This is a genomic window from Kribbella hippodromi, assembly GCF_039531045.1.
GTDB lineage: Bacteria > Actinomycetota > Actinomycetes > Propionibacteriales > Kribbellaceae > Kribbella > Kribbella hippodromi.
This window is the reverse complement of the sequence record NZ_BAAAPH010000001.1, coordinates 230,687-286,376: the sequence shown is the minus strand read 5'-3', so window position 1 is coordinate 286,376 and position 55,690 is coordinate 230,687. Positions and strand designations below refer to the sequence as shown.

At 68.0% G+C, this 55,690-nt stretch carries 56 protein-coding genes and 1 pseudogene (1 of these 57 only partly in view); 23 read left to right on the top strand and 34 right to left on the bottom strand.

Going from position 1 to position 55,690, the window contains the following annotated elements:
* From ABD260_RS01340 to ABD260_RS01330, 3 genes are all read right to left on the bottom strand, one after another.
* Window positions 1-283 carry the start of a histidine phosphatase family protein gene (locus ABD260_RS01340; protein WP_344231425.1) on the bottom strand. Its footprint begins 341 nt before the window's first position, so the window shows 283 of its 624 coding nt (coding positions 1-283); it begins with the start codon at window positions 281-283; its stop codon lies off the left edge, out of view.
* Window positions 280-1,638, bottom strand: coding sequence for an FGGY-family carbohydrate kinase (locus ABD260_RS01335; protein ID WP_344231424.1), 1,359 nt, complete (start codon window positions 1,636-1,638; stop codon window positions 280-282). The genes ABD260_RS01340 and ABD260_RS01335 overlap by 4 nt, the downstream gene beginning before the upstream one ends.
* Window positions 1,639-1,805: 167 nt before the next feature.
* Window positions 1,806-2,039: a hypothetical protein gene (locus ABD260_RS01330; protein ID WP_344231423.1), complete on the bottom strand. Its 234-nt coding sequence runs from the start codon at window positions 2,037-2,039 to the stop codon at window positions 1,806-1,808.
* A 434-nt stretch (window positions 2,040-2,473) separates the two neighbouring features.
* On the opposite strand from ABD260_RS01330, the gene ABD260_RS01325 reads away from it, so the two are divergent.
* Entirely contained in the window at window positions 2,474-3,886 is a 1,413-nt protein-coding gene (locus ABD260_RS01325) for a family 43 glycosylhydrolase (RefSeq protein ID WP_344231422.1), read from the top strand.
* An 8-nt stretch (window positions 3,887-3,894) separates the two neighbouring features.
* On the opposite strand, the gene ABD260_RS01320 is transcribed toward ABD260_RS01325, so the two are convergent.
* Genes ABD260_RS01320 through ABD260_RS01310 form a run of 3 tightly spaced genes read right to left on the bottom strand, consistent with a single transcriptional unit; the run spans window position 3,895 to window position 6,922 of the window.
* Window positions 3,895-4,716, bottom strand: coding sequence for a carbohydrate ABC transporter permease (locus ABD260_RS01320; RefSeq protein ID WP_344231421.1), 822 nt, complete (start codon window positions 4,714-4,716; stop codon window positions 3,895-3,897).
* Complete coding sequence (locus ABD260_RS01315) at window positions 4,713-5,648, bottom strand: carbohydrate ABC transporter permease (RefSeq protein WP_344231420.1); 936 nt, start codon at window positions 5,646-5,648, stop codon at window positions 4,713-4,715. Before ABD260_RS01315 ends, ABD260_RS01320 begins: the two co-directional genes overlap by 4 nt.
* On the bottom strand, window positions 5,645-6,922 hold the full coding sequence (locus tag ABD260_RS01310; protein WP_344231419.1) for an ABC transporter substrate-binding protein: 1,278 nt from the start codon (window positions 6,920-6,922) through the stop codon (window positions 5,645-5,647). The genes ABD260_RS01315 and ABD260_RS01310 overlap by 4 nt, the downstream gene beginning before the upstream one ends.
* Before the next feature lie 365 nt (window positions 6,923-7,287).
* Here ABD260_RS01310 and ABD260_RS01305 point away from each other — a divergent pair, with 365 nt between their 5' ends.
* Window positions 7,288-7,998, top strand: a complete 711-nt coding sequence (locus ABD260_RS01305; RefSeq protein WP_344231418.1) for a hypothetical protein — start codon at window positions 7,288-7,290, stop codon at window positions 7,996-7,998.
* An 88-nt stretch (window positions 7,999-8,086) separates the two neighbouring features.
* The gene (locus tag ABD260_RS01300; RefSeq protein ID WP_344231417.1) at window positions 8,087-8,821 is read left to right on the top strand and encodes a hypothetical protein; all 735 of its coding nucleotides are present in this window, start codon (window positions 8,087-8,089) and stop codon (window positions 8,819-8,821) included.
* Here ABD260_RS01300 and ABD260_RS01295 read toward each other — a convergent pair.
* Window positions 8,816-9,544 carry an ArsR/SmtB family transcription factor gene (locus ABD260_RS01295; protein WP_344231416.1) on the bottom strand — a complete coding sequence of 243 codons (729 nt, stop codon included), beginning with the start codon at window positions 9,542-9,544 and terminating at the stop codon, window positions 8,816-8,818. The two genes, ABD260_RS01300 and ABD260_RS01295, sit on opposite strands and share 6 nt — an antisense overlap.
* 66 nt (window positions 9,545-9,610) lie before the next feature.
* Here ABD260_RS01295 and ABD260_RS01290 point away from each other — a divergent pair, with 66 nt between their 5' ends.
* On the top strand, window positions 9,611-10,753 hold the full coding sequence (locus ABD260_RS01290) for an MFS transporter (RefSeq protein WP_344231415.1): 1,143 nt from the start codon (window positions 9,611-9,613) through the stop codon (window positions 10,751-10,753).
* A 132-nt stretch (window positions 10,754-10,885) separates the two neighbouring features.
* Here ABD260_RS01290 and ABD260_RS01285 read toward each other — a convergent pair whose 3' ends face one another.
* Entirely contained in the window at window positions 10,886-12,676 is a 1,791-nt protein-coding gene (locus tag ABD260_RS01285) for a serine/threonine-protein kinase (RefSeq protein WP_344231414.1), read from the bottom strand.
* Window positions 12,677-12,738: 62 nt separating this feature from the next.
* Here ABD260_RS01285 and ABD260_RS01280 point away from each other — a divergent pair, with 62 nt between their 5' ends.
* From ABD260_RS01280 to ABD260_RS01255, 6 genes and pseudogenes are all read left to right on the top strand, one after another.
* Window positions 12,739-13,299, top strand: a complete 561-nt coding sequence (locus ABD260_RS01280; RefSeq protein WP_344231413.1) for an RNA polymerase sigma factor — start codon at window positions 12,739-12,741, stop codon at window positions 13,297-13,299.
* A gap of 64 nt (window positions 13,300-13,363) precedes the next feature.
* Complete coding sequence (locus ABD260_RS01275; RefSeq protein WP_344231411.1) at window positions 13,364-14,431, top strand: MFS transporter; 1,068 nt, start codon at window positions 13,364-13,366, stop codon at window positions 14,429-14,431.
* Window positions 14,432-14,478: 47 nt separating this feature from the next.
* A complete protein-coding gene (dhaK, locus tag ABD260_RS01270; protein WP_344231410.1) occupies window positions 14,479-15,483 on the top strand; it encodes a dihydroxyacetone kinase subunit DhaK in 1,005 nt (334 codons plus the stop codon).
* A gap of 2 nt (window positions 15,484-15,485) precedes the next feature.
* Window positions 15,486-16,109 (top strand): dihydroxyacetone kinase subunit DhaL, encoded by a 624-nt coding sequence (gene dhaL / locus ABD260_RS01265; protein WP_344231688.1) that lies wholly within the window; start codon window positions 15,486-15,488, stop codon window positions 16,107-16,109.
* Window positions 16,106-16,516, top strand: a pseudogene (gene dhaM, locus ABD260_RS01260) (dihydroxyacetone kinase phosphoryl donor subunit DhaM); the annotation flags it as partial. The gene dhaL and the pseudogene dhaM, both read left to right, overlap by 4 nt.
* Window positions 16,514-18,460 carry an HPr family phosphocarrier protein gene (locus ABD260_RS01255; RefSeq protein WP_344231687.1) on the top strand — a complete coding sequence of 649 codons (1,947 nt, stop codon included), beginning with the start codon at window positions 16,514-16,516 and terminating at the stop codon, window positions 18,458-18,460. The pseudogene dhaM and the gene ABD260_RS01255, both read left to right, overlap by 3 nt.
* Here the strand turns inward: ABD260_RS01255 and ABD260_RS01250 are convergent.
* Genes ABD260_RS01250 through ABD260_RS01240 form a run of 3 tightly spaced genes read right to left on the bottom strand, consistent with a single transcriptional unit; the run spans window position 18,439 to window position 21,968 of the window.
* Window positions 18,439-19,095: a cupin domain-containing protein gene (locus ABD260_RS01250; protein WP_344231409.1), complete on the bottom strand. Its 657-nt coding sequence runs from the start codon at window positions 19,093-19,095 to the stop codon at window positions 18,439-18,441. The genes ABD260_RS01255 and ABD260_RS01250 overlap by 22 nt on opposite strands.
* Window positions 19,092-19,634: a GNAT family N-acetyltransferase gene (locus ABD260_RS01245; protein ID WP_344231408.1), complete on the bottom strand. Its 543-nt coding sequence runs from the start codon at window positions 19,632-19,634 to the stop codon at window positions 19,092-19,094. Before ABD260_RS01245 ends, ABD260_RS01250 begins: the two co-directional genes overlap by 4 nt.
* A gap of 15 nt (window positions 19,635-19,649) precedes the next feature.
* Window positions 19,650-21,968 (bottom strand): beta-L-arabinofuranosidase domain-containing protein, encoded by a 2,319-nt coding sequence (locus tag ABD260_RS01240; RefSeq protein ID WP_344231407.1) that lies wholly within the window; start codon window positions 21,966-21,968, stop codon window positions 19,650-19,652.
* A 166-nt stretch (window positions 21,969-22,134) separates the two neighbouring features.
* Between ABD260_RS01240 and ABD260_RS01235 the strand changes: the two genes are divergently transcribed.
* Entirely contained in the window at window positions 22,135-23,115 is a 981-nt protein-coding gene (locus ABD260_RS01235; RefSeq protein ID WP_344231406.1) for a LacI family DNA-binding transcriptional regulator, read from the top strand.
* On the opposite strand, the gene ABD260_RS01230 is transcribed toward ABD260_RS01235, so the two are convergent.
* The 5 genes from ABD260_RS01230 to purS form a co-directional block, all read right to left on the bottom strand.
* Window positions 23,104-23,598, bottom strand: coding sequence for a DUF1707 SHOCT-like domain-containing protein (locus tag ABD260_RS01230; RefSeq protein ID WP_344231405.1), 495 nt, complete (start codon window positions 23,596-23,598; stop codon window positions 23,104-23,106). The genes ABD260_RS01235 and ABD260_RS01230 overlap by 12 nt on opposite strands.
* Before the next feature lie 189 nt (window positions 23,599-23,787).
* On the bottom strand, window positions 23,788-26,052 hold the full coding sequence (gene purL / locus ABD260_RS01225; RefSeq protein WP_344231404.1) for a phosphoribosylformylglycinamidine synthase subunit PurL: 2,265 nt from the start codon (window positions 26,050-26,052) through the stop codon (window positions 23,788-23,790).
* Window positions 26,052-28,106, bottom strand: a complete 2,055-nt coding sequence (locus tag ABD260_RS01220; RefSeq protein WP_344231403.1) for a hypothetical protein — start codon at window positions 28,104-28,106, stop codon at window positions 26,052-26,054. The genes purL and ABD260_RS01220 overlap by 1 nt, the downstream gene beginning before the upstream one ends.
* Window positions 28,107-28,147: 41 nt before the next feature.
* Window positions 28,148-28,819, bottom strand: coding sequence for a phosphoribosylformylglycinamidine synthase subunit PurQ (purQ, locus tag ABD260_RS01215; RefSeq protein WP_344231402.1), 672 nt, complete (start codon window positions 28,817-28,819; stop codon window positions 28,148-28,150).
* The gene (gene purS, locus ABD260_RS01210; protein ID WP_344231401.1) at window positions 28,816-29,067 is read right to left on the bottom strand and encodes a phosphoribosylformylglycinamidine synthase subunit PurS; all 252 of its coding nucleotides are present in this window, start codon (window positions 29,065-29,067) and stop codon (window positions 28,816-28,818) included. The genes purQ and purS overlap by 4 nt, the downstream gene beginning before the upstream one ends.
* 115 nt (window positions 29,068-29,182) lie before the next feature.
* On the opposite strand from purS, the gene ABD260_RS01205 reads away from it, so the two are divergent.
* Genes ABD260_RS01205 through ABD260_RS01185 form a run of 5 tightly spaced genes read left to right on the top strand, consistent with a single transcriptional unit; the run spans window position 29,183 to window position 32,886 of the window.
* Window positions 29,183-29,701, top strand: a complete 519-nt coding sequence (locus tag ABD260_RS01205; protein WP_344231400.1) for a PadR family transcriptional regulator — start codon at window positions 29,183-29,185, stop codon at window positions 29,699-29,701.
* Window positions 29,701-30,375, top strand: coding sequence for an ABC transporter ATP-binding protein (locus ABD260_RS01200; protein WP_344231399.1), 675 nt, complete (start codon window positions 29,701-29,703; stop codon window positions 30,373-30,375). The genes ABD260_RS01205 and ABD260_RS01200 overlap by 1 nt, the downstream gene beginning before the upstream one ends.
* Window positions 30,375-31,700 (top strand): hypothetical protein, encoded by a 1,326-nt coding sequence (locus ABD260_RS01195; protein ID WP_344231398.1) that lies wholly within the window; start codon window positions 30,375-30,377, stop codon window positions 31,698-31,700. The genes ABD260_RS01200 and ABD260_RS01195 overlap by 1 nt, the downstream gene beginning before the upstream one ends.
* Window positions 31,700-32,350, top strand: a complete 651-nt coding sequence (locus tag ABD260_RS01190) for a CDP-alcohol phosphatidyltransferase family protein (protein ID WP_344231396.1) — start codon at window positions 31,700-31,702, stop codon at window positions 32,348-32,350. The genes ABD260_RS01195 and ABD260_RS01190 overlap by 1 nt, the downstream gene beginning before the upstream one ends.
* A 23-nt stretch (window positions 32,351-32,373) precedes the next feature.
* Complete coding sequence (locus tag ABD260_RS01185; RefSeq protein WP_344231394.1) at window positions 32,374-32,886, top strand: hypothetical protein; 513 nt, start codon at window positions 32,374-32,376, stop codon at window positions 32,884-32,886.
* Here ABD260_RS01185 and ABD260_RS01180 read toward each other — a convergent pair.
* Both ABD260_RS01180 and ABD260_RS01175 read right to left on the bottom strand, forming a co-directional pair.
* A complete protein-coding gene (locus tag ABD260_RS01180; RefSeq protein ID WP_344231393.1) occupies window positions 32,883-33,752 on the bottom strand; it encodes a phosphoribosylaminoimidazolesuccinocarboxamide synthase in 870 nt (289 codons plus the stop codon). The two genes, ABD260_RS01185 and ABD260_RS01180, sit on opposite strands and share 4 nt — an antisense overlap.
* A gap of 21 nt (window positions 33,753-33,773) precedes the next feature.
* Window positions 33,774-34,853, bottom strand: a complete 1,080-nt coding sequence (locus tag ABD260_RS01175; RefSeq protein ID WP_344231392.1) for an FAD-dependent monooxygenase — start codon at window positions 34,851-34,853, stop codon at window positions 33,774-33,776.
* A gap of 53 nt (window positions 34,854-34,906) precedes the next feature.
* Between ABD260_RS01175 and ABD260_RS01170 the strand changes: the two genes are divergently transcribed.
* A complete protein-coding gene (locus ABD260_RS01170) occupies window positions 34,907-35,530 on the top strand; it encodes a TetR/AcrR family transcriptional regulator (protein WP_344231391.1) in 624 nt (207 codons plus the stop codon).
* A 9-nt stretch (window positions 35,531-35,539) separates the two neighbouring features.
* On the opposite strand, the gene ABD260_RS01165 is transcribed toward ABD260_RS01170, so the two are convergent.
* The 11 genes from ABD260_RS01165 to map form a co-directional block, all read right to left on the bottom strand.
* A complete protein-coding gene (locus tag ABD260_RS01165; protein ID WP_344231390.1) occupies window positions 35,540-35,962 on the bottom strand; it encodes a hypothetical protein in 423 nt (140 codons plus the stop codon).
* Between the two features lie 200 nt (window positions 35,963-36,162).
* Window positions 36,163-36,477 (bottom strand): hypothetical protein, encoded by a 315-nt coding sequence (locus ABD260_RS01160; protein WP_344231389.1) that lies wholly within the window; start codon window positions 36,475-36,477, stop codon window positions 36,163-36,165.
* 244 nt (window positions 36,478-36,721) lie between these two features.
* Window positions 36,722-38,743 carry a glycosyltransferase family 39 protein gene (locus ABD260_RS01155; protein ID WP_344231388.1) on the bottom strand — a complete coding sequence of 674 codons (2,022 nt, stop codon included), beginning with the start codon at window positions 38,741-38,743 and terminating at the stop codon, window positions 36,722-36,724.
* On the bottom strand, window positions 38,744-39,964 hold the full coding sequence (locus tag ABD260_RS01150; protein ID WP_344231387.1) for a bifunctional glycosyltransferase family 2/GtrA family protein: 1,221 nt from the start codon (window positions 39,962-39,964) through the stop codon (window positions 38,744-38,746).
* 63 nt (window positions 39,965-40,027) lie between these two features.
* Entirely contained in the window at window positions 40,028-40,420 is a 393-nt protein-coding gene (locus ABD260_RS01145; RefSeq protein WP_319042735.1) for a hypothetical protein, read from the bottom strand.
* Window position 40,421: 1 nt separating this feature from the next.
* Window positions 40,422-40,778, bottom strand: a complete 357-nt coding sequence (locus ABD260_RS01140; RefSeq protein ID WP_344231386.1) for a hypothetical protein — start codon at window positions 40,776-40,778, stop codon at window positions 40,422-40,424.
* 2 nt (window positions 40,779-40,780) lie between these two features.
* A complete protein-coding gene (gene purB / locus ABD260_RS01135; protein ID WP_344231385.1) occupies window positions 40,781-42,217 on the bottom strand; it encodes an adenylosuccinate lyase in 1,437 nt (478 codons plus the stop codon).
* A gap of 15 nt (window positions 42,218-42,232) precedes the next feature.
* Entirely contained in the window at window positions 42,233-42,847 is a 615-nt protein-coding gene (locus ABD260_RS01130) for a hypothetical protein (RefSeq protein WP_344231384.1), read from the bottom strand.
* Complete coding sequence (locus tag ABD260_RS01125; RefSeq protein ID WP_344231383.1) at window positions 42,840-43,328, bottom strand: SigE family RNA polymerase sigma factor; 489 nt, start codon at window positions 43,326-43,328, stop codon at window positions 42,840-42,842. The genes ABD260_RS01130 and ABD260_RS01125 overlap by 8 nt, the downstream gene beginning before the upstream one ends.
* A 115-nt stretch (window positions 43,329-43,443) precedes the next feature.
* Window positions 43,444-44,721, bottom strand: a complete 1,278-nt coding sequence (purD, locus tag ABD260_RS01120) for a phosphoribosylamine--glycine ligase (protein ID WP_344231382.1) — start codon at window positions 44,719-44,721, stop codon at window positions 43,444-43,446.
* A gap of 1,573 nt (window positions 44,722-46,294) precedes the next feature.
* Window positions 46,295-47,065 (bottom strand): type I methionyl aminopeptidase, encoded by a 771-nt coding sequence (map, locus tag ABD260_RS01115; protein WP_344231381.1) that lies wholly within the window; start codon window positions 47,063-47,065, stop codon window positions 46,295-46,297.
* An 82-nt stretch (window positions 47,066-47,147) separates the two neighbouring features.
* On the opposite strand from map, the gene ABD260_RS01110 reads away from it, so the two are divergent.
* Complete coding sequence (locus ABD260_RS01110; protein WP_344231380.1) at window positions 47,148-47,417, top strand: helix-turn-helix domain-containing protein; 270 nt, start codon at window positions 47,148-47,150, stop codon at window positions 47,415-47,417.
* Window positions 47,418-47,444: 27 nt separating this feature from the next.
* On the opposite strand, the gene ABD260_RS01105 is transcribed toward ABD260_RS01110, so the two are convergent.
* On the bottom strand, window positions 47,445-48,161 hold the full coding sequence (locus ABD260_RS01105; RefSeq protein WP_344231379.1) for a hypothetical protein: 717 nt from the start codon (window positions 48,159-48,161) through the stop codon (window positions 47,445-47,447).
* 91 nt (window positions 48,162-48,252) lie between these two features.
* Between ABD260_RS01105 and ABD260_RS01100 the strand changes: the two genes are divergently transcribed.
* The 3 genes from ABD260_RS01100 to ABD260_RS01090 all read left to right on the top strand — a co-directional run bounded on the left by ABD260_RS01100 (window position 48,253) and on the right by ABD260_RS01090 (window position 50,355).
* Window positions 48,253-49,125, top strand: coding sequence for an alpha/beta fold hydrolase (locus tag ABD260_RS01100; RefSeq protein ID WP_344231378.1), 873 nt, complete (start codon window positions 48,253-48,255; stop codon window positions 49,123-49,125).
* Between the two features lie 73 nt (window positions 49,126-49,198).
* Entirely contained in the window at window positions 49,199-49,570 is a 372-nt protein-coding gene (locus ABD260_RS01095; protein ID WP_344231377.1) for an FKBP-type peptidyl-prolyl cis-trans isomerase, read from the top strand.
* A 74-nt stretch (window positions 49,571-49,644) separates the two neighbouring features.
* Window positions 49,645-50,355, top strand: coding sequence for an MBL fold metallo-hydrolase (locus tag ABD260_RS01090; protein ID WP_344231376.1), 711 nt, complete (start codon window positions 49,645-49,647; stop codon window positions 50,353-50,355).
* Here ABD260_RS01090 and ABD260_RS01085 read toward each other — a convergent pair.
* Genes ABD260_RS01085 through ABD260_RS01075 form a run of 3 tightly spaced genes read right to left on the bottom strand, consistent with a single transcriptional unit; the run spans window position 50,352 to window position 53,371 of the window.
* On the bottom strand, window positions 50,352-51,254 hold the full coding sequence (locus ABD260_RS01085; protein ID WP_344231375.1) for an ABC transporter ATP-binding protein: 903 nt from the start codon (window positions 51,252-51,254) through the stop codon (window positions 50,352-50,354). The genes ABD260_RS01090 and ABD260_RS01085 overlap by 4 nt on opposite strands.
* A gap of 3 nt (window positions 51,255-51,257) precedes the next feature.
* Complete coding sequence (locus tag ABD260_RS01080; protein WP_344231374.1) at window positions 51,258-52,298, bottom strand: FecCD family ABC transporter permease; 1,041 nt, start codon at window positions 52,296-52,298, stop codon at window positions 51,258-51,260.
* On the bottom strand, window positions 52,295-53,371 hold the full coding sequence (locus ABD260_RS01075; RefSeq protein ID WP_344231373.1) for a FecCD family ABC transporter permease: 1,077 nt from the start codon (window positions 53,369-53,371) through the stop codon (window positions 52,295-52,297). The genes ABD260_RS01080 and ABD260_RS01075 overlap by 4 nt, the downstream gene beginning before the upstream one ends.
* 115 nt (window positions 53,372-53,486) lie before the next feature.
* Here ABD260_RS01075 and ABD260_RS01070 point away from each other — a divergent pair, with 115 nt between their 5' ends.
* Window positions 53,487-54,299: a siderophore-interacting protein gene (locus tag ABD260_RS01070; RefSeq protein WP_344231372.1), complete on the top strand. Its 813-nt coding sequence runs from the start codon at window positions 53,487-53,489 to the stop codon at window positions 54,297-54,299.
* Window positions 54,300-54,328: 29 nt separating this feature from the next.
* Here the strand turns inward: ABD260_RS01070 and ABD260_RS01065 are convergent, their stop codons facing one another.
* Complete coding sequence (locus ABD260_RS01065) at window positions 54,329-54,913, bottom strand: TetR/AcrR family transcriptional regulator (RefSeq protein ID WP_344231371.1); 585 nt, start codon at window positions 54,911-54,913, stop codon at window positions 54,329-54,331.
* 346 nt (window positions 54,914-55,259) lie between these two features.
* Here ABD260_RS01065 and ABD260_RS01060 point away from each other — a divergent pair, with 346 nt between their 5' ends.
* On the top strand, window positions 55,260-55,661 hold the full coding sequence (locus ABD260_RS01060; RefSeq protein ID WP_344231370.1) for a dienelactone hydrolase family protein: 402 nt from the start codon (window positions 55,260-55,262) through the stop codon (window positions 55,659-55,661).
* The last annotated feature ends 29 nt before the right edge of the window (window positions 55,662-55,690 follow it).

The window sequence follows — 55,690 nt, the reverse complement described above, 5'->3', positions numbered from 1 at the left end:
TGAGCATCTTGCCCTCGGCCGCTCCGAAGTCGACCTCGCGCAGCCGCGTGTCCAGCGTCGGCGTCAGACCGAGCAGTTCCGCCGTCGGGGCGATGGTTTGGCGGGCGCGGAGCATCGGCGACGCCCAGAGCGCGTCCGGCCCGTAGCCGGTCGCCCAGTCCTTCAGTTGCTGCGCTTGGCGTACGCCGACGTCGTCGATCGGCAGGTCGGTGGAACCGGTGTACCGGTTGCCGTGATGCCATTCGGTCCGGCCGTGGCGGGCCAGCACGATCGTGGTTCTCATGCGCGGTACCCCCGGCGGTCGAGCTCCGCGACGAAGTCGCCGTACAGGTCGTCGAGCCGTTCCCCGCGCGGCTCGAGGACCCGATCGATGCGCACCATCCGGCGGGCGGTGCCGGTCAGGTCATGGCCGCCGGACGCCGCGAGCACAGCCATGCCGTACGCCGGGTCCGGGACCGCCGGAAGCTCGACCGGTACGCCTAGAACGTCAGCGCGCAGCTGGTTCCAGTACGCGCCGCGGGTGGCGCCACCGGTGAGTGAGACCGAGCGGACCGGATCGGCGCCGAGCGTTTCCAGGTGCTCGAAGGCGAGTCGCTCGATGAAGGCGACGCCCTGCAGCACGGCCGCGTACACATGGAGGTCGTCGGGCGTGGAGCCGAGGGTGAAGCGCTCGGCCTGCGGCGCGACGAAGGGGAAACGCTCGCCGGTTTTGGTCAGCGGGTAGCTCACCGCGTCGACCGGTCCGTGCGCTCGGGCGGCGTGGTCGAGGGCATTGAGATCCGCGCCGGGCAGGAGCTCGGTGAGTACGCCGGCGCCGGTACTGGATGCGCCGCCTGGCAGCCAGCCGCCATCGGGATGCCGGTGACTGTAGACGGCACCGGTCGGGTCGGTGAGTAGCTCGTTGCTGACGCCCTTGAGGACGAGGGTGGTGCCGAGGACCGAGTTCCAGGCGCCTGGAGCGAGGGCACCGGCCGCGATCTGGGCGGCGCAGCCGTCGGTCATGCCGGCGTGGACCGGGACGCCCTCCGGGGTCCGGCCTAGCTCGGTGCCTGGGCGGACGACCTCGGGGAACGCGGTCATGGGCAGACCGAGCTTGTCGAAAGACGCCGCCGGCCAGGCGTCGGCGATCAGGTCGTAGCCGGTCTTGAGCGCGTGGCTGGTGTCCGTAGCGACCGGGTGGCCGACGAGGTGGGCCGCGACGAAGTCGGCGCTGTGTACGACGCGGTGGTCCGCGAGGTCGTAACCGTCCGCGACGAGTTCGAGGATCTTCGGGAGCGCCCAGGTCGGTTGCATGCTGGTGGACCAGCGCTCGGGGTCGGCGTCCACGATCTGGTCGCGACGGGCGGCAGCGCGGGCGTCGTCGTACATCAACGCGGGCGTGACCGGGCGGCCGGCGTGGTCGGTGAGCAGGAAGGTGCCGGAGGTGGAGCAGATCGCGATGCCATCCGGCGGGGCTTCGGTGACCTCGGCCAGGACGGCGTCGACGGCGTCGAGCCAGTCCTGCGGGTCCTGTTCGTGGCGTACGCCGGCCCGCTGCCCGGTGAGCGGGCGCGTTGCACGGGACAGAACCGTGCCCTTGGCATCGGCCAGTACGGCCCGCACACTTTGCGTGCCGAGGTCGAGACCGATCCAGGCCACGAGGCGCCTCCGGGGTGAGTGTTATGTGCGTTGGTAACATAACACCAGAAGACGGTAAGAGCGCGCTAGCGGGTGGCCGAAGACGGCCAAGCCGATCAGAACAGCCCAGAACATGGGACAGCTCCCGGCGCTGGGTCAGCGCGCGGGAGCCGAGGGGTTCGAGACGGTCAGGAGTGCATCAGCACCAGGGCCGGGTCGACGGTGGCCAGTTCGAGGCGGCCCGCGTCGACGGCGCCGTACGCTCCGATCGGCCCGCTGCTGCGGCGGCCGTTGCGGTTGGTCCAGAAACGCCAGCCGGCCGGCGCGTCCGGCCAGGCCGGGTCGGGTTCCCAGCCGAGCGGCGGGCGCCAGCTCGCGCTGGGTGGCTCAGGCCACTCGGGTGGCGGGTTGAACTTGTGCACGAGCGAGTCCCTCCGGATTCCCCAGCGATCCGCTGACCGCGACTGCCTGACGGATCAACGACCTGGCGCGCCGAAGGTCACGAACAAATCTTCGTAAAGTTTCAGCCGGCGCACGGCCACCTATCTCAGCACCGGCGACCCCGGTCGGCAACCGTTCTCTCACCTGCCGGACTGCACGTGCATCTACACAAGCATTCATCGTCTTATCCACAGGAAATCCCGGGTTGTCCACAACGAGTGCGTAGATATCCACAGCTGAGGCCAATTATCCACAAGAAAATCCGCCGCCACGCAGCGTGTCAGGCAGCGCACGCACGGTCCTGAAGTGGGTCGCGATTCAGGCCGGAGTTCAACGGTTTACAACGATGGAACTTCGTCGTACAAAGGTAGCCCCAGGGAGATCGTCCGCCGCCCCAGCCCGGAAGGTGTCTGCCATGAGGTTCGTCCGCCCCGTCCTCTGCACCCTGCTCGCCCTGCTTCTGACCGCCGCGCTCGCCGGCCCCGCACCAGCCGCCCAGAGACAGGAGACACGGGTGAGTTCGCAGACCTTCCGCAATCCGGTGAACCCGTCGGCCGATCCGTCGATGCTGTTCTACAACGGGAAGTACTACGTCGCGACCACCCGCGGCGACCGGATCGGGATCTGGTCCTCACCGACGCTGGCGAACCTGCTGGTGCAACCGGAGCAGGTGGTCTGGCGGGACTCGGACAGCTCGCGGAACACGCAGATGTGGGCGCCGGCGTTCCGGCACGTCGGCGGCCGCTGGTACATCTACTACACGGCTTCCGACGGCGTGGACGCCAACCACAGGATGTACGTGCTCGAGTCCGCCGGTGACGATCCACTCGGCCCGTACAGCTTCAAGGCGAAGATCGCCGACTTCGGTGAGTACGCGATCGACGGTGAGCCGATCACGGTCAACGGACAGCAGTACTTCGTCTGGACCGGTCCGGGCCGTGGCCAGGGCGGACCTGCCCAGTTGTACATCGTGCGGATGAGCAACCCGTGGACATCCATCGGCGCACGGGTCGCGATCCCCGCGGACGGTGGCTGTTCGGAGGTACGCGAAGGTCCGACTCCCTTGTACGGCGCGACGCGTACGTTCCTCACGTACTCCACCTGTGACACCGGCAAACCGGACTACCAGTTGTGGATGAAGAGCATTGCGAACGGCGCTGACCCGATGGTCGCGTCCAACTGGGTACAGCACGCCGGACCGATCTTCTCGCGCAACGACGAGACCGGTGTCTGGGGTCCTGGTCACCACTCGTTCTTCAAGTCACCGGACGGTACGCAGGACTGGATCGCCTACCACGGCAAGAACACCAGCACGTACACGTACTCCTTCCGCACCACGCGGGTCCAGAAGATCAGCTGGAACGCGGACGGTACGCCCAACCTCGGCCGGCCGCTCGCAGCCGGTGCGACGCAGGACCTGCCTTCCGGTGACCCCGGCTCGTCGAACTACTGGATCAACGACACCGACAGCACAGTGACGTACACAGGTAACTGGAGCTCCGGGTCCGGCTGTGGCAACCAGTGCTTCTGGGGCAACGACCACTGGAGCGGTGAAACCAACGCCACCGCGACCATCACCTTCAACGGCACCAAAGCCGCCTTGCTCAGTGTGGCTGACACCGGCAACGGCATTGCTGCGATTTCGGTGGACGGCGGGCCGGAGCAGCGGATCGACTACTACAGCTCGATTCGCGTCGGTGAACAGCTCATGTACACCACTCCGACGCTGTCACCCGGACAGCACACGCTGCGCGTCCGGGTGACCGGCGACAAGAACCCCTCCTCCGGCAGCACAGTGATCAGCCTGGACCGGATCGAGGTGTACTGATCACGCCTTCACCCCTTCAAACCAGAGGCGAAGCCCTTGATCACGTAGCGCTGCAGTACCAGGAACAGCGCGAGGATCGGTAGCGCTGCCAGTACCAGACCGGCTGCGACCAGGCCGTAGTTCGACGTGTACTGGTTGACGAAGCCGAACACCCGGACCGGAACGGTCTCGTGGCCGGAACCGCCCAAGTAGAGCAGTGGCGTGAAGAAGTCGTTCCAGATCTGTACGGCGTTCAGGATCAGCACTGTGCCGGTGATCGGCCGGAGCAGCGGGAAGATCACATGGGCGAACGCCTGTAGGTGAGTAGCACCGTCGATCAGTGCAGCGTTGGTGTAGTCAGCCGGCAAGGAGCGGATGAACCCGGTGTACAGGAAGACAGTGAACGGCAGCTGGATCCCGGTATAGAACAAGATCATTCCCTGGTACGTACCCAAGAGCCCCGCGTTGTCGACGAACTGGTAGAGCGGGATCATCCCCAGCTGGAACGGCAGGATGATCCCGACCAGAAAGAGGATGTAGAGGCTGTAGCTCAGTCGGGTCGCCGTACGGGCCAGGAAGTACGCAGCGAGTGAGCCGAGTGCGATCAGCAACAACACGCTGACCACAGTGATTACCGTGCTGTTCAGCAGCGCCGATCCGAGGCCGGCGGATCGCCAGGCTTCACCGAAGTTCCCGAAGCTGGGCGGTGACGGTACGGACAGCGGCTTGTTCGCGATCTGGGCCGGGTCCTTGAACGCCAGCGTCACCAGTACATACACCGGGAACAGGAAGCCGACCGCTACCGCGATCATCACCAGCTCGAGTGCGAACGTCCGCGGGCGGTACTTCATGCGCTCGTCTCCCTTGACCTCAGGTATCCGATCTGCACGAACGTCACGGCCGCCACGAAGATCGCCAGTACCAGGGCGACCGCGGTGCTGTAGCCGAACTTCCCGTACACGAACGCCTGCTTGTACAGAACGGTGGACAACGTGTCGGTGGCGTACCCGGGTCCGCCGTTCGTCATGGCGATGATCTGCGTGAACAACGTCAGCCCGCCGACCGTCGACAGCATCACGTTGATGGTCACGGCCGGGGCCAGCAACGGCCAGGTGATGTGCCGGAACCGTGCGATCGTCCCGGCGCCGTCCACCATCGCCGACTCGTGCAGCTCCGCCGGTACGCCCTCCAGCCCGGCCAGGAAGATCACCATCGAGTAGCCGGCGCACTGCCAGATCACGGTGAACGCCACTGACCACAGCGCGAGTGACGGGTTACCCAGCCAGTCCTGGCGCAGTCCGCCCAACCCGACCGCACCGAGCGCCGCGTTCAGACCTGCGTCCGGCGCCGGGTTGTAGACGTACTTCCACAGGAACGACACCATCACCGGACTGACCACTACCGGCGCGAAGAACACCAGCCGAAGCAGCATCTTGCTCTTGATCCCAGTGTGCACACCAAGCGCGAGCAGCAACCCCAATGCGTTCTGTACGACGACAATCGCCACTGTCAGCAGCAAGGTGTTCCGCAACGCACCGAGCGCCTGACTGTCACGCACCAGCTGCTTGAAGTTGTCCACGCCGACAAAGGACCGCGACGCCCCAATCCCAGACCAGTCCGTAAACGCCGACCCGGCACCGGCGATGCTCGGATAAAGCACCACCACCGCGTACACCAAAACCGCCGGCACCGCGAACCACCACGGCGGCACAATCCCACTGTGCCGCCAGCGGCGAGCCCGCTGTGCCGTGTCTTGCCGAGCCGTCGCCACCGTTGCCGTCATGCGCCCTTCTTGTATGCCGCGTCCATCTTCTTCAGGGCGTCCTGGACGGAGGTTTTGCCGCCGAGGAGTTCTTGGACTACTGCGAAGTGGGTGGGTTGTACTTCGGCGTTCGGCCAGCGTTGGTCCATGAAGGGGACGGCCTTGTTGGCCTTCAGAGCCGGGAGGAACGAGGTGAGGGCGGGGTCGACCTTCGCGTCGCCGTAGAGGGGTACGCAGGAGACGGCTTCGGCCCAGGTGTTCAGGTTCTCCTGCTGGCCGCAGTAGTCGAGGAAGCTCTTCGCCTGGTCGAGCTTCTTGCTCTTCGCGCTGACCGCTATGCCGACCACGACGCCGGCCGGAATCCAGTTGTCGGCGACGACATCGGTGGACGGGAACGGGAACATCGACAGGTCGTCCGGCGACGTCGCGGCGGCCCGGAACGCGGACAGCACGGCCGAGACCTGGACGGCCATCGCGGCCTTGCCGGTGGCGACCATCGAGGTGGCCTGCTCGTACGTCGTGCCGTTCGGGTTGTCGTTGAAGAACCCGCGCTTCTGCAGGTCCAGGTACTTGGTCATCGCGTCCGCCCAGCCGGAGTCCGCGAAGGACGCCGTACCCGCGGCCATCTTGTCGTCGAAGTCCGGGGTCTTCGCGTACACGGTGCCGGGTACGAGCGCGTAGTCGATCAGCTGAGTGACCCACGGGGTCTGGGCGCCGAGCGCGATCGGCACAATGCCCTTCTTCTTCAGCTTGTCGCAGACGTCGAGCAGCTCCGACCAGGTCGTCGGCGGCTGCACCCCGGCGGTCGCGAACGCCTTCTTGTTGTAGATCGCGCCGAGCATGCTGGAGCCGGGCGAGTAGATGTACGTCTTGTTGTCGCTCTGGAACGCGCCCTTGAAACCGGCCGGGATCTTCTGCGTCCAGGACTGGCCACTGAGGTCGGCGAGCAGCCCCGCCTTGGCCAGCTGCGCCATCGACATCGCGCTGCCGTTGCCGGGATAGACCACGTGCACGTCCGGCGCGTTGCCGCCACCGAGCTGGGTACGAAGCGCGGTCTGGACCTGGTCCGCCGGGGCGAACGAGAGGTTGAAGTCGAAACCGGAGTGCGCCGTCTTGTACGCGTCCAGCAACTTCCGCAGGCCGGCCTCCTGATCGCCGACGCCGACCACCTTGAGCGTGCCGCCGGACGACGACGAGCCGCCGCCTCCCCCGCAGGCGGCCAGCGTGCCGGCCGCCACGGCGCCACCGGCGAACTGCAGCAGCCGCCGCCGGCTGACGGAGCGATCGAGTGCCATGAGGTTCCTCCTGAGCCGCCGAGATACCGGCGAAGAATGTGAAGTAACCGCAAGATCGTGTTACTTTTGTCACGCGGGACGCTACGGACGCCTCGGGAGCCTGTCAAGACCCCATTGAAAGGATTCAGTTCCAGCCGATGTGAAAACCGCTCCACCGGGGTTTGGGTGGGTGGTCGCCTCGCCTGAGAGGGTGTCTGAGGACTCTGCGCCGTAGCGAGGAGGTGCTCAGTGCGGTGGCTCGGCGCGCGGGAGGGGAGGCATCGATGTGGTTTCATCGTTGCCTTTCCTCCCGTGCGGCGAGGTGCCGTGCTGAGTGCCCCGCAGTAGGTGCAGAGTCCTCAGACACCCTCTGAGAGGATGGGCGGGTGAGACGAGTCCTGTTGGTCGGCCTGCTGCTGCTGGCCCTGGCACTCGGTGTCGGCGGTGGGTATTTCACCGGCGACTATCTCGACACTCCTGGCCCCACCGCCTCCGGTACGGCCGGGCCGATCGGCAACCTGACACCGACGCCAGCGCCCAGACCGACGCCGACCCTGCCGGTGAAGACCCCGGTGCCGAACAACACCGACCCGCTCGAGACCGGCCTGAACTACTCGGACCACACCTTCACCGTGAATCCACCGGGCGAGCAGTCGGTGCAGTTGTCGATCCGGACGCCGCGCGGCTGGCGACTGACCCGCGACGACAAGAAGCCCGGCGAAGTGAAGTTCTACGACAAGCTCAGCCAGCGCTGGATCCGGGTGGCCGCGGTCCAGCCGGCCGTGCAGACGCCGGCCGCCGCGATGTCGCAGCTGATCATCGACCTGCGCAAGAGCCAGCCGCCGGAGAACAACGTCCAGATCCTCGGTCAGACCAGTGGCCAGGTGCAGGGCGACGACGGTTCGCCCCGGACGTACTCCACGCTCACCTACTCGTACATCCCGGGCTCGACGCTGCTGTACGTGATCGTCCGCTGGATCGCGATCGACGGGACCCAGACCAACATCAACATGAGTGTCACCGGGCTCCCGCAGGACGCACCGGCGCTGAAAGAGGTGCTGGAGACCGCCACGGCGTCGGTCCGGCAGGCCAGCTGAGCTCTTTCACAGAATTGTTACCTGCGAAGTGCAACCTGAGAGACGGCTGAGGTGTCTTTGGGAGTAGATCTGGGGAGGTGAGGCAGGGATGGCACGCCGTGGGGCTTTCGGCACCCTGATGGGTTCCGGGCTGGTCGTGATCACCGTCTTGGGCGGTGTCGGTGGGTACGCACTCGGCCTGCTCACCACCGACGCACCCTCTGCCGCGTACGCGGGGGTCGCCGCACCGCTGGGTACTGAACCGTCTACCACCCCGGATCCGTCGGCCACGCCGAGCGAGTCGCAGCCGCCGCGGAAGGTCACGTACGACAAATCGCCCGCGCTGCAGCCGGACGAGCTGAACTACAAGACCCGTACCTTCCTGGTGCGGGACATCTTCAAGTCCAGGATGTCCCTGCGGGTGCCGAGCGACTGGAGCTTCACCCAGCCCGATCCGCCGAAGACCGGCCGATTCACCGACCCCACCGGCAAGCGCTGGATCCGGGTCGAGTCCGGCTTCACCATCTCCCGGCCGCCGGAGGAGTCGCTCAAGGCGCGGATCGCCCAGCTGTCGATGCTCCCGCCCAGCCAGATGGTGCAGCTGCTGTCCCAGAGCGTGCACGACAAGTACGCCACGCTGATGTACACGTATGTACCCGACGAGAACCAGTCCCCGGAGGGCGTAGTGCGGTACGTGGTGGTGCGCTGGGTCGCGGACTCCAGTGGGAACTGTGCGGTCGAGATGAGCTCAACCGGCTTGCCACAGGACAAGGACGCCCTGGTCGATGTCCTGGACCACGCCACCGACAGCGTCGACCGCCAGGACAGTCCACTCGGTTCATAGCAGGCCTGCTAGCGCCTCTCGCCCCCTTTCAGTCAGGTCCACGGCTCGCTGGCGGGTACGCCGCCGCAGCCACCCGCGCTCCAGGAAGCTGTTGGTGATCGCTGCACCCAGTGCACCAGCCAGATGGTGCCGCTGCTCGCTCCAGTCGACACAGAACCGCAGTAGCTGTCTGCGGGTCGGCTGCTCCGGGATGACCACGCCCAGCTCGCCAAGCACCTCAGCGGCATTGGGCCCCAGCGCGTACGGGCCGTCCGGGAGTTGTTGGGCCAGTGGATCGTCGGGGCGGCGGTCTGCGCCCGTACCTCCATCTGTGCGGGTCAGTGCGTCCTGTCGTACCAGACCATCCAGCAGAGCCACTCCGAGCCGGCCGGCGAGGTGGTCGTAACAGGTACGCGCCTCCCGAAGTGCTGCTGCCTGGGTGCTCTGCCGAAGCGACTTGATCGGCTGCGGCTTGGCAATGCGTGCAACAGCCTCTACCGCTAGCGCAACCTCTGGTCCCTTGAGCCGGTAGTACCTGTGGCGGCCGGACCGCTCTACAGCGACCAGTCCGCCGTCCAGCAGCTTGTTCAGGTGCGCACTGACCGTCTGCGGGGACACACCAGCCTCAGTGGCGAGTAGCGATGCTGGGAGCGCGCGGCCGTCTGCCAGCGCCATCAGCACCTTCGCTCGGGCCGGTTCGGCCAGTAGAGCGGCGGCACGGGCTACATCTGCATCTCCGTCCATGCATCCCATGCTGGCACCTGCACACTTCGACGTGAGCCGAAGTGATGACGTGGGAACTTGGAGAGCATGCTGCTTGCACTGCTCTGTATCGGGATCTTTCTGGTTCAGCTGGACGTGACAGTGGTCAACGTGGCGCTGCCGACGATCCGGGTGGATCTCGCGACCAGTCTGGCCGGGCAGCAGTGGGTTGTTGCGGCGTACATGATCGCTCTGGCTGGCCTGCTGCTCTTGTTCGGGGCACTGGGCGACCGGATCGGCCATAGACGGGTGGTTCTTGCTGGACTGGCAGTGTTCGGCGGTGCCTCGCTGGGGTGTGGTGTCGCACCGAACATTGAGTTGTTGGTGGCTGCGCGAGTAGTACAGGGCGTTGGTGCCGCATTGCTGTTGCCAGGCACGTTGGCCGTCATCACAGACCTGTACGCGGACAAGGCAGCACGGGCGCGTGCAGTTGGCATCTGGTCCGGCGCCGGCGCGCTGGCACTACCGTCCGGCCCGTTGCTTGGTGGCGCACTGGTCAGTGGGCTTGGTTGGCGGGCAGTGTTCCTCATCAACCTGCCGATCATTGCCATTGCCCTACCGGTGGCCTGGCGGCTCGTACCACATCAGCAAACGGAGCAGGAGCGTACGAAGACGCGCTTGCGGATCGGACCGGACTTCATCGGCCCCAATGTGGTCGCCGGGCTGATGAACTTCGTCGGCCTGGGCACCGTGCTCGTACTGACGCTCTATCTGCAGGAACACCTTTCCCAGCAGGCGTTCCGGGCCGGGCTGGAGCTCATCCCGCTCTTCCTCCCGTTGGCAGTCCTCGGTCCGATCTCCGGCCGCATCACCGCGCGGTACGGTCCGAAGCTGCCGATGACGATCGGACTGGCTCTCGGAGTAATCGGATCAGCCTTTCTGCTCGGCGTACACGACACCAGCCGGTACGCGGCCGTCGTACCGGTGCAGCTCGGCCTTGGCCTCGGAATGGGCTTCCTGACGGCTGCCGTCGTCCACGCATCCATCGCCGCACTACCGCAAGACCGCGCCGGCCTGGCCAGCGGCGTGAACAACACCTCCCGCCAGGCCGTCGGCGCTCTCGGGATCGGTGTGTACGGGGCCGTGGTCGGTCACGCGCCCAGCTTCGTCAGCGGACTGCACCTGCTGGCGTGGGTGGGCGGCGGACTGTGGGCGGTTGCCCTCGGCATCACCTGGTTGACCGTGGAATAACTGAGCTGTCAGTCCATCGGCCAGATGGTGCGGAAGATGGTCGTGCGCAGGCGGTAGAACCTGCGGCGGGCGGACTGGATCAGCGCCGGCGACGGCCGAAACCGTTCGGTCGGAAAACGCATCGGGACTTCCTCATTCGACGTACTTCACCGAATCGGCGATCTCCGCGGCCCGGTTGACCTCCGCGCCGGGCACGATCACCTGGACGAGCAGCGAGCCGCCGTCCCCGCGTGCGACGACCCGTTGGAAGAGCACCATAGCGGCCGGACCGCACTGGGTGGAAAGCCGGTTGGTAGTCCGCTCGCCACCCTGCGTGAACCCGTTGTACGGCGCCGAGTCCCGGCAGCCGAACTCGGAGCTGTCCGGAAACGCCAGTTTCGAGGCCGATACGCCCACGAAAACACCCGGCGACTGCGCCGACCAGTCGGTGTCCCGGCTGACCCGGAAGGCCGGCAACCGGTTCTTCCCGCCGGGAGCCAGCCAGTCCGAAACCGCTTTCGACTTCGCCCACCCCCGCGGCATCGTCACCTCGAACCGCCCGTCCGAGACGACAACCTGCTTCTTCCCGGCCAAGTACCAGTGCCCGCCATACCCAGCACCCGCACCAACCACCAACGCCACCAACGCAGCCACCACCCACCGCCCCCGCCGCTTCCGCGGCGCTCCAGCAGCTCCCGCAGCTCCGGCCGATCCCGCGGCTCCGGCTGCGGCTCCCGCAGCTCCGGAGGCAGACAGCCCAGCAGCCACGCCCGCCGCACCAGCAGTCCCAGCCGAACCGCCTGCTCCGCCGTCGCCGGTTCCACCCGGCGACTCCCCAGCCGTAGCAGCTCCGGGCGCTGTAGCCGCAGTCGTCGAGTCGTCCGAGCCAGCTCCGGCACCTCCGCGCCCGGTGCCGGCCGCACCCGCAGCTCCCGCGGTTGCCGCGTCAGCGGCGGACCGTGTGGCGAGCCCGTCAGCTGCCTCGGCAGCTGCCTGCGTGGTGTTGCCGTCGGCTACAGACTCAGGCCTGACGACCGTGGGCTGGTTTTCGTCGCTGAGGGCTGTTTTGGCGCCTAGGTCATCGGTGGTGATGGTGAGGCTGTCGCGAGCCGGGGCCGGGAGGTCTCGGGTCGGTTCGTTCACCGCGCCCACCAGCTGCCGGGTGAACGTCTGGATGTCCGGCCAGCGGCTCTCCCGGTCCGGGTGGAGCGCCCGGACGATTGCCGCGTCCACCTGTTCGGGCAGGATGAACCCGAGTGAGCTGGGCGGCGGCGCCACCTCCACGCGGCTCGCGGCGCCGAGTCCGTCGACCTGGTGCGGTGACCGGCCGGTCAGTGCGGCGTACGCGACCGCGCCCAGCGAGTACTGGTCCGCGCGCTGATCCAGCCGCTCCCCCAGCGCCTGCTCCGGCGAAACGTACGAGGGAGTACCGCCCGGCATCGTGATGCGCGACACCTCGTCGAGTGACTTGCCCAGTCCGAGATCCGACAGCACCGCCCGCTCACCGTCATCGGTGCTGCGGAACAGTACGTTGGCCGGCTTCACGTCCCGGTGCAGCAGTCCGCGCCGGTGCAGCGCCTGCAAACCACGCCCGACCTGGACGACCACGTCGACTGCTTCCGGCAGCGGCAGCGGCTCCTCTTTCAGGCGATCGGCGAGCGTACCGCGGTCCGCGTAGGTGAGGACCAGGAACGGCCGCCCGTCCTCGAGTTCGCCGACGTCGTGCACCTGGACGACGTGTTCGGACTCGACCCGGCGCAGGAACCGGCCCTCCTCCAGGAACCGCCGCCGGACCGAGTCGTCGTGCCCCCAGTTGTCCGCCAGCACCTTGATCGCGACCTCAGCGTCCAGCTGCTCGTCATGAGCCAGCCACACGGTTGCGAAACCGCCTGCGCCCAGGCGTCGGCGCACAATGTAACGACCGAGTCTGGTTGGGGCCCCCATACAAGGCATTATGGGTCATTGGAGTGTCCCCTGACCGGGGCCGATCGAGAGCAAAGGCGCAGATGAGCGACAGCACCAGCCCGGCCGACGACCTTGCCACCCTCGCGGAGCGCGCGCAGGCGGGTGACAAGAACGCGATGGACGACCTGTTGCGGCAGGTCCATCCACGCGTGCTCCGGATCTGCCGCAGCGTCCTGCCGTATTCCGCCGACGCCGAGGACGCGGCCCAGGAGGCGCTGCTCAACATCGCCACCAAGATCAACACGTACTCGGGCCGAAGCAGCTTCTCGACCTGGGTGCACTCGGTCGCGGCCAACTCGGCCCGCTCGACCTACCGGAAGCTGAAGCGCTCCGCGCAGGCCGCGCACAATCCGGAGCAGATGGAGAAGCCGGACCCGCGCACCACCAGCGTGATCGCCGGCACCCGCCTGGACCTCCTGGAGGCCCTGGAGACCCTGGAGCGGGACCGCCCGCAAATGGTCACCCCGCTGGTGCTCCGCGACGTCTACGGCCTCTCGTACGAGGAGATCGCCGCCGAGGTCGGCGCCCCGCTCGGCACGGTCAAGTCCCGCATCCACGACGCCCGCGAAGTAGTCCGCCCACTCCTCCGCCCCAAGGACTGACTTGCATCAACCTGCAAGCCGCCAGGCCTGCTCTCTGACCTGACAGCTACTTATCCTCCGGAATATGTCCGCCCGGGGGTTGGCGGCGCTGCCCGCGGGGGCGCTGGCCGACCGGTGGAGCCGCCGGAAGATCCTCATCGGGTACAGCCTGCTCGGCTCGGTCCTGTTCGGTTCGGTCGCGATCGCCGGCTGGGTCGACCACCTGACCCTTCCGCACCTGATCGTGGTCGGCCTGCTGAACGGCGCCGGGTACAGCCTGTTCATGCCGGCCGAGACGGGTGCGCTCCGGCAGATCGTTGCCCCAGAAGACATCAGTACAGCGCTGGCCGCCGCGCACGGCCGCCAGAACCTCGCCAACCTGGCCGGTGCACCGCTCGGCGGTCTCCTGTACTCGATCGGCCGGGTCATCCCGGTAGCCGCCGACGCGATCTCGTACCTGCTGATGACCGTCCTGCTAAGCACGATCCGCCATCCCCTACCAGCCGCGAAACCGGACGGCGAGAAGCACGAGCGGATGCTGACGGCGATCCGCTCCGGCCTGACCTGGTTGTTCCGGCAGCCTTCGCTACGCACGATCGCGGTGGTCGCGACGGTGCTGAACTTCGCCGCGAGCGGGACGATCCTGGTCCTCATCCTGAGCATGCAGCAGCGGGGCGTACCCGCGTCCGTGATCGGGCTGCTGGAGACCGGGATGGGGATCGGCGGTCTGACCGGGGCGATCGCTGCGCCGAAACTGCTGGCCAAGTTCAGTACTGGGCGGATCACCGTGGTCGCCGGGTGGATGGTCGCCGTGGCGTTCTCCTCGACCGCGTGGTCCACTCACCCGGGCGTACTGATCGCGCTTCCGGCCGTCGCGGTCTTTCTGCTGCCGGCGCTCAATTCGGGGCTGTTCGGCTATCAGATGCTGATCACTCCGGACAACCTGCAGGGCCGGGCGCAGAGTGCGGTGATGTTTCTGGCCACCAGCACGACACCGCTGGCGCCGTTCCTGGGTGGGCTGTTCCTGCAGACGCTCGGTGCGCGCGGCGCCCTGCTCGTCTTCGGCGGTCTGCTGGTGATCGGTGCGGTGCTGCTGACCATCAGCCGATCGATCCGGTCAATCCCGTTGCTCGCGGACGTACCGGCGGTCTGAGCGCGCGGGGGCTGCCGTAGCCGTCGGGGATGTGCTCAGATGGGGGTATGAAGAAGCTCATCAACGACCCTGGTGATGTTGTGGGTGAGGCGCTGCGTGGCATGGCCGCGGCGCATCCGGATCGGTTGCGGGTGGATCTGGAGAACCGGATCGTCTATCGGAAGGGCGCGCCGCGGTCCGGGAAGGTCGGGCTGATCTCCGGTGGCGGGTCCGGGCACGAGCCGATGCACGGCGGGTTCGTCGGGGTCGGGATGCTGGACGCGGCCTGCGCGGGTGAGGTGTTCACCTCGCCGGTGCCGGACCAGATGATGGCCGCGACCAAGGCGGTCGACGCGGGCGCCGGCGTGCTGCACATCGTGAAGAACTACACCGGCGACGTGATGAACTTCGAGATGGCCGCCGAGCTGGCCGCCGCCGACGCCGGCACCGAGGTGCTGTCGGTGGTGACGAACGACGATGTCGCCGTGCAGGACAGCCTGTACACGGCCGGCCGGCGCGGTGTCGGCGTGACCGTGCTGCTGGAGAAGATCGTCGGCGCGGCCGCCGAGGAAGGCCGTTCGCTGCAGGAGGTCGCGGACCTGGCCAAGCGGGTCAACGACAACGGGCGCAGTATGGGGATGGCGCTCACGTCCTGCACCGTGCCGGCCGCCGGCAAGCCGACGTTCGACCTGGCCGAGAACGAGATGGAGGTCGGCATCGGCATCCACGGCGAGCCCGGCCGCCAGCGCCTCCCGCTCGCGCCCGCGAAGGAGATCGCCGCGCTGCTGGTCGATCCGGTCGTCTCCGATCTGCCTTACACCCAAGGCGACTCGGTGATCGCGTTCGTGAACGGCATGGGCGGTACACCGCTGATCGAGCTGTACTTGATGTACAACGAGGTCGCCCAGCTCCTGGACCGGGCCGGCCTCACCGTCGCCCGCTCCCTCGTCGGCAACTACATCACCTCCCTGGAAATGGCCGGCTGCTCGGTCACCCTCCTGAAGGTGGACGACGAACTGGTACGCCTCTGGGACGCCCCGGTGAACACGCCCGGCCTACGCTGGGGCTCGTGAGCATGGGAGTGGAGTCCTTCGTCAGTTGGTTGCGGGATGTTGCTGGGGTCATGCATGAGAAGGCGGGGTACTTGACCGAGTTGGACTCGGCGATCGGGGATGCCGATCATGGGGCGAACATGGATCGCGGGTTCCAGGCTGTGGTCGCGGTGCTGGACGAGTCGTCGTTCGAGAGCGCTGACGAGCTGCTGAAGAAGGCCGGGATGACGCTGGTCAGCAAGGTCGGTGGGGCGAGCGGGCCGTTATACGGGACGTTCTTCCTGCGGTTCGGGACCGCGCTGGCCGGGGTCGATCCGATCACCCCGGAGGCGATCGGCAAGGCGCTGCACGCCGGCGTCGAGGGCGTACTGGCGCGGGGCAAGGCCGAGCTCGGGGACAAGACCATGTACGACGCGTGGGCGCCGGCGCTGGATGCGTACGACGCGGCGGTGGCGGGCGGGGCGGACCTCGGTGCCGCGCTGACCGCCGCGGCGGAGGCGGCCGCGAAGGGCCGGGACGCGACCGTACCGCTGGTCGCCCGGAAGGGCCGGGCCAGCTACCTGGGCGAGCGGAGCGTCGGTCACCAGGATCCCGGCGCGACCAGCAGCACCCTGATCGTGGAGAGCGCGGCTCGTACGCTCGCATGATCGGAATCGTGCTGGTGTCGCACAGCCGCGCCCTGGCCGACGCGGCAGTCGGTCTGGCCGCCGAGATGGTTGCCGCGGACAAGCGCCCGGTGATCGCGGTGGCGGCCGGACTCGACGCGACCACGTTCGGGACCGATGCGATGGCGGTCTCGGAGGCGATCACAACCGCGGACAGCCCCGACGGCGTGCTCGTGCTGCTGGACCTCGGGTCGGCGGTGCTGAGCGCGGAGATGGCGCTGGAGTTCGTCGATCCGTCGGTGGCCGAGCATGTGCGGCTGACCAGCGCGCCGCTGGTGGAAGGGTTGGTCGCGGCGGTCGTGACGGCCTCGACCGGGGCGTCTCTGGATGCGGTCGCGGTCGAGGCGCAGCGTGGTTTGGCCGGGAAGCAGGATCATCTCGGCGATGTGGAGGTCGTTGCGGCGACGCCCGCCGGTGAGGCCGATCGGACCGTCGACGTGGTGGTCGGCAACGAGCATGGGTTGCATGCGCGGCCGGCGGCTCGGCTGGTCGGGTTGGTGAACGGGTACGACGCGACTGTCGTACTCACCGATCTCGACACCGGGCGCGGGCCTGTCGACGCGGGCAGTTTGAGCATGGTCGCGACGCTGAATGCGCAGCAAGGGCATCGGCTGCGCGTGGGCGCGAGCGGTACGCAGGCGGTTGAGGTACTGGCCGCGATCGAGGCGCTGGCGGCGGAGAACTTCGGCGACGAACCGGTGCGGAAGGCGCCGGCCGCCGGCGGCTCCGGGCTGGACGTGGCGATCGGGCCGGCGGTGGTGACCGGCGCTCAGGTGGACCTTGGCGATTATGTTGCCGGGGACAACGAAATTGCGCGGCTCGAGGACGCGGTCCGAGCGGCGGGTGACGAGCTGCGCGGGATGCGGGACGGCGAGCATCGCGAGATCTTCGATGCGCATCTCGCGTTGCTGGAGGATCGTACGTTGCGCGGCGAGGTGCGGTCCGCGATCGAGGGTGGGGCGTCCGCGCCGGGTGCTTGGAAGCAGGCGTATGACCGGCTGGCGGAGACGTTCGAGCAGCTCGACGACGCGTATCAGCGGGAGCGGGCCCAGGACGTACGCGCTGTCCGCGACCGGGTCCTGCGCGCGCTGACCGGATCATCCACGACACCTGCTGCCGATGCCGCGCGCTCGGTCGACGCAGCCGGAAGCACAGTGCCGGACCTGGCTGCTTCGATTCTGGTGGTGCCTGAGTTGGATGCGGCGACGGCGGCGACGCTTGAGGTGGCGCGGATCGCCGGCGTCGCGGTGCGGGCGGCGGGGACGACCGGCCACGGGGTGATCGTCGCACGATCGCGAGGGATTCCGCTGATCACCGGGATCGGCGACGTCGACGTACCAGCTGGGACTGTCGTCGCCTTCGACGCGCGGACAGGAACGTTCGACCTCACCCCGGACGCGGACGCGGTACGCGCCACGATCGCGGCACGGAAGGACGAAAGGCGGCTCGCGGTCGAGGAAGCTGATCGGCCGGCCACCACCCGCGACGGTAGAACGATCGACGTACTCGTGAATGTCGGCGCCGTGCAGGACGCGATCGACGTACGCGGTGCGAACGGCTCCGGCCTGGTCCGGACCGAGGTGCTGTTCGGCGATCGGCGTACGCCGCCAACCGTGGACGAACAGGTCGAGGCCTACCGGGCGATTGCCGATGCGCTGGGCAACAAACCGATCACCATCCGCACCTGGGACATCGGCGGTGACAAGCCGCTGCCCTTCCTCCCGCAGGCGAAGGAAGCGAACCCGTTCCTCGGCGAGCGCGGGCTGCGGGTCTTCCGCCGGCGTCCGGAGTTGCTGCGCGATCAGCTCGACGCAATCCGGCGTACGGCGGCCGAGACGCCGGTGCACGTGATGTTCCCGATGGTGACGACCGCGGACGAGGTCGCCTGGGCGCTGACGGAGCTCGGCCCGCGGGATGCGCTGGAGGTCGGCATCATGGTCGAAGTACCCGCTGCCGCGCTCCGGGTCGCGTCCCTTGCGCGGGAGCTCGATTTTGTCAGCATCGGGACGAACGACCTCACGCAGTACACGACGGCCGCGGACCGTACGAACACCGCGGTCGCCGCACTGGCTGACGGCCTGGACCCTGCTGTACTTCAGCTGATCGACCATGTGGTCCGTACGGCCGGTGTGCGGGTGGCTGTCTGCGGTGACCTGGCCAGCGATCCACAGTCTGCGGTACTGCTCGCTGCACTTGGTGTGACCGAGCTGAGCGCTGTCGGTCCCCAAGTTCCGCTGGTGAAAGCACGACTGCGGCAGGCCGACCTCAGTCAGATCGACACTGCCGCAGTGCTAGCTGCCAAGGACGCGGATCAGGTACGCGGCTTGCTGTAGTAGCGCAGCTCGACCAGGTTGAAGCCGGGAGTCTGCTGTGCCTTCGCCGGGAGCGTGTACGTCTCGCCGGGCTCCAGGTACGTGATGTCCGGGCTGGCCTGATCCAGATCGACCACCAGGGCCGGGTACGCGCCGGTGCGCCAGGTGTACGACTCCCCCGCCGCCGGAGTGACGTGCTGGACGCGTACGTCGTCCTCGTCCACGACCACCTTGGTGGGGAGCTCACCGGCCTCTTCGAAACCAGCCTCGGCCGGGATGCCGGCAACGGCGAAGTACGGGTCGCCGGATGCCTCTTCGCCGAGATCGAGCACCTCGATGAGCCGGTTCAGGTACAGCGCGTCGCCGTCGTTGGTGAGCATGTGCACCGGCGACACCGGCCGGTACACGGACCCGCCGACCGTCTCACTGAGGTGCCGGGCCGGACTGCCGTCCAGCCAGTCCATGTGGCACGGCGACGTGGACAGGCACAGCACGACGTAGGGGTTGTGGTGCAGGTGCCAGCCCTGCGCCTCGCCGGGCTGCAGTGACACCTCCCAGACGCGGACGCGGGAGTTCTTCAGCAGCACCCGGGTGCCGATCTCGCCCAGAACGACCTCGGAGCCGTCCGGTGCGGTCACAGTGGTACCTGCAGTCATGCCTTCTCCTCAATCGGTCGTTCCATCGCGACACCGGCGAGCAGAGTGCCGTCCGGCATCGGTAGCTGAGCAGGCTCCACCTCGGTGAAGCCGTAGGCCTTGTAGAGCGGTACACCGGGCAGGGTGGCCATCAGCGCGAGTCTGGTGAACCCCTCTGCACGGGCAGCGTCGGTACAGGCGTTCAGGATCGCCCGGCCGAGCCCACGGCGGGTCCAGTCCGCGCGGACGAACATCGCCCGGATCCGCGCTGGTTCGGTGGCCGGGTCCAGCAGCCGGGCGTCAGCACCAGCCGTACTCGCGTTGAACAGCTTGTTCCGCCGGCTCCACCCACCACACGCGACGATCTCACCGCCTGCGTCGTGTACGTAGTAGGTGCCGTCGTCGATCAGTGCAGTGTCCAGCGCGGTGATGTGCTGAGCCGCACTGGCCGTCTGCACCGCGTCGTAGTACGCCGGAAACTGCTGCTCCACCGCGCCACGTGCCAACTGGGCGATCGCAGCACCATCCGACTCCACAGCCAACCGCAACAGTGCCTCCACACCGCAGAGACTAGTTCAGGTCACTGTAAGGAGCAGGAGGCCTCCCGAGTACTCCGGCTGCAGCACAGCTTCTACTCGGACGTACTGCGCATGGACTGGGGTGAAGGTGGTGGTGTTGAGTCGATCGGCTGCCACCCCGTACGGCGTGCTGTTGTCGACTGGACGCCACGTTTCACCATCCAGCCAGAGGACCCGCCACGACTGCGGTACGCGGCACTGTCCGGTGCCGGTGTCGTCGTACCAGTACGTTGACGCCTTGGAGAGCATGCGTACGGAGCGCAGGTCGTACTCGATCCACTCTGTTGTGCCTTGGCGGTCCCACCAGGTGAAGCGCGGGAAGGACGTGTCGGCAGAAGACTCTGGTACGCGGCCGGAGTCAGGTGCTTCCAGTGAATCGCCGTCGTTCACGTGCGACGCGGTGATCCGGGTCCGGTAGCTCCAGGCCCCACCACTCGGTGACACCTGCGGGAACGAGGTGACTCGCAACCGCGCCGCACCCATCGGGATCAGCGTCACGGTCTCCACCGGTTCCGCTGACCGCACTGGACTGGGCTGAAGCAGTCCGACCACGTCCTCGGTGTCTGTTTCCCACTCCGGAATCCGCTGCGCCTGCGTGGTGAGTGCAAGCGGCACTCCGCCAGTGGTGAACGGGTTGTCCCCCGCCTCACGCTCTACTACTTCGAACGGCGCACCGGCGACCAGCCCGTAGTTCCAGGGCGACTCTGGATAGACCGCAAGCTCCCCAGCGTCCCCAATGGGTTCGTACCGCTCGTCAATGGCCAGTGAGTACGTCAGCGGCCCACGGTCCACGGACACCGAGTGCTGGTTGTCGGTCCAGACCCGGGTGGTCGTACGCATAGGCAGTACGAGCTCGACGCGGTCGCCTGAGTGCCACCTACGCTCTACCTTCAACCAGTCGCCACTGACCTGTACCGGCTGCCCGTTGACCTTCAGCGAGACCTCCTCAGCCCACCCAGGACGCCTTAGATAGAAGGGGAATTGGACAGCACGAGAGGTCTGCACAGTGAACACGATCGTGTCCGAGAACGGGTAGTCGGTGTCCTGCACCACGCTGACGGTCTCACCCGGACCGACCTTCGCTGTCACCTTGCTCGCGGCATACATCGATGCGGCCAAGCCGCTGTCAGTGGTTGCCAGCCAGAGCTCCTGCGCGTAGTACGGCCAGCCCATGCCGTAGTTGTGCGGACAGCACCGGTACTGACGTACGCCGTACTTGTACGCCTGCATAGCGAACGGGTTCTCGAACTGGCCGTGCTTACGTCGATCGTCGAGCTGCACGCTGTTCGCACAAGTGATGTAGTGCATCACCTTCTGCTGCGGGTCGTACGACGCCGGCAGTGAGTTGAACGCCAGGTCCTCACACCTGTCCGTCCAGGCCGTGTCAGCGGTGAAGCGCGTCAGCAGCTCGCAGCTGTGCATCAGCTCGACGATGCCGCAGGTCTCGAACCCCTGCCGCGGATCGCTGAACCCAGGTCGCGAGTTCTCGTCCCCAGCGAACCCGCCACCAGGGAACTGCCCGTACAGGTCCATGAAGGTGTTGTAGTTCCGGTACGTCGCCGCGTGGTGCTTCTCGTCACCGGACAGCAGCCAGTACTGCAGCGGCTCCCGGAACCCCTGCGCCAGGTTGACGTTGTGCCAGGTGGGGATGCCGTTGACGTAGTCCGCCGAGCCGCTGTGCATCTTGGTCACCAGGTCGAGCAGCCACTCTTCACCGGTGCGGTTGTACAACCAGTACGCGCTGTCGATGTTGTCGCCCCAGCGGAACGCACCCCACGACCGGTTGAACACCTCCGGCGGCTGCGTGTTCTGGAACCGCAGGTACTTGGTCATGAACGGAATGACCCGCTCGTCGCCGGAGTACTCGTACCAGGACCGGAACGCGGCCAGCAGCGGCATACCGGGCCAGAAGTCCGGACCGCCCTCCAGCGAGGTCCGCAGCCGCTCCGGGCCGAACCAGCCATCAGCCGCTTGCGTCGCGAGGATGCCGTTCATCCAGCGCTCGGTCCGCGTCAGTACACCGGTGTCGCCGGTGACGTACCCGAGGTCGGCGAGACCACGCAGCCAGTACGGCAGCTCCTCCCACGCGTCCTTCGCCGGATCCACCCAGCCGTTGGTGTCGTAGACCAGGAAGTCGGAGACCTCGTCGTACGCACCGCACAGCCCGTGCACTTGCAGCTCGAGCTGCTGCGCCAGCCAGCCGCGCGGCTCGATCGCACCGGGCGGCAGCTTCTGGAACGGCACCGGCCGCAGCGGCGCGCGCTGCGGTACATAGTGACCGCCGCGACCGGCCGGGGGCATGCTGGGTTCGGGCATGATGACGCCTTTCGGGTGACCAGGGACCGACGGAAAGACGGCACACGTTTTCCGGTGTTGACAACGTAGGACTGGAAGCGGTCTTGGTCAAGATCAAAGCGCAGGTCACCAGGGTTATCCGGGGCTTGCTGCTAAGCTGCGCCCGACGAGCGGAAGGAAACGAATGATGCGGTCAGCAGTGCGGATGGTCGACGTCGCCGCGCTGGCCGGTGTGTCCGCCGGGACGGCGTCGAAGGCACTGAACAACACCGGTCAGCTGAGCCAGGACACCCGCGACCGCGTCCTCCGCGCCGCCGCACAGCTCGGCTTCACCCCGGACGCCCGCGGCCGCGCCCTCTCCTCCGGCCGGACCTACACCGTCGCGCTGCTGACCAGCGACAGCACCGGCCGGTTCAGCATCCCGATCATGCGCGGCGTCGAGGACGTACTGAGCGCGGGCGAGCTCGCGACCGTCCTCTGCGACACCCGCGACGATCCGCTCCGCGAGCGGACCTACCTGCGGTCCCTGGTCGCGCGCGGGGTGGACGGCATCGTCGTCACCGGGCGCCGGACCGATCTGCGGCCGCCGATCGATGTGCCGCTGCCAGTCGTGTACGCGCTGGCGGCCTCGACCGATCCGGCCGACGGGTCCGTCATCATCGACGATGCGGGCGGCGCGACCGCGGCGATCAAGCATCTGCTGGCTCTCGGCCGCACGCGCATCGCGCACATCACCGGCCCGTCCGACCACCGGTCCGCGGCTGAACGCGCGCAGGCGGCCGTCACCACCGCCGGCGACGCGCTCTGCGGCGACCCGCTGTTCGGCGAGTGGAGCGAACGCTGGGGCCGTCAAGCCACCGACCTAGTGCTGCGGCAGCGCCCCGACGCGATCAGCTGTGGCAGCGACCAGATCGCGCGCGGCGTCTGCGACCGCCTTCGCGAGCTCGGCCACTCGGTCCCCGAAGAGATCGCGGTGACCGGCTTCGACAACTGGCCGGTGATGGCCCTCGCCAGCCGACCACCTCTCACCACGGTGGACCTCGGCCTGGAAGACCTCGGCCGCCGCGCCGCCAGTCTGCTCCTGGAGTCGATCGCCGGCACACCACATCACGGCGTACTCGAACTCCCGACCCACCTGATCACCCGCGAGTCGACGCTAGGGTCCTGACTGCCGACGCTCTTCTCGTCGCGGGCGTGACGCCCAGCGGTAGGTGTACGCGATCGCTGCCACCGCTGGAATCCCGAAGATTGCCGCGGCGATCTCCCGGCCGAACACGAGTAGCAGCAGCCCAGCCAGTACGAACGGCACCGCCAGCCACACCGCCCCGATGAACGCGGCCCACCGCCACTTCGACGACGACCGCGCCACCGGCTGGTACAGCGAGGACACCGGCAGGCCCGCGAGGATCGGCTGCAGATCCGCGTGCGTGAGCGCCTGGTGTACGAGGTCCACGCGCCGATGCAGCTCGTCCTCGTCCAGCCGCCCGACCGCGAACTGCTCCGACAACTCGTCCGTGACCACGCGCCGGTCCTCATCGGTGAGCCGTACTTGAGCGAGCCGACGCCGGGCAGCCGCGATCCGGGCCTCCTGGCCGGCCGCAGCCGCCAGGCCCATCAGCTCCCCCGCCTTGCCCGGCCGCCGCTCAACCATCCGTCACCTCACTCCTCCCCACCGAGTGTGCCAGACGACCGAACCCATTCCCCCAACCCCGACCGCGCCACCCGCACCGCCCGCCCCAAACCGGTTTGGGGAGTCGCGCCCTCCCAAACCAGGCAGCAAACCACCCCGGTCGCCTTGAAAAACCGCCCCAAACCGGTTTGGGGCGGCTCTTGGTGAACGTCAGGCGTTGAGGACCGCCGGGAGTGTCGCCGTCCAGGCCGCCCGGAGCTCCGTCAGCGGCACCTCGAACTGGTCCTGCACGTCGAGGGTGTCACCGGTGATGACGCCGATCTTGGCGTGCGGGAAGCGGCGGGCGGTGCACATGTCGGTGAACCGCACCTCCTCCGTCCGCGGCACCGCGACGACCACGCGTCCCGTCGACTCGGCGAACAGGAACAGGAACGGGTCCAGCCCGTCCGGCGCCCACACCCGCGCGCCGACGCCACCGCGCAGCGCCGACTCGACCAGCGTCTGCGCGACGCCGCCGTCGCTGACGTCGTGCGCCGCGTCGATCAGGCCGTCGCGGGAGGCGTTGATCAGGATGTCCGCGAGCTGCTGCTCGGCCGCCAGATCGACCGCCGGCGGGCGGCCGCCGAGGTGACCGTGGACGACGTGCGCCCACTCGGACCCGGACAGCTCCTCCTCGGTCGCACCGAGCAGGTACAGCTGGTGGCCCTCCATCTCGGGCGTGAACCCGATCGGCGTCCGCCGGGTCACGTCGTCGATCACACCCAGCACGCCGATCACCGGGGTCGGCAGGATCGGCGTGTCACCGGTCTGGTTGTAGAACGACACGTTCCCACCGGTGACCGGGATACCGAGCTCCTTGCAGGCGTCGACCAGACCACGGATGGCCTCGGTGAACTGCCACATCACCGCCGGGTCCTCGGGCGAGCCGAAGTTCAGGCAGTCGGTGACCGCGACCGGCCGGGCGCCGGTGGTCGCGACGTTCCGGTACGACTCCGCCAGCGCGAGCTTCGCACCCGTGTACGGGTCCAGCTTGGCGAACCGCCCGTTGCAGTCGGTCGACACCGCGACGCCGAGGCCGCTGGTCTCGTCGACCCGGATCATCCCGCTGTCCTCGGGCTGCGCGAGCACCGAGTTGCCGAGCACGTACCGGTCGTACTGGTCGGTGACCCAGGACTTGTCGCACAGGTTCGGCGAGGCGATCAGCCGCAGCAGGGTGTCCCGCAGCTCCGCGCCGTTGCTTGCCCGCGGCAACTTCTCGGCGGCGTCCGCCTGCAGCTCGTCCTGCCAGTCCGGGCGCGCGTACGGACGCTCGTACACCGGGCCTTCGTGCGCGACGGTCCGCGGCGGCACGTCCACCACCCGCTCGCCGTGCCAGTCGATCTCCAGCCGGCCGGTGCCGGTGACCTCGCCGATCACGTCCGCCTGGACGTCCCACTTCGCGCAGATCTTCAGGAACGCCTCGACGTTGTCCGGCGTGACGACCGCCATCATCCGTTCCTGCGACTCGCTCATCAGGATCTCTTCCGGCGCGAGCGACGCGTCCCGCAGCGGCACCTTGTCCAGGGACACGTGCATGCCGCCGTCACCGGCGCTGGCCAGCTCCGAGGTCGCGCAGGACAGGCCGGCGCCGCCGAGGTCCTGGATACCCTCGACCACGCGCGCCTGGAACAGCTCGAGCGTGCACTCGATCAGCAGCTTCTCCATGAACGGGTCGCCCACCTGGACGGCCGGCCGCTTGGTCGGGCCGCCGTCGGCGAACGTCTCCGAGGCCAGCACGGACACGCCGCCGATGCCGTCGCCGCCGGTCTTCGCGCCGTACAGGATGATCTGGTTGCCGAGGCCGGTCGCGTTCGCGAGGTGCAGGTCCTCGTGCCGCATCACGCCGACGCAGAGCGCGTTCACCAGCGGGTTCCCGGCGTACGTCGGGTCGAAGACGACCTCGCCGCCGATGTTCGGCAGACCGAGGCTGTTGCCGTACCCCCCGACGCCGGAGACGATCCCGGGCAGCACCCGCTTGGTGTCCGGCGCGTCCAGCGGGCCGAACCGCAGCGGGTCCATCACCGCGACCGGGCGGGCGCCCATCGCGAGGATGTCGCGGACGATGCCGCCGACCCCGGTGGCCGCGCCCTGGTACGGCTCGACGTACGAGGGGTGGTTGTGCGACTCGACCTTGAAGGTGACCGCGTACCCCTCGCCGATGTCGATCACGCCGGCGTTCTCGCCGATCCCGGCCAGCATCTTCCCGGCCGGTGTCTCCTGCGGGATCTCACCGAACTTGCGCAGGTGCACCTTGGACGACTTGTACGAGCAGTGCTCGCTCCACATCACCGAGTACATGGCCAGCTCGCAGCTGGTCGGGCGCCGGCCGAGGATGTCCCGGATCCGCTGGTACTCGTCCGGCTTCAGTCCGAGCTCAGCCCAGGGCTGCTCGACGTCCGGCGTGTTACCGGCAACTGACACGGTGTCTGTCGACATCAGGACTCCTGCACTAGGTGGGGCTCAGGTGAAACGGTAGCTGGCTGGTGGGAGGCCAGGAGATGGGCCACCAGCAACGGAACGGCGAAACCGAGCATGATCGCGGGCAGGGCGATACCGGCGTCGTTGAGGAGCATGCCGGCCAGACCGCACAAGGACAGGGCCAGCAGGGTCGGCCGGACCATCTGGTGGCTCGAGTAGAAGTCGCGGTAAGCCTTGGAGGGCACGCGGTCCGGCCAGACCGTGGCGACCATGCAGAACACCACGGCAAGCAGCATCAGCCAGCCGGCCGGTCCGCTGAAGAACTGCACCGCCATCTGCAGCTTGCGGATGAACACGTCGCTGACATCACCGTCGAGCACCCGCGCGAAGAACGTACCGAAGTGGGTCCGCTGGTCCGGTGGGCGCCGGTAGTCGAGGTACGAGACCCCCGCCACCAGCAGTACGACACCGACGCCGGCTCCGATCAGTACGCGCAGATAGAGGCGGTCTCGCCACGTCAGCCAGGCCATCAACAGGACCGCGGGTGTGAGCGCGAGGAGGCCGCCGAAGTCGGTCCCCCAGCCGGGCTTGCCGTCCACGATGATCGCGGCGCCACCGATGACCAGTACGGCAACCGCGGCCTGGAGCCTGCTCTTGCCATACAACTTCTGCGCGGCCCACGCGGCTGTGACCAGTCCCCCGACCGCCAGTGCCGCGAACGTCGAGTTGCCGAAGCCGTAGAACCGTCCACCGATCACCGGGCCGTCGGCGAACAGGCTGCCGAGCTGCATCGGCGTACCGAGCACTCCGTCGATCAGCAAGAGCAGGTACGCGGCCAAGGCCAGCCCGAAGTACGCGTACTTCTTCAGCAGGACCTGTGCGATCACTGCGGAAAGCACGCTGATGCCGATGGTCACCGCGTACAAGGAGAACGCGGGAGACGGCCAGCGCCACCAGACTGTTGCCTGGGCCAAGAAGGCGGCGATGAAGAAGCCGCCCTGCACCAGCAGCGTGAAGATGGTGACCCGACGCGACAGTGGGCTGCGCCGGAGCAGGAACCACAACAGCGCGAGTACCTCAGCGCCGACGATGGTCAGGGCCACAGCGAACAGCACTGGTCGCGGCTGCTCGAACCGCTGGTTCGCATCCAACCGGTCGTCGATAACGGCTGCTGCGCTGGTGTGGCGATCACCGGTGGAACGGATCTCACTACCGTCGAGTGGGCCGGCCTTCTCCGGGCCGGCCGGGTCGACAGTCGCAGCAGTGCGGCCGCGGAGGATGGTCGCGGTGATGTCGGTCAACTGGATCAGTCCAGGCCGACGGGTGCTGTCACTGGTCAACCAGCGCGGTCCGTCGTCCGGAGGGAGCTGCATTACGACCAGCGTCTGCTTGTGGTCGTTCGTCGTCACCTGGCTGATGCCGGTCAGCAGTACCCAGCCGTCGGCGGCCCGCACCTGTTTGACCAGCTCAGCGACCTTCTGCAGCGCTTCCGGCCGGCCCTCGCGCAGCGGCAGTGCACCGGCGTCGACAATCGCGTCACCGCACTCAGGGCTCGCCAGCTTCGCCTGGTCGAACTGCGGCTGCCAGTTGGACACTGAGCCGTCTGTACGCGCCAGGGCGACCGCTGCACCCGGACCGAACCCGCACATCGGGTAACCGGTCTGACCCAGGCGGCCGATCGGTGCGCCGGTGTGGTGCTCGGCCTGCCGGTCCACGTAGGTCTGCCAGCCGGTGACCTTGCCGTCACTCACTGCGGGCAGGTCACCGCATGGCTGGTTGGGGTCACTGCCCCAAGCGCGAGTACCGGCGCCGATGGTCAGCCAGCCGTCGATCGGGCAGGTGTGCGGTCCGGCCGTCTTCACGGAGATCGAGCCGACGCTGGACTGGTCCACCAGCGCAGTCAGCTCGGGGGACGCCTTCACATCGCCCCACGTCAACCCGGGTACGCCGATCACCACGACCTTGGCCAGCAGACCCGCCGGGCTCGCCGGACTGGCAGGGCTGGTCGGACTGGTGGGCGGCTTTGTGGCCGGTGCGGCACTTGCCTGGAGTGATCCAGTGGCCGCGGCCACGACCGCGGCCACCACTGCGGCAGCACAGACCGACCACCTCATCAGGAGGCGACGACGGCCTTCAGCACCGAGGTGAAGAAGCCCAGGCCGTCCGTGGTCGGGCCGGTCAGTGTCTCGACGGCGTGCTCCGGGTGCGGCATCAGACCGACCACGTTGCCGCGCTCGTTGGTGATACCGGCGATGTCGCGGTACGAACCGTTCGGGTTCTGGTCCAGGTACCGGGCGACGACCCGGCCCTCGCCCTCCAGGCGGTCCAGGGTCGCGTCGTCCGCCACGTACGAGCCGTCCTGGTTCTTCAGGACGATGGTGATCTCGTGGTTGGCGTCGTAGTCGCTGGTCCACGCCGTGCGGTTGTTCTCGATCCGCAGCGGCTGGTCCTTGCAGATGAACTTGCGGTGGTGGTTCTTGATCAGCGCACCGGGCAGCAGGTGCGACTCACACAGCACCTGGAAGCCGTTGCAGATCCCCAGCACCGGCAGGCCCTCGCCGGCCTTCTTGATGATGGTGTCCATCACCGGGGCGAACCGGGAGATCGCGCCGGCCCGCAGGTAGTCACCGTACGAGAAGCCGCCGGGCAGGACGACCGCGTCCACGCCCCGCAGGTCCGCGTCACCGTGCCAGAGCGCGACCGCCTCGGCACCGGCGACGGCAGCCGCGCGGCGGGCGTCGGCGTCGTCCAGCGAACCCGGGAAGGTGACGACCCCGATCTTCACTGCTCGTCCTCGACATGCAGCGTGTAGTCCTCGATCACCGGGTTGGCCAGCAGGGTGTCCGCGGCCTTCCGGATCTCGGCGACGCGCTCCTCGGTCGCCGCACCGTCCAGGGTGATCTCGAAGCGCTTTCCCTGCCGGACGTCGGCCACGCCGTCGAAGCCGAGCCGGCCGAACGCGCCGTGCACCGCCTTGCCCTGCGGGTCGAGGATCTCGGGCTTGAGCATGACGTCGACGACAACGCGAGCCACTGATTACTCCAGAGTTCGTTCCGGGGTGACGCCTGAATTCTAGCGACGGCGGCCGAGAACACCGCATCGTGGGGCTATTCACTCAGTATATACACACAGTGTATAGTCCTTTCCCATGGCCACTGCGGAGCTCGTTCTCGGACTGCTGTCCGCCGGACCGGCACACGGGTACGACGTCAAGCGCGGCCACGACGCCTGGTTCCCGGACAGCCGGCCGCTCGCGTTCGGGCAGGTGTACACGACGCTCGGCCGGCTGGAGCGGGACGGACTCGTCGAAGTGGTCGAGAAGACCTCCGGCGGCGGCCCGGACCGCACGGTGTACGCCCTGACCGGAAAAGGCCGCGACCACCTCTCCGACTGGCTGAACGACCCGGTGGCTCCGGCCTGGGGCAGCGCCGACGAAATGCTGCGCAAGCTCGTGGCCGCGATCCGCACCGGCAAGGACGCGGCCGGCTTCCTGGCCCGGCAACGCGCCAGCCACCTGCGCCGGATCCGCCAGTTGCGCGAGACGCCGGCCGAGGACGATCCGACCTCGCCACTGGTCCGCGAGTACATCGTGGCCCATCTCGATGCTGACCTCCGATGGCTGGACAGCGCTCTTGACCACATCTCCGAGCAGGAGCGGACTCTTTGATGAATGCGGCACTCCAACTCGACTCCGTCGAGTACTCGTACCGACGGAACACCGCTCTGCGCGGAGTGAGTCTGCGGCTCGAGCCCGGCGAGGTAGTCGCGGTGACGGGCGCGAGCGGGTGCGGCAAGTCCACTCTGTTGCACTGTGCGGCAGGCATCCTCACTCCGGGCGCGGGGCAGGTTCGCGTGGCCGGACAGGACCTCGCTGAGCTGCCCGAAGACCAAAGGGCACGACTGCGGCGTACGCAGATCGGCGTCGTGCTCCAGTTCGGTCAACTGGTGCCTGACCTGCCATTGATCGACAACGTCGCGCTACCACTGCTGCTGGACGGGCATGACCGCACTGACGCACACAACTCGGCCATGGGCTGGCTGGAGCAGGTGGGGATCGCGGACGACGCCCATACGGTTCCAGCTGAGCTGTCCGGCGGTCAGACGCAGCGCGCCGCGGTTGCGCGCGCACTGGTCACCGACCCGGCCGTCGTACTCGCGGATGAGCCGACCGGCAGCTTGGACAGCCGCTCCGGCCAGGAGTTGCTCGACGTACTGCTTCAGGCTGCCCGGTATCGCGGGGCCGCGCTCCTGCTCGTCACGCACGACAACCTGGTCGCCGCATCGGCGGACCGCGAGGTCCGGTTGCGCGACGGCCTGGTCCAGCACGTGGTTGCGTTCTGATGACGCCCAAGACGCTGGTACTACTGGCGCGGTCCCGGACGCCCGCGGATCGCGGTCGCGTCCGGCTGGCCACCGCGGCGTTCGCACTCAGCGGAGCCCTCCTGATCAACGCTCTGCACGTCGCTCGCCTCGGCGGAGGCGAGCTCAGCAGGCAGGTACACAGCGCGTACATCGCGCAGAGCGGACTCCGGCCGGGCCTGATCGCGGTGCTTGTCGTGCTGGCACTCTCCACGGCCGGACTCGCGGTCCAGGCACTGCGCCTGGGTACGGCGGCCCGCGAACGCCGACTCGCCGCACTCCGGCTCGCCGGCGCCTCCAGCAGGCAGGTCAGGCAGCTGTCCGTGACAGACACGGCCATGGCCGGCCTGGCCGGCGGACTGCTTGCCGGACCGGTCTATCTGCTGCTCAGCCTGGTCTTCGCCGCACTGCCACAGGTGACCCGCGTCTTCCCCGGCTTGGAGCTTCTGGACGCCGCGCTGTGGGCTCCAGTGGTTGCGACGACGACGGCAGTCGCCGCGTTGACCGGGAGCCTGCTCCATCACGTCGGCCCTGGGCCGCACCAACCACAGTCGAGGACACGGTGGCGTAGCAGTCTCGTCGCCGGCCCGTTCTTGATCGTGCTCGGACTGCTGAGCTCGACGTACCTGGGGCTGCTCGCCTCGCCGATCACGCTGGCCGGGATCGCGGTGCTCGCCGGGATCTCTACCCGGCGATGGATCCGCGCGGTAGGAAGGTGGCTGCAACGGTCCGGCGATCCCGCCAACCTGTTGACCGGTGTCCGGCTCACCAACGCCGAACGATCCGCTACCCGGATGTGCGTGCTGCTGGGCCTCGGCGGCTTCGTGATCGGCGCACTCGCCGATGCGATCGTCAGCATGCTCGCGGACAACCAGTACGCGGCCGATGCGACTTTCTACGCCACCGGGTACGGCCTGGCCATCACCGGGATGCTCCTGATCACCCTGACCGTACTCGCCACCATCATCGTCGGCGTCGCGGACCAGTTGGTCGATCAGCGCCGCCAGCTGGCCGGCCTGACCGCGCTCGGCGTCGACCTGCCGTTCCTGCGCCGGGTGATCCGCCGCCAACTGACAGTGGTGGCCGCACCGGCACTGTCAGTTGGCCTGCTGCTCGGAGTGGTGACCGGTATGAGCCGGATGACCGTCGGCATTACCAGTCAGCTCGGGCTCACCAAGCTGCTCGTCGCGGTCGCACTCAGCGCCCTCGGCTGGCTGATCGGCCACCTCGGCGGCGCCGCTGCCTGCTACCTGCTCCGCAACCAGCTACGGGACGCCCTCGCCCCGGAGAACTTGAGGGCTGCCTGATGACCTCGATCAGCCTCACAGCCCGGCCTGACCAGCTCCTGGGCATCCCCAACCGCATCACACTGGTCCGCACCGTCGCGGCGATGACAGTCGCCACCGTCGCCTTCCACACCGGAGAGCTCAGGTGGTTGCTGGCCGGTTACGCCGCGTACTGGATCGGCGACATTCTCGACGGAGCAGTGGCCAGGGCTCGTGGCGAGGAGTCCCTGTCCGGTGCGGTGCTCGACGTCGTCTGTGACCGGGCCTGCGCCTTCTTGCTCGCGGCCGCGTTCATGGCCACGTTCCCGTCGACCATCGGGCCGCTGGCGATCTACTTGGTGCAGTTCGGCGTACTGGACACCATGCTGACGCTGTCGTTCCTGCTGTGGCCCTGGACGCTCAGCCCGAACTACTTCTACAAGGTGGACCGCCCGATCTACCTGTGGAACTGGTCCAAACCGGCCAAGGCGCTGAACACCGCCGCGGTCGTGATCTCGCTGGTCGTAGCCCATCAGGCCGGCGCCCTGTGGACGCTGCCGTACGCGGTGGCGATCGCCGCCTGCCTGGTGAAGGTCGTCTCGGCGTATCGGCTGATCGAGATCCTCTGTGACCGCCGGCCCGCGGCGCCGGCCCTACCGGAGGGGGTGGACCCTGGTCCCGCCCGGAAGTAGACCTGAGTTCCCTGGCATCGGCCATGATCGCGCTTAGCCTCGATGACATGTGGGCGTGGCAACTGGTACTCGCGGTGGGCTTCGGTATCGGCTCAGCCGTGATACCGGTGATGAACGCCGAGGCGTACGTCCTCGGGGTCGGTGTCTCCGGTGCGCTCGACCCGGTGGTGGCGGCGATCGGGGTGTCGATCGGCCAGACCATCGGCAAGGTGGCGATGTTCCTGGCCGTGCGCTATCGCCCCGGCTATGCCGATCGGAAGTCGAAAGAGCCCAAACCGGTCAACCTCGACACCCGCTGGGGTCGCTTCGTCCAGTGGAACCGGGGCGTCAGCAAGCGGCTCCTGGACGCGATGAGCGACAGCCGCTGGGGTGCCCCGGTGACGTTGCTCAGCGCCTTCATCGGCATCCCGCCGCTGTACGGGGTGGCGCTGATCGGTGGTGCGTCCCGGATGAAGACAGTCGTCTTCACCCTGTCCGTACTGGTTGGGCGTTGTGCCCGCTTCGTACTGCTCGCGCTTGGGGTGAGTGGGTTCTAGAACTTCCGGCCGGTCAGTTGCTCGTACGCGCCGATGTACGCCGACCTGGTGCGCTCGATCACCTCGTCGGACAGCGGCGGCGGGGCCTCGCCGGACGCGCGATCCCAGCCCGACTCGAACTGCAGCCAGTCGCGGACGATCTGCTTGTCGTACGACGGCTGCTGCTTCCCCGGCGCCCACTGCTCAGCCGGCCAGAACCGGCTCGAGTCGGGCGTCAGCACCTCATCGGCCAGTACGAGCGTCCCGTCGGCGCGGGCACCGAACTCGAACTTGGTGTCCGCGAGGATGATCCCGCGCTGCTCGGCCATCGCCCGGGCAGTCGTGTACACGTCGAGCGTGGTGTCGCGCAGCGCGGCGGCCGTCTCGGCGCCGACAGTCGCGACCACCGCCTCGTACGAGACGTTCTCGTCGTGCTCACCGAGCTCCGCCTTGGTCGCCGGGGTGAAGATCGGTGTCTCCAGCCGCGAACCCTCGACCAGGCCGCTCGGCAACGGGATGCCGCAGACGGCGCCGGTCGCGTTGTAGTCGAGCAGGCCGGAGCCGCTCAAGTACCCGCGGGCGACGCACTCGACCGGGTACATCTCCAGCTTCTCGCAGACCACGGCGCGGCCCGCGACCTCGGCGGGGACGTCGGTGGAGATGATGTGGTTCGGCACGTCGAGCTGCTCGAACCACCACAGGCTCATCGCGGTCAGCACCTTCCCCTTGTCGGGGATCGGCGTCTCCAGAATCCAGTCGAACGCGCTCATCCGGTCGCTCGCGACCATCAACAGGTCGCCGGACTCCAGTTCGTACAGGTCCCGGACCTTGCCGGAGTGGATGTGCTTCGCGCCCGCAATCTCCGGCGCCTGCGGCTGAGTGGTCACGACCCGGATTCTTTCATCCGGTCAGGTGCGGGCGCGCAGGGACATCAGTTTGCCGCCGATGCGGAACACTCCGTCGCGGAGCGTACACAGCAGTTTGTTCTCGGTTTGGGACAGGCGGCCGATGCTCCGGGAGCGTTTCACCAGCTTGGTGGTGGCGGGGCGGCGCTCGGCGTCGTACGCGGTCAAGGCTGCGGTGAGGTCGGGGGTGCTTTCGAGGTGGCGGGCCAAGGCGCCGGCGTCCTCGATTGCGGAGCAGGCGCCGCGACCGAGATAGGGCGTCATCGCGTGCGCCGCGTCCCCCAGGAGCACAATCCGGCCCTGCACGAACGGGACCAGCGGGAGGGTGAGGTCGTAAATGTCGTTCTGCAGAACTGTTTCGGTGGCGGAAATCAGCTGCGGAATCGGCTCATGCCAGCTGGTGAAGGCGGTCGGCTCGCCGGTGGTGCCTGGCGGCTGGTTCGCGGTTCCGTACCAGTAGAAGCGGCCGTCGATCAGCCGGGCGAACCCGAACAGTTGCCCACGGCCCCAAGTCTCGCCACCGCCGTCGTCCACCGCGACATCCGCAATCCCCCGAAACGCCGATACTCCTGAGTACCTCGGGCCTTGGTAATCCGGGTACAACCCTTGCCGAATCACACTGCGAACCCCATCAGCCGCTACCAGCAGATCCGCCCTCAGCTCCCCGTTCACCACCACCCCATCCCGATCCTGCTGAACATCCACCACCTCGTACCCCGTACACACCGTCACCCCACCGCTCTCCGCTGCGGGGTTGCCGAACTCAGCGGTGATCAAATCGTGCAGTTGCGCGCGGTGGATCATCACCGGAATCTCCACACCGAGCTCCGCCGCGCCGACAACCCAGCGCCCGTCCGGCTTCCGCATCCCGGCCGGCTTCGCCCGTACCGACGCCTTCTCGACGCCCTTCACCCCCAGCCCCTCGAGCACGGCGACCGCCGACGGCCAGACCGAGATCCCCGCGCCGACCTCCCCCAACTCCGGCGCCCGCTCCAGCACAGTCACCCGCCATCCACACCGCCGCAACGCGACAGCAGCCGTCACCCCACCAATCCCCGCGCCCACCACAATCGCCGTCCGCATAATCAAAACTCTACACCTGTAGAGTCCACCCCACCAGTGCAAGACTGTCCCCCGTGACTGGTGACCGGCAGCCGCGCGGAGCCGATGGGCGGGCTCCCCGGGGGATGGGGCGGCGGGAGGCGATTGCGGATGCGGCTATCCGGCTGGTTGCCACTCGTGGGCTGCGTGGGTTGACGCATCGGGCGGTGGATGCCGAGGCGGGGCTTCCGCCCGGTTCGACGTCGTACTACCTGCGTACCCGCGACGCGCTCCTCGCCGCCTGCGTGAATCGGATGCTGACCCGCGACGTCGGCGGCATGCCACCCGCCGGCGGCGACCCGCTCGACCTGATCGTGACGATGACCGTCACCCTCGCCCACACCCGCCCGGACGACCTGATCGCCCGCTACGAACTCTCCCTCGAAGCCGCCCGCCGCCCCGAACTCCGGACCGCGATCGACGAAGGCGGCCGCCAGCTCCGCACCATGCTCGCCCAACTCCTCGCCGCCCTGGACGTCCCCACCCCGGACCAGGCCGCCTGGCCGGTCGCCGCGATGCTCGACGGCCTGATGTACGACCGCGTGGCCGGCGTCGGCGCCACCCTCACCCCAACCGCGTACGAGACCGCCGTCCGCCGCGCCGTCACCGCCCTGATCACCGGCCTCAAAACCACCAGCGAGCCGAACCCCGGCAGCTGAACTACCAGTTCACAGCCGATCGGCGAACGACACGTAGGTGAAGTAGCAGGCCCCGATCAGCATCCCGACATGCCCAAGCACCGACAGTCCCGCGCCCGAACCCCACGCATCCGCCTTGCTGTCCTCGGAGTGCCTTCCACCGCTCGGCAACCATCGGGCCAGCAGCAACAGCCCGATGACAGTCAGCACCCACCACCCGGCCAGCATCCCGATCGCGATCTCGCGCCGGCCGGTGACCAGGGCAACGATCCACCCGACCAGCGTGATCACACCCACAAGCGTGTGCAGCCGCAACAATCCCGCCGAAAACCCCTGCCGGCCGGCGCCGTGCCCGGTCCCGTCCACGACCGTCCCACCCAGCCGTACCCGCGTCAGCAACACCACAACCGCACCAAGCGCGGTCAACACCCAGGTGAGGTTCGACAGTTCCACGCCCCGATCCATACCCCACCCGACCCGCTTCCCAACCCTCCCGCATCACGATCCGGTTTTGTGTACCGAAGAACAGGTAGTGGTCGGGCGGGACTAGTACACCTGAGCGTGAATGCTCCCGTGCGTACACCGTCCCGCCGGTGTACTACCTGTCCTTCGGTCCCCATCCACCCGTTTGGCGGTGAGGGGCAGCGGATTGGTCAGCCGGTTTGGGCCTGCCCCTGCGGACTTCCCTGACCAGTCGATCCCTGACCCTGGCCGGTGTTGCCCTGGCCTTGGCCGGTTGATCCCTGGCCCTGGCCGGTCGATCCTTGACCTTGGCCGGTGGTGCCCTGTCCTTGGCCGGTTGATCCCTGGCCCTGGCCGGTGCCCTGGCCTGGGAAGGTGCCGTTGCCGTTGCCCTGGTTGGGGAAGCCGCCGCGGAAGCCGCCGCCGGGGCCGCCGAACTGGCCCTGCTGGTTGCTGGTGCCATCCCAGGAATGGCCGACCGCCATCCCGCCCAGGAAAGCGAGCACGGCTAACACGGAACCAGCGCCGGCCAGGACCACGGTGCTCGGGCGCTTTCCGGTCGCCCCACCAGTGGGTGCTTGGGTTGGCGCGGAACCACCCGCTTGAGCAGCTGCACCCGACGGCGCGGCAGGCGCGGCATACCCGGACGGCACGGCATGTCCGGAAGGATCCCCTTGGACACCCTGGTTGACCTGCGGAGCGGCCGGGTGCGGGGCGGTCTGGTTGGAGGGGTCAGGGTGGTTTGACATATCAGGCTCCAGCCTTGGTGGTCAGGTCGTAAACGGTGGTGCTGCCTACAGCTTGGGATTGGAAGTTCTGCGCTACCCAGGCGGCGATCTCGGCGGTGGTGCCGTCGCGACCGCCAGGCCCGCCGAAACCGGACGAACCGATGAAGTAGTGGACTTTGCCTTGGGCAACCAGTTCTTTGAACTCGGCCAGCGAGGGCGCAGGGTCGGTGCCGTTGAAGCCGCCGATCGCCATGATCGGCTGGCCGGAAGCGATCTGAAGCGGAGCGGCTCCGTTGGCGGTGACCGCGGCAGCTGCCCAGGTGTAGCCCTTGGCTCCCTGCTGCAACAGAGTCACCAACTCACTGGACACGCTGCTGATCCCGCCGCCCCCAAGGAACCCACCCATCCCACCGATACCGCGGCCAACCCGCCCAGTCCCGTTCTGCCCCCCAGTCCCGTTCTGCGTACCAGTCCCGTTGGATGTGCCGGCCCCGTTCTGTGTGCCCAGCTGGCCGGGTGGCATCCCCATCCGCCCGAAGCCGCCCATCCCCCCGGCACTGGACGGACCAGCCGACGGCAAAGCACCGGCGTGCGCACTGCTGATCGTCTCGACGGAGTACGCAGTAGGTCCGGCCAACGCACTCACAGCCAGCACAGCCGCCGTGAACAACCCCGCCCGCCGAGCCGCAACCCGATGCAGCTTCAACTCCGGCAGCAGCATCAGCAACCCAGCAGCAAGCACACCGGTGATCAGCACAACCCACCGCAACCAAGGCTGCCAGCTCGGCGTCTGCCGAAGCAGCGCGAACCCCCACCCAGCGGTCAGCAGAATCCCACCAGCAAGAGTTGCCCGAGGCAACCACTCGTCGCGTCGCCACCACAGTACGAACATCGCCGCGCCGATCACCGCACCGATCGCCGGGGCCAGCGCGATCATGTAATAGCTGTGGATGATCCCCTGCATGTAACTGAACACCAGCCCGGTGACAACCAGCCACCCGCCCCACAACAACGCGAACGCACGCTTCCGATCCGTCCGCGGCGCCTTGCCCGCGGCAACCACCAACACAATGGTCGCAAGCAACGCAGCCGGCAACAACCAGGCGATCTGGGACGCGAACTCCCCACCGAACAACCGCTGTACGCCGGTGGAACCGCCCCACCCAGGATTCCCGACGCCGCCACCAACCGACCCGGTTTCATTGCCGTTCAACCGACCCAGCCCGTTGTACCCAAGCGTCAACTCAAGAATGCTGTTGTTCGACGACCCACCAATGTACGGTCGCGCCGAAGCAGGTAGCAGTTCGACGATCGCGACCCACAACCCGGCGCTGACGATCAACGAAACAGTGGCCAGTACGAGGTGCAGGATGCGCTTCCCCAACTGTGGCTTGCCGGCAACCAGGTACGCCAGCCCGAACGCCGGCAGGATCAAGAACGCCTGCAACATCTTCGTCAGGAACCCGAACCCGACCAATGCACCGGCCAGCATCATCCACCGCGCGGCGTGCGTCGACGAGTCGATCGCCCGCGTAACCGCCCAAGCCCCCGCGCACAACAGCAGAATCAGCAACGCATCAGGATTGTTGAACCGGAACATCAACACCGCGACGGGCGTCAACGCGAGGATCGCCCCCGCCAGCAGACCGGCATTCGCGGAGAACCATCGCCGCACCGACACGTACACGAATCCGACGCTCGCAACGCCCATCAACGCCTGCGGTACGAGCATGCTCCAACTGCTGAAACCGAAGATCCGCGCCGACAATCCCATCACCCACAGCGAGGCGGGCGTTTTGTCGACGGTAATGAAACTCGAAGCGTCCAAGGACCCGAAGAACCAGGCTTTCCAGCTCGATGCCCCGGCTTGTACGGCGGCCGCGTAGTACTCGTTCGCGTACGCGTTCTTGGAAAGGCCCCATAAATAGGCGATCGCGGTCAGTACCAGCAATCCGCCGTACAGGATCTTGTCTTTGCCCAGGGTGTACTGGGTGGTGATCGCCCGTGGCCGAGTCGCCTCGACGGGATCGGATAATGTGGTCATTCAGTTGCTCCGGGTTTGATCGAGAACCGCCGGCGATTCGAAGGCGGGCAAGGTAGGCGCGTCGTCGTCGAACACCCACGTCTGGAAGAGGCTGAAGCGGACCACCGTGGCGGCCAGGTTCGCGGCGGTCAGGACGGTGATCTCGACCGCTTGGTGCGGCGCGGCGACGGCGGTGTGCAGCAGCCAGAGCGACGCCGCGGTCAGGCTCCAGCCGATGCCGAAGGTGACCAGGCCGCGGAGCTGATGCCGCCACCGGCCCTCCACGCCGCGGACGCCGAACGTGATCCGCCGGTTGAGCGCGGTGTTGCCGACCGCGGTGATCAGCAACGCCAGCAGGTTCGCGACCTGGGCCGGCAGGCCCTGCCGCAGCACGAGATAGAGCAGCGCGTACGCCGCGGTGCTGAGCACGCCCACCGCGCAGAACCGCAGGACCCGCGCGGCCATGGCGGTCCGTGGATCGAGGATGCGCGGCCGGCCGAACTTCTGCCGCACCGGTTCGAGATCCGCCCGGCTGCGCATCAGCCGGGCGATGCCGCGTAGATCCTCGCCGACCGTCTTCGCGATCGCGACCCGCGAGTCCAGGTCGTCGATCCAGTCGACCGGCACCTCGTGGATGCGCAGGCCGGCCTTCTCGGCCAGCACCAGCAGCTCGGTGTCGAAGAACCAGCTGGTGTCCTCGACCAGCGGCAGCAGCTCGCGGGCGACCTCGGCGCGGACCGCCTTGAACCCGCATTGCGCGTCCGAGAAATGCGCGCTCAAAGTTGCCCGCAGCAACAGATTGTACGAGCGGGAGATGATCTCGCGCTTCGGCCGCCGGACCACCCGGGAGCTCTTCGCCAATCGGGTGCCGATGGCAACATCACTGTGGCCGGCCAGCAAGGGTGCGACCAATGGAAGCAGCGCGTTGAGGTTGGTGGACAGGTCGACGTCCATGTACGCGAGCACCTCGGCGTTGCTCGCGGACCAGACCTGCTTCAGCGCCCGCCCACGCCCGGACTGCTCCAGCCGCACCACCCGCACTCCGGGCAGTTCGGTGGCGAGCAGCACGCCGATCTCATAGGTCGCGTCCGTACTTCCGTTGTCCGCGATGCAGACCTCGGCCGAGAACGGGAAGGCGGCGTCGAGAAACTCCCGGAGCCGCCTGATGTTCGGTCCGAGGTCGTTCTCCTCGTTCTTGACGGGTACGACGATCTCGACCCGAGGATGCCCTGGAATCTCCATGGCACCGATGCTGTCCGGCGAACCTGAGCCAGCCCCTGTGCGTGGCTGGCAGTTTCCTGGCAGTTACCGGGTGCGACGAAGCCAGAGCAGGCCGAGCACGGGCAGCACCAGCGGGACGAACCCGTAGCCCTGGCCGAAGTGCGACCACACGGTCGCGTCCGGGAAGTCGTCCGGTACGGCGTAACTGAACGCGCCGACCCCGATCACCCCGACGAGTTCGATCGCGATCGCGGCGGTGGCGACCTTGCGCGACACCGTGGTCGCCTTGGCCAGCGCGAACGTCGCCGCGCAATAGATGATCGCGGCAACGGCCGACAGCAGGTACGCGATCGGCGCATCGTGGAACTTGGTGGCGATCTGTACGGCGGCCCGGGCCGTCGCGGCCAGCGCGAACACCCCGTACACCGCGATCAGGATCCGGCCCGGACCATGTTTCGTCGCCGCGGGATCGGCCATGTCACGCCGTCCAGACTTCGTGCAACCGCAGTTCCAGAATGGGAACGACCAGGCACGCGACCGCCAGCGCCCCGGCACCCCAGCGGCTGCTCTCCGCCAGCGCCCAGAACGCACCGACCGGCAGTACGAGCAGCGAACCGATCAGATAGCCGATGAAGAACGGCCCGGACACATCCCGCTCGGTGCCACTCAGTTGCACGATGCCGATCACCAGTTGGGCGATCAACGCGACCTCGACCACGCCGATGATCCCGAGCACGGTCCAGTCGATCCGCTTGTTCCGCGCGGCCAGCACGACGGCGTACACCATTGCGGCCAAGGACAACGCGACCAGTACCCAAGTGAGCGGCGTGAACACGGTTAGAGAATGTCACCCGGGGTGTAGGCGGCTGCTTCCGGGTGGCGCTTGGCGAGCTCGTCGATCTTCGCGACGACCGCGCCGACCTGGGCGACGGCCGCGCCGGTGAAGGACAGCGGTTCGCCGACGATGCCGACGATCTGCTCCTCGGTCAGCCCGAGCCGGCCATCGGCCCCGAGGCGGTGGAACAGGTCGTTCGCGGCCAGGCCCTCGCGCAGATCCAGCGCGGTTGCGACCGCGTGCTCCTTGATCACCTCGTGCGCGGTTTCCCGGCCGACCCCGTTCTTCACCGCGGCCATCAGCACCTTCGTGGTGGTCAGGAATGGCAAGTACCGCTCCAGCTCACGGGCGACCACCGCCGGGTACACCCCGAACTCGTCCAGCACGGTCAGGAACGTCTCGAACAGTCCGTCCAGCGCGAAGAACGCGTCCGGCAGCGCGACCCGGCGGACGACCGAGCAGAAGACGTCACCCTCGTTCCATTGCGTACCCGCAAGCTCGCCGGCCATCGACGCGTACCCCCGCAGGATGACCGCGAGGCCGTTCACCCGCTCGCACGACCGGGTGTTCATCTTGTGCGGCATCGCCGAGGACCCGACCTGGCCCTCCTTGAACCCTTCGGTGACCAGCTCGTGCCCGGCCATCAGCCGGATCGTGGTGGCCAGGCTGGACGGCCCGGCCGCCAGCTGGACCAGCGCGGACACGACCTCGTAGTCGAGCGACCGCGGGTACACCTGGCCGACGCTGGTCAGTGTCTGGCTGAACCCGAGATGCTGAGCGATCGTGGTTTCCAGCGTCGCCAGCTTTTCCGCGTCACCGCCGAACAGGTCGAGCATGTCCTGCGACGTGCCGACCGGGCCCTTGATGCCGCGCAGCGGGTACCGCTCGATCAGCTCCTCGAGCCGCGCGACCGCGACCAGCAACTCGTCCGCCGCGGAGGCGAAGCGCTTGCCGAGCGTGGTCGCCTGGGCGGCCACGTTGTGCGAACGGCCGGTCAGCACCAGCGCCGCGTGGTCCGCCGCCAGCTGACCGAGCCGGACGGCAGTCGCCACCGCGCGGTCCCGGATCAGCTCCAGACCGGCGCGGATCTGGAGCTGCTCCACGTTCTCGGTGAGGTCACGACTCGTCATCCCCTTGTGGATGTGTTCGTGCCCCGCGAGCGCGCTGAACTCCTCGATCCGCGCCTTCACGTCATGCCGGGTGACCCGCTCCCGGGCCGCGATCGACTCCAGGTCGACCTGGCCGATCACCCGCTCGTAGTCCTCGACGACCCCGTCCGGCACCGCGACCCCGAGCTCGCGCTGGGCCCGCAGCACCGCTACCCAGAGCTTCCGCTCGAGCACGATCTTGTGCTCCGGTGACCACAGCTCCGCCATCGACAGACTGGCGTAGCGCGCGGCGAGAACGTTGGGAATCCGGGGTTTGGTCACGAACCCCATCCTCCCAGACGGCCGTCAGCCGACCGTCAGCAGACCACAGAGCTTGGCGCCGGACAGCGTGCAGACCTGGTACGAGCCCGCGGCCAGGCCCTTCGGAACGGCCAGCGTGTACGGGCCGGCGCTCTGGTACGACGGAATCGCCATCCCGGCCTCGCCCTGGATCGCGCGCCACGAGTGCGGCGTGGTCGCGTCACCCGGGATCTTGGCGACCAGCGTGTACAGCGGCACGTCCGGCTTGGCCGCCGACGCCAGCGTGAACGTCGCGGCCCGGACCTGCTTGTCCCCGAAGGTGGCGACGAACTGACCGCCGGCCGACTTCGACAGCAGCTTGATCCCGAGCGGACCGGCCTTCACCGCCGGCTGTACCTTCGGCTGCACCTCGACCTCGGGCGGGGCGACCGCGTTCGTCGGCACCGGGCTGTTCGCCACCGGGGTGTCGTTGTGCACTGGCCGGAGCGTCGGCACGATCGCGACCGCGCCGACCACGACGGCCGCGCCGATCACCGACAGGCCGGCGGTCCGGCGGCGCTTACGGGTCCGGGCCGTGGTCAGCACGGAGTCGAAGTCACCGGCCGACTCGGCCGCGCGGCGGTCCGCCAGGGCCTGCAAGTCCTCCTGCAGATCAGGCATGGTCGTCACTCCTCAACAGCAATGATGCGGACAGGGTGTCCCGGGCGCGGGACAGGCGCGACTTGACCGTGCCCTCCGCGATCCCGAGCGCGTCCGCGACCTGAGCCACGCTCAGGTCGCAGACGTAATGGAGGACGACGGCCTGCCGGGTCGGGATCGGCAGGCCGGCGAGAGCCTGCTCCAGATCACCTGCGTAACCGTCGGCGGGGTCCGCGACATGCTCGGCCGGCAGCCGGTGGAACAGCTGCCGGAACCGGTTGCCGTCACGGTGCCGGTTGGCCGCCAATCGCACGGCCACCAGGCGCACCCACGCTTCCGGAGAGTCGTACCGCGAGACCTTCTGCCAGCGCGGCACCAACCGGACGAACGCTTCCTGGACGATGTCCTCGGCCTCGGCGCGCGACCCGGTCAGCAACGAGATCACCCCGACCAGCCGTGGCTGGTACGCGCGGTAGAAATCCCGCAGCCCCTCCGTCTCCATACCCATCTACACCCCCGACCCCTGAATCCGGTTCCATCGAATTTCCCGACTGTATCGGGAGCAGGCCGCGGAGCCGCCGGCGTCGGTGGGCCGTCCGTGTCGTTGGGGCCCTTGATCAGAGGGTGATCTCGCCGCGCTCGGCCTTCAGCGCGATGTCGGTACGGTGCTGGGAGCCCTTGATCCGGATCTGGCCGACGGCGGCGTACGCGCGCTGCCGCGCCTCGGCCAGGTCCTTGCCGACGGCGCTGACCGCGAGCACCCGGCCGCCGGCCGTGACCAGTTCCTCACCGTCCAGCGCGGTCCCGGCGTGGAAGACCCGTACGTTGTCGTTCTCCGCCTGCTCGACACCGGCGATCACATCACCGCTGCGCGGGCTCGCCGGGTACTTCTTCGCCGCCACCACGACAGCGACCGACGACGCGTTCCGCCAGCTCAGGTCACCGTGATCGCCGAGCTTGCCGGTCGCCGCCGCGTACAGCAGTCCGCCCAGCGGGGTCTTCAGCATCGGCAGCAACGCCTGCGTCTCCGGGTCACCGAAACGGCAGTTGAATTCGATCACCCGGACCCCCCGGGAGGTCAGCGCGAGACCGGCATAGAGCAGTCCCGAGAACGGCGTACCCCGGTGCCGCAGCTCGTCGACGGTCGGCTGCAACACCTTCTCGGTGATCTCGGCGACCAGATCATCCGGTGCCCAGGGCAACGGTGTGTACGCGCCCATGCCGCCGGTGTTCGGCCCTTCGTCACCGTCCGCGAGCCGCTTGAAGTCCTGCGCCGGCTGCATCGGCAGCACGGTCGTACCGTCCGTGATCGCGAACAGCGACACCTCGGGACCGTCCAGGTACTCCTCGATCAGCACCTGCTCACACCCGGCCGCGTGCGCCAGCGCCGCGTCCCGGTCCTCGGTCACCACCACGCCCTTGCCGGCGGCCAGCCCGTCGTCCTTCACCACATACGGCGGCCCGAACGCGTCGATCGCGGTCGCTGCCTCCTCCGGCGTCGTACACACATAGGCGCGGCCGGTCGGTACGCTCGCGGTCGCCATCACGTCCTTCGCGAACGCCTTCGACCCCTCGATCCGCGCCGCCTCGCGGGACGGCCCGAACACCGCGATCCCCGCGTCGCGCAGCGGGTCGGCCAGCCCGGCCACCAGCGGCGCCTCGGGACCGACGACCACCAGGTCAGACTCCAGCTCCCGCGCCAGCGCCACCACGGCGTCATGGTCCGAAACATCCACCGCCCGGCAAACCACCGTCTGCCCGTCGAACACCGGCCGCAAAGCCGCAATCCCCGGATTCCCCGGCGCCGCCACGACCTGCTCCACCTCCGGATCCTGGGTCAACCCCCAAGCCAGAGCATGCTCACGTCCACCAGACCCGACCACCAAGACCTTCACAGGCCCCCACCCTAGCGTGCCCAACACACCCTCCCGGCCCAGCACCGCTTACAAGCAAGAGCCACCCTCACGTACTCGACGTACAAGCAAGAGCCGCCCTCGCGTGCTCGACGTACAAGTACTCGCGTGCTCGGCGTACAAGTACTCGCGTGCTCGGCGCACAAGTAACAGCAGCACCTCGCCTACTCCGCGTACAAGTAACAGCAGCACCTCGCCTGCTCCGCAGGCGCCCCCTTCGCCCCTCCACTCCTCACCACACCCACTCCGCGCGCTACCCACCCACCCCCGGCTCAGCGCCGCACCCCTCTCCGCCTCCCGCCCGACCTCCCGACTCCCGCCGGCCCCTCGCCGGATCGGCGAGCCGCAGCCCGCGGTCAACTCGCCGGCGCCCGCGATCTACTCATCCACGTCCACCGGCGCACTCAGCACAAACACCAGCCACAAACCAACGCCCGGCTCAACCGCCTCCGCCCGTGGTCCACTCGCCCGCGCCCGCGGGTGCGCTTGGCGGATGCACCCGGCGGTAGGCCGATGTCCGGCTGAGCCGCGTCCGCCGAGCGTGCTGTGCGGGGGATGGCCCCTCAGGTGGTGGGTTGCCCCCTTAAAATACGAGGGGGCAACCCACCATCTGAGGGGGCAAGCTCCGCGGCGCCGCGGAGGTTGCGGGCGCTACCCGCTGGCAGTCTCGCTGGCGCGCGTGGGTGAGCGCTCTCTCGCCAGCCACCGCTGGAACAGCGACCTTTCCGGAACATTTCCGGCACTATCCGGCAGAGAGTTTCCAGAAACCCGCCACCTCGCGGGGATGCCCCAGCCGCAGACCGACGCCCTGGCTCAACGCCGGTTGTCCCCCGCCTGCTTGCAGGAGGAGCGCTGCCCCCTCGATGGAGGGCCGGCCCCTGAGATGCAGGGTTGCCCCCTGAAAGTACGAGGGGGCAACCCACCATTTGAGGGGGCAACCTCCGCGTCGCGCGGGTGGGTTGCGGGGGTCATCCCGCGGGTCGGCGCCGGTGCAGCCTCCGGCGATTGCCGGCGCGTGTTGGCCGGCACCATCAGCACGCTCCGCGCCAGGCGCTGTCCCGCCCAGTGCACCGCGGCTACCGCCGGTTCAACGCCGTGCATCCGCCAGCGATCGCCGGCGCTGTTGGCTGGCACCAGCAGTACGCCCGCAGCAGGCGCTTTCCGCACGGTGCACCTCGGCTACCTCCCGGTTCAGCGTCGGCATGGCCGGCGGGGCCGGACGGTGATGCGCTGAGGCGGGCGGTAGTCAACGGGGCTGGAGGCGGTGCGCTGACGCGGGCGGTAATCAACGGGGAGGCGGTGCGCTGACGCGGGCGACGGTTAACGGGGTGGACCTGATGCTGGTGCCGGTCAGCGGGGGCTGGATGGTGATGCGCTGACGCGGGCGGTAGTCAGCAGGGCGGATGGTGAGGCGCTGACGCGGGCGACGGTCAGCGGGGGTGGATGGTGATGTGTTGAGGCGGGGGATGCGCTGGCGCGGGCGGGGGCAGCGGGGCGCAGGGGGGTAGCGGCCGAAGGGATCGGCGAGCGGGGGTGGATGGTGAGGCGGGTCGGGTCAGCGGGGGAGGGTGAGGATTTGGGGGCCGGAGGTGGTGATGGCGATGGTGTGTTCGCTGTGGGCGGTTTGGCAGCCGGTGGAGCTGCGGAGGGTCCAGCCGTCGTTGTCGGTGGTGAGGGTGGCGGTGTCGGTCATGATCCAGGGTTCTAGGGCGAGCAGGAGGCCGGGGCGGAGTTTGTAGCCGCGGGCCGGGCGGCCGGTGTTGGAGATGTGGGGGTCCTGGTGCATGGTCGAGCCGATGCCGTGGCCGCCGAAGTCGGTGTTGATTTGGTAGCCGTTGGCGCTCAGGACCGTACCGATCGCGTGCGAGATGTCGCCGATCCGCGCCCCGGGCTGGGCGGCCTCGATGCCGGCGGCGAGGGCCTGTTCGGTCGCGTCGATCAGGGCGACGCTCTCCGCCGGCCGGGATTCGCCGACGATGAAGCTGATCGCGGAGTCGGCGGCGATACCGCGCTTGAGGACGGCGAGGTCGAGCGTGAGCAGATCACCATCGGCAAGGGCATAGTCGTACGGCAGGCCGTGCAGCACCGCATCGTTCACCGACGTACAGATGTAATGCCCGAAAGGCCCGCGCCCGAACGACGGCTCGTAGTCGTAGTAGCAGGACTCCGCACCCAGCGCGGTGATCATCTCCGCGGCCCAGCGGTCGATGTCGAGCAGGTTCGTACCGACGGTGGCGCGGTCCTTCAGCGTGTACAGGATGTTCGCCACCACGGCGCCGGTGTCCTTGGCTCGGATCAGCTCGGCAGGGGTCAGGATCTCGATCACGTACAGTCCTTCTCGGCAGGCCTTCTCGACACGTTCACCAATAACTATACCGGCCATATTATCCCGGTATTAGAATCGGGTCATGGTCAGGTTGCCGCTCAGTCCCGCGGAGGTCGAGCGCGGGCAACGTCTCGGCGCCCTGCTGCGCCGCGCCCGGGGAGAGCGTTCGATGCTCGAGACCGCGCTCGATGCCGGGGTTTCGCCGGAGACGCTGCGCAAGATCGAGTCCGGCCGGGTGGCGACGCCTGCCTTCTCGACCATCGCCGCGATCGCTGACGTCCTCGACCTGTCCCTCGACGAGGTCTGGATCGCGATCAACCAGCCGGCCCGCGGCCGGCGGCTGGTCTCCTAACCCAGCACCCGGCAAACCAGCACAGTCTCAGTACTGCCAGTAGTACCGCCCGTCCGCATTCCAAGCGACCGGTACGGTGGTGCGGTTGGTGAACGCCATACCCAACCCCTTGGCGATCTCAACCGTACGGGCGAGCTGCAGTGAGTACGGATGTTGATTGTCGTCCCACCACTGCTCAACCTGCGTAATACACGTCTGACCCGAGAAATAGGGGTTGGAGCACGAGTGCGGCGGCAGCCACTTCTGCAGATGCCGGAAGTTCACGGTCGTCGACCCGTTCGGCGACTTGATCGTGCCGACGGCATCCAGGCAGTACCCGGCCGCGGGAATGTTCCATTTCACGTAATGCTGACGCCCACCCGCCGACGGAAGCGCTTGCAAACCAGCGCAGTTGGCGTCACCGATCTTCTCGCTGGTCACCCGCTGCACCTGGGTCAACGGCCGCCCGGCACCATCGTTGTACCCGTCGAGCAGAACCCACTCGCCGTCGTGGATGAAATGCTCCGCGGACTTCGGCGGCCACGCCTTCGGATCGCCCCAGGAAATGTCCGATTCGGTCGCACTGAGCGGAGTCCACGCCCACTGCCCGGCGGCCGATCCACCCGCGAAGTACTGTCCGGCCGACTTCTCGAACATCAGCGAGTACTGACCGTACGTCGGCGGGGGCGTACTCGCACCGGCCACCGGCGGCGCCGCCAAACCGGCCGCGGTGATCAGCCCAATTACCAGAGCGAGTCTTCTCATCACGGACAGCAAATATAGTTCCCGCGCGGATTACGATCACGAGAAAGGGCCCGGCCAATGGGGGTGGGGCCGGATTCAGAGGAGCTGCGCGATGCCCGATCCCGTCACCCGAACACTCGACGTACCAGGCGCGACGCTGACGTACGACATCCGCGGCGACCTCGCGAATCGACCCCTTCTGCTGCTGATCGGTTCGCCGATGGGCGCCGGCGGATTCGGTACCCTGGCGTCGCATTTCGCCGACCGGACAGTGGTCACGTACGACCCGCGCGGCGTCGACCGGAGTACGCGCACCGGTGAGCTGACCGAGCTCTCGCCGGACGACCACGCTGCCGATCTTGTCGCATTGATCGAGCATTTGGACGCCGGCCCGGTCGAGCTTTTCGCCAGCAGCGGTGGCGCGGTGAATGCGCTGGCGCTGACCGCGAAACGTCCGGATCTGATCAGCAAGCTGGTCGCCCATGAACCGCCGCTCGCCGCGATCATTCCGGACAGTGCCGCCGCGCTCGGGGCGGTCGAGGACATGTACGCGACGTATCAGCGGGACGGCATGGGCGCCGGGATGGCGAAGTTCATCGCCCTGGTCGGGTACGACGGCGAGATCCCGGCCGGCTACACGGATCAGCCGGCGCCGGACCCGGCGATGTTCGGGCTGCCGACCGAGGACGACGGCACGCGGACCGATGCGCTCCTCGGGCAGAACCTTCGCGGATGTACGTCGTACCAGCCGGACTTCGACGCACTGGCGAAGGCGAAGGACCGGATCGTCGTCGGGGTGGGCGAGGAATCCGCGAACCAGCTCGCGGCGCGAGGCGGCAAGGCCGCGGCGGCGCGGCTCGGGCTGACTCCGGTCACCTTCCCCAGCAACCATGGTGGTTTCCTCGGCAACGAGTACGGTCAGCCCGGTAAGCCTGAGGAGTTCGCCTCCACCCTCCGCGAGGTGCTCGGCGACCGCACTCCGTGACCTCACCGACCCAGGGCGTGTCCATCGGGGTGGGCTGGACGGGACCGGGCCGGGCATCTGCTTAGCTGGAGTTATGACTGACAAGCCAGAGATCGACTTCCCGGACGGTCCGCCGCCGGCGGATCTCGAGATCACCGACATCACCGTGGGCGACGGCGACGAGGCCAAGGCCGGGTCGCGGGTGAACGTGCACTACGTGGGCGTGGCCCACTCCACCGGCGAGGAGTTCGACGCGTCGTACAACCGCGGCGCCCCGCTGGCCTTCCAGCTGGGCATCGGCCAGGTCATCCAGGGCTGGGACACCGGCGTGCAGGGCATGAAGGTGGGCGGCCGCCGCAAGCTGGTCATCCCGCCGCACCTGGGCTACGGCGACCGCGGCGCGGGTAGCTCGATCAAGCCCGGCGAGACCCTGATCTTCGTAGTGGATCTGCTCAGCGTCAGCTGATCGGTCCGGAACAGCAGCCGGCGGCGGCCAGGAGTCTCTGGCCGCCGCCAGCTTTTCAGTGCACTGTTGGGCAGATGGATGTGACAGTGGCCGGCAGTGGGGACGCGTTCGGCTCCGGTGGGCGGTTCCAGACCTGCATAGCGGTCGGTACTCACACGCTGATCGACTGTGGCACCACCAGCTTGACCGCACTTCGCCAGCAGTCGCTGGACCCGAACGAGATCCGTACTGTCGTCATCACTCATCTACATGGCGACCACTTCGGCGGACTGCCGTTTCTGATCCTTGACGGGCAGTTCCGTCGCCGTACCGAGGATCTGACCGTGATCGGTCCGCCCGGTACGCAGGCTCGGCTCACTGATGCGATGGAGACGCTGTTCCCCGGTTCATCCCAAGTACAGCGCCGGTTTGGCGTACACGTCCTTGAACACGCTGATGGGCGTACGCGGCAAGTGGACGAACTAGCGGTCACACCGTACGAAGTACGCCATGCTTCCGGTGCACCGGCGTACGCAGTGCGACTGCAAACGCCGGGCCGGTCGATCACGTACTCCGGTGACACCGAGTGGACCGACGCACTGCTCCAGGCAGCAGACGAAGCAGACCTGTTCCTCTGTGAGGGCTACAGCACCACTCCGGTCCGTTGGCACATGGACCTGGAGACACTGGCCCAGTACAGAGACCGCTTCACCTGTCGGCAGCTAGTACTGACCCACCTGTCGCCCACAGCACTAGCAGCGGACCTCAGCGACTGGTCCGTTGCTAGTGACGGCATGCGCCTCTAGCGGTCGATCGGCCGGCAAACGCCGTTGGCCGCGGCACTGGCGGCAAGAGCGGCCGCGGCACTCCCGTTGGCGGACGGAGAGGTACGAGCCGTGTGCCGGCCGATCGGTACGACCATCGGACTTCCGGCGACCGGATCCGGAATCACCTTCACCGCTAGGCCGAACACCTCCTCGACCACCTCTTCGGTGATCACCTTGCGCGGGTCGCCCTCGGCAACGATCTCGCCGTTCTTCATCGCGATCAGGTGGTCGCCGAAGCGGCAGGCCTGGTTCAGGTCGTGCAGTACCAGCACGATCGTCCGGGACTCCGACTTGTTCAGGTCCACCAGCAGGTCCAGCACCTCGAACTGGTGTGTCAGGTCGAGGAACGTGGTCGGCTCGTCCAGCAACAGGATGTCGGTCTCCTGCGCCAGCGCCATCGCGATCCAGACCCGCTGCCGCTGACCACCGGACAGCTCGTCGATCGGCCGGTCCGCGATCGAGAGCACGTCCGTCGACGTCATCGCGGCCGCGACCGCCTCGTCGTCCTCCTTCGACCACTGCCGGATCCAGCGCGTCCGCGGGTACCGGCCCCGGCCGACCAGGTCCGCGACCGTGATCCCCTCCGGAGCGGTCGGCGACTGTGGCAGCAGCCCCAGCTTGGTCGCCACCTCGCGGGTCGGGATCTGCTGGATGCTCTTCCCGTCCAGCAGCACAGTGCCGCGCGACGGCTTCAGCAGCCGGGCCAGTGTCTTCAGCAGCGTCGACTTGCCGCATGCGTTGGCGCCGACGATGACAGTGATCTTCCCGGTCGGTATCCGTACCGACAGGTCGTGGATGATCTCCCGCTGGTCGTAGCCGACCGCGAGCCCGTCGGCAGCCAGGCTGTGCTGTGTCACGGATTCCACCGGGTTCTCCATATCTCAGCCACCACTCCCGACCCGGTTGGCCCGAGCCAGCAGGAACATCAGGTAGGGCGCACCGACGACGCCGGTCACCACTCCGACCGGCAACTGCGTTTCGCCGAACGCATGCTGCGCCACCAGGTCGGACAGGGCCACCACCAGCGCGCCCAGCAGCCCGGACACGATCATCGCGGGCCCTGGCGACCGGGTCAGTCGCCGCGCGATCGGTGGCGCGACGAATGCCACGAACCCGATCGGCCCGGCCGCGGCCGTCGCCACCGCAGCCAGCAGCACCGCGATCACGATCAGCCCGAGTCGCGACACCTCCACCCGCAACCCCAGCCCGTACGCCGTCTCGTCGCCGAGCTGCAGAATGCGCAACTGCTGCACGAGAAACACCATCAGCGGCAGCAGCACCACCAGCGTGACCGCCAGCGACCGTACGTTCGACCAGTCCCGTCCGTTCAGGCTACCGGTCAGCCAAACCAGCGCCTGCTGGGCGATCTCGACCCGTGCCTTGGTCAGCAGGTACGAGGTGACGCTGGTGGCCATCGCACCGATACCGATGCCGATCAGGATCAGCCGGTAACTCGAAACACCGTGCCGCCACGCGAGGACGTACATGATGAACGCGGTCAGCACCGCGCCGGCGATCGCGAACCCGGACACCGCGACACCGGTCAGCCCGAGCGTGACGATCGCGAACACCGCGAACGCACTGGCGCCGTACGTGACACCGATGATGTCCGGGCTGGCCAGCGGGTTGCGGGCGATGCTCTGGAAGATCGCTCCGGACAGACCGAGTGCCGTACCGACCAGCAGGCCCGTGAGCGCCCGGGGCAGCCGCAGCCGGTTCACGATGAACTCGGTCGCCTTGTCGCCGCCACCGAACAGCGTCTTCACCACGTCGATCACCGGGATCTTGAAATCACCCAAGGACAGTGAGACGCAGAAGGTGGCGAACACCACCACAGCCAGTACGGCGATGACGACCAGTGAACGCGTCTGCCGGGCCGCACGGGCCCTGCTGATGACCTGTACCGCTTCCGCTGTCGTCACAGGTCGGCCAGCTTCCGTCGGCGCACTAGAGCGATGAAGAAGGGCGCCCCGAGTACTGCGGTGACGATGCCGACCTGCAGCTCACCTGGCAGGGCTACTACTCGGCCGATGACGTCGGAGCCGAGTAGCAGGATCGGTGCAAGTAATGCCGAGTACGGGAGGATCCACCGGTAGTCCGGTCCCGTCACCAGTCGAGCCACATGCGGGATGGTCAAGCCGACGAAGCCGATCGGTCCTGCAGCAGCGGTGGCGGCGCCACAGAGCAGTACTACGACCACTGCGACGAACACCCGGGCCAGTCCGACCCGTTGACCGAGTGACTTGGCCACGTCGTCTCCCAGGGACAACGCGTTCAGTACTCGGCCGCAGAACAGCGACAGCACGATCCCGGCCAGGATGAACGGGGCCACCTGCTGCGCGATGTCCGCTCCGCGACCGGCGAACGAGCCGACGGACCAGAACCGGAACTGGTCGAAGGTGTCGACGTCACCGATCAGCAGTGCGGTCGTCAGCGAGCCCAGCATCGCAGTGAGCGCGGCACCGGCTAGTGCGAGCTTCACCGGTGTCACGCCCTCTCTGCCGAGCGACCCGAGGAAGTAGACCGCGACCGACGCGGCAGCAGCTCCCAGGAAGGCCAGCCAGACGTACGCAGTCAGTGTCGACAGCCCGAACCAGTAGATGCCCCCGACAACGAACAGGGCGGCGCCGCCGTTCACGCCGAGGATGCCCGGGTCGGCCAACGGGTTCCGGGTCACGCCCTGCATCAGCGCGCCGGACAGACCGAGCGCGGCGCCGACCATCAAGCCGATCAGCGTCCGCGGGACGCGCAGTGAGCGGACGATCACGTGGTCGGTGTTCGCCTCGTTGTAGTGGCGCAGGGCATCGATCACTGTCGACAGTGGGATCTGTTTGGACCCGACCGCGATGCTGAGCAAGCACACCACTGCCAGCAGGACGACGCCGCCGACCAGGCCGAGGACAAGGGTGGTCCGCCGGGCGCGGCGCCGCGGACGCGCGGGGGCGGCGGGCTCCAGATCAGGCTCGGCGGAAGCGACTGCACTGGGCGGGGGCATTGGACTTTCCAGATCCTCTTAGGTAAGGCTAACCTCTAGACGCCACAGAATAACCCGGCCGCCCTCGGGTCCGCACCTGCGGCTCCCCCTGCGAAGTTTATGGAGAAACCCCAGCATGACGACTGTGCTCGAGCGGCCGATCGTGTTCGACTCGCTGCTGGCCACCGTGGCGGCCGTAGTGGATCTGAGCCCGCACCTGCGCCGCGTGACGTTCGTCGCACCGCGTATCGCGGAGGCGGTCACCGCCGGCCCGGACCAGCGCATCAAGGTGCTGTTCACTCCCCCGGACGGCAGTACGATCCGGTTACCGGCCGGGCCCGAGTGGTACGCCGACTGGTGCGCTCAGCCGGAAGAGGAGCGTTTCATCATGCGGACGTACACAGTGCGAGCGCTGCGGCCAGAGGTGGCTGAGCTGGACATCGAGTTCGTACTGCACGGAGTCAACGGACCTGCGTCGGCGTGGGTGAGTGAGGCGCAGCTAGGAGACCAGGTGGGCCTCCTGCTGCCGTTCGCAGTCGACACGACCAGCCCGAAGGGCCTGCTCCACTCCGGCGTCGACTACGTCCCGCCGGCAACCAGCGTGCGCCGCGTACTCGTTGCGGATGAGACTGCGCTTCCGGCACTCGCGGGGATTCTGGAGGAGCTACCGGCTGCAGTACATGCCACCGTGTTCGTTGCGGTACCGGACGCTGCTGACGTACGCGCACTGCCGACGCCGGGGACTGCTGACATCACCTGGGTCACGGACGGATCCTTGGTGGATGCACTGAAGTCCGCGACGCTGCCGTTCGACCCGGACTACGCGTGGGTCGCCGGTGAGTCGTCGATGATCAAGTCCGTACGCCGGCACCTGGTGAACGCTGTCGGCATGCCGAAGGCCGCCATCTCCTTCCAGGGCTACTGGAAGCGCGGCGAGGCGCACTGCTGATCGGCGGCTCAGTTGGATTGATCGCCGGTTCAGTTCAGCTGGAGCTCGGCGGCGCGTACGCCCGCGGCGTCCAGCAGGGCCGAGGCGGTCGCCGCGCCGATGCCGCCGAGTGGCTGGGCGCGGACGACCGACCGCGCGCTGGCGCCGTCGAAGATCATCGTCAGCTGGACGGCCAGCGTGGCCGGCTCCTCGGCGCCCGCCTTGAGCAGCTCGCGGTGGAAGAAGTCGGTCAGCTGCTGCTTGAAGTGCCGCGCCACCACCGAGCCGGGGTGCTCCGGGTTCTTCAGCTCGACCGCCGTGCTCACGTACGGGCAGCCCAGGTAATTGCCTGAAGCAACCATGTCGTCCTGCCGCTCGAACACGGACAGAATCCGCTCCCGGGCCGGCCGGTCGTCCTCCACTCCCGGGCGCAGCAGCGTCTGGTACGCCGGTCCGCGACTGGCCAGGCTCTCCGCGATCAGCTCGTCCTTGGACCGGAACAACTGGTACATGGACTTCTTCGACACCCCGGCCGCCTTGCAGAGCGCATCCACTCCGATGTTGACGCCGTCACGGTAGAAAAGTTCACCCGCGGCGTCGAGAAGCCGCTCACGGGGTGTCGCCGAGGTGTGCATGCAACGAGAGTACCGGCTCGATTTCCGCCGCGAGACCGACCGGTTTACCGCCCCTGGCCGTGGGGCCAGGCCTACCCCGGAAGTGGGCACAGACCGCCATCTCGCTGCCCGCCACTTCGGTGCCGACCGCCTCTCCGGTGCCGGTCAGTGGTCGCAGCCATCGTGGCTCGTCCGAGACCACAGCCGCGGCGGACCAGCTGCTTGCGGCGCGAGAGCTCAGCGCCGAGTCCGGCCGGTCGCTGCGATCCGGAGTGTTCGTCACCGGTTTCTCGGAAGGTGGCCGGACCACGCTCGCGTTGGCCGGGCACTTCAGCGCGGCCAGGTCCCCGGCTTCGGACTTCGTGCGATGGCGCCGGTCGCCGGACCGTACGATCTGATCGGCACCGAGCTGCCCGCACTGGTCGACGGCAGCCACACCGTGCAGGAGATCGCTGCAGCGCTACCGACGAGTCCTGACAAGCTGGTCCGCCCGGAGTTCCTGCAGAGCCTCACGCATCCGACCGGAGCACTCGGGCGCCGCCTGCGCGCGGAAGACACCATCTGCACCAACTGGACGCCCCACGTACCGCTCCGCTTCTTCACGGGCTCTGCCGACAGCGACGTACCGGCCGCCAACGCCAAGAGCTGTCAGCAGAAGCTCGCCCGTCGCGGCGTACCCAGCACCATCACCGACGTCGGCCCCGTCGACCACAACCGCACTGCGGAGCTCGCGTACCCGCAGATACTCGACTGGTTCGCACGGCTGTAGGACGTGCCTGGTCTGGAACCGACGTACCG

What these genes read in the sequence shown, in the direction of transcription:
- ABD260_RS01320 (WP_344231421.1), bottom strand. Translation starts at nt 4,716, where the DNA reads ATGAAGTACCGCCCGCGGACGTTCGCACTCGAGCTGGTGATGATCGCG.
- ABD260_RS01235 (WP_344231406.1), top strand. Translation starts at nt 22,135, where the DNA reads ATGCGGTCAGCAGTGCGGATGGTCGACGTCGCCGCGCTGGCCGGTGTG.
- ABD260_RS01250 (WP_344231409.1), bottom strand. Translation starts at nt 19,095, where the DNA reads ATGACTGCAGGTACCACTGTGACCGCACCGGACGGCTCCGAGGTCGTT.
- ABD260_RS01300 (WP_344231417.1), top strand. Translation starts at nt 8,087, where the DNA reads ATGGCACGCCGTGGGGCTTTCGGCACCCTGATGGGTTCCGGGCTGGTC.
- ABD260_RS01090 (WP_344231376.1), top strand. Translation starts at nt 49,645, where the DNA reads ATGGATGTGACAGTGGCCGGCAGTGGGGACGCGTTCGGCTCCGGTGGG.
- ABD260_RS01195 (WP_344231398.1), top strand. Translation starts at nt 30,375, where the DNA reads ATGACGCCCAAGACGCTGGTACTACTGGCGCGGTCCCGGACGCCCGCG.
- ABD260_RS01280 (WP_344231413.1), top strand. Translation starts at nt 12,739, where the DNA reads ATGAGCGACAGCACCAGCCCGGCCGACGACCTTGCCACCCTCGCGGAG.
- dhaL (WP_344231688.1), top strand. Translation starts at nt 15,486, where the DNA reads ATGGGAGTGGAGTCCTTCGTCAGTTGGTTGCGGGATGTTGCTGGGGTC.
- ABD260_RS01070 (WP_344231372.1), top strand. Translation starts at nt 53,487, where the DNA reads ATGACGACTGTGCTCGAGCGGCCGATCGTGTTCGACTCGCTGCTGGCC.
- ABD260_RS01060 (WP_344231370.1), top strand. Translation starts at nt 55,260, where the DNA reads ATGGCGCCGGTCGCCGGACCGTACGATCTGATCGGCACCGAGCTGCCC.
- dhaK (WP_344231410.1), top strand. Translation starts at nt 14,479, where the DNA reads ATGAAGAAGCTCATCAACGACCCTGGTGATGTTGTGGGTGAGGCGCTG.
- ABD260_RS01100 (WP_344231378.1), top strand. Translation starts at nt 48,253, where the DNA reads ATGCCCGATCCCGTCACCCGAACACTCGACGTACCAGGCGCGACGCTG.
- ABD260_RS01085 (WP_344231375.1), bottom strand. Translation starts at nt 51,254, where the DNA reads ATGGAGAACCCGGTGGAATCCGTGACACAGCACAGCCTGGCTGCCGAC.
- ABD260_RS01240 (WP_344231407.1), bottom strand. Translation starts at nt 21,968, where the DNA reads ATGCCCGAACCCAGCATGCCCCCGGCCGGTCGCGGCGGTCACTATGTA.
- ABD260_RS01205 (WP_344231400.1), top strand. Translation starts at nt 29,183, where the DNA reads ATGGCCACTGCGGAGCTCGTTCTCGGACTGCTGTCCGCCGGACCGGCA.
- ABD260_RS01125 (WP_344231383.1), bottom strand. Translation starts at nt 43,328, where the DNA reads ATGGAGACGGAGGGGCTGCGGGATTTCTACCGCGCGTACCAGCCACGG.
- ABD260_RS01185 (WP_344231394.1), top strand. Translation starts at nt 32,374, where the DNA reads ATGATCGCGCTTAGCCTCGATGACATGTGGGCGTGGCAACTGGTACTC.
- purB (WP_344231385.1), bottom strand. Translation starts at nt 42,217, where the DNA reads ATGGGGTTCGTGACCAAACCCCGGATTCCCAACGTTCTCGCCGCGCGC.
- ABD260_RS01145 (WP_319042735.1), bottom strand. Translation starts at nt 40,420, where the DNA reads ATGGCCGATCCCGCGGCGACGAAACATGGTCCGGGCCGGATCCTGATC.
- ABD260_RS01295 (WP_344231416.1), bottom strand. Translation starts at nt 9,544, where the DNA reads ATGGACGGAGATGCAGATGTAGCCCGTGCCGCCGCTCTACTGGCCGAA.
- purL (WP_344231404.1), bottom strand. Translation starts at nt 26,052, where the DNA reads ATGTCGACAGACACCGTGTCAGTTGCCGGTAACACGCCGGACGTCGAG.
- ABD260_RS01315 (WP_344231420.1), bottom strand. Translation starts at nt 5,648, where the DNA reads ATGACGGCAACGGTGGCGACGGCTCGGCAAGACACGGCACAGCGGGCT.
- ABD260_RS01155 (WP_344231388.1), bottom strand. Translation starts at nt 38,743, where the DNA reads ATGACCACATTATCCGATCCCGTCGAGGCGACTCGGCCACGGGCGATC.
- ABD260_RS01150 (WP_344231387.1), bottom strand. Translation starts at nt 39,964, where the DNA reads ATGGAGATTCCAGGGCATCCTCGGGTCGAGATCGTCGTACCCGTCAAG.
- ABD260_RS01130 (WP_344231384.1), bottom strand. Translation starts at nt 42,847, where the DNA reads ATGCCTGATCTGCAGGAGGACTTGCAGGCCCTGGCGGACCGCCGCGCG.
- ABD260_RS01285 (WP_344231414.1), bottom strand. Translation starts at nt 12,676, where the DNA reads ATGGGGGCCCCAACCAGACTCGGTCGTTACATTGTGCGCCGACGCCTG.
- ABD260_RS01200 (WP_344231399.1), top strand. Translation starts at nt 29,701, where the DNA reads ATGAATGCGGCACTCCAACTCGACTCCGTCGAGTACTCGTACCGACGG.
- ABD260_RS01230 (WP_344231405.1), bottom strand. Translation starts at nt 23,598, where the DNA reads ATGGTTGAGCGGCGGCCGGGCAAGGCGGGGGAGCTGATGGGCCTGGCG.
- ABD260_RS01325 (WP_344231422.1), top strand. Translation starts at nt 2,474, where the DNA reads ATGAGGTTCGTCCGCCCCGTCCTCTGCACCCTGCTCGCCCTGCTTCTG.
- ABD260_RS01290 (WP_344231415.1), top strand. Translation starts at nt 9,611, where the DNA reads ATGCTGCTTGCACTGCTCTGTATCGGGATCTTTCTGGTTCAGCTGGAC.
- ABD260_RS01175 (WP_344231392.1), bottom strand. Translation starts at nt 34,853, where the DNA reads ATGCGGACGGCGATTGTGGTGGGCGCGGGGATTGGTGGGGTGACGGCT.
- ABD260_RS01310 (WP_344231419.1), bottom strand. Translation starts at nt 6,922, where the DNA reads ATGGCACTCGATCGCTCCGTCAGCCGGCGGCGGCTGCTGCAGTTCGCC.
- ABD260_RS01105 (WP_344231379.1), bottom strand. Translation starts at nt 48,161, where the DNA reads ATGAGAAGACTCGCTCTGGTAATTGGGCTGATCACCGCGGCCGGTTTG.
- ABD260_RS01065 (WP_344231371.1), bottom strand. Translation starts at nt 54,913, where the DNA reads ATGCACACCTCGGCGACACCCCGTGAGCGGCTTCTCGACGCCGCGGGT.
- ABD260_RS01275 (WP_344231411.1), top strand. Translation starts at nt 13,364, where the DNA reads ATGTCCGCCCGGGGGTTGGCGGCGCTGCCCGCGGGGGCGCTGGCCGAC.
- ABD260_RS01190 (WP_344231396.1), top strand. Translation starts at nt 31,700, where the DNA reads ATGACCTCGATCAGCCTCACAGCCCGGCCTGACCAGCTCCTGGGCATC.
- ABD260_RS01110 (WP_344231380.1), top strand. Translation starts at nt 47,148, where the DNA reads ATGGTCAGGTTGCCGCTCAGTCCCGCGGAGGTCGAGCGCGGGCAACGT.
- ABD260_RS01075 (WP_344231373.1), bottom strand. Translation starts at nt 53,371, where the DNA reads ATGCCCCCGCCCAGTGCAGTCGCTTCCGCCGAGCCTGATCTGGAGCCC.
- ABD260_RS01095 (WP_344231377.1), top strand. Translation starts at nt 49,199, where the DNA reads ATGACTGACAAGCCAGAGATCGACTTCCCGGACGGTCCGCCGCCGGCG.